This is a genomic window from Citricoccus sp. NPDC055426, assembly GCF_040677445.1.
Taxonomy (GTDB): Bacteria; Actinomycetota; Actinomycetes; order Actinomycetales; family Micrococcaceae; genus Citricoccus.
In genome coordinates this window covers 1-57,671 of record NZ_JBFARZ010000007.1, presented here as the reverse complement: position 1 = coordinate 57,671, position 57,671 = coordinate 1, and the positions used below count along the sequence as shown (strand labels likewise).

The window sequence follows — 57,671 nt, the reverse complement described above, 5'->3', positions numbered from 1 at the left end:
GGGTCGTGGACGAGGTGCGAGCACGGAGACTTTCCGCCGTTCCCCTGCGGACCACCCTGCCGGACCTGCGGCCGCAGCTGACGCCCCGGGAACGAGAGGTGCTGGGTTTTCTGCGCCAGGGCCTCACCCGCAAGCAGATCGCCGGGCAGACCATTCGTTCGGAGAACACCGTCAAGGCACAGCTCAGCAGCCTCTACGCCAAGCTCGGCGCCTCTTCAGCGCAGGAGGCGCTGTCCCGGGCCCGTGATTTTGGGTTCTGATGCCGTACAGCGTCACTGGCCGGGCCGGCGTCGTACCCCTGCCTGAAAGGTATGGCTGGGGTATGACCCGCGCCACGCCCGGAATAGACCGGCGGCCGGACGGTGTTTCACAGCCAACGACGCCTCGCGACCCACCCGCCCGTGGCGGGCCTAGACTGGTCGCAATTCCGCAGACTGAAAGGCCCCACGCCCGTGAGTGCACAGATCCCCGGCCCCTCGGCAGACCCGGTGGCCACCGCCGCCGATCCCTTCGGCTTCGTCGGCCTGACGTACGACGATGTCCTGCTGCTGCCCAACATGACCGATGTCATCCCGGCCGACGCGGACACCTCCACGCGGCTGACCCGGCGCATCACCCTGAAGACCCCCATCGTCTCCGCCGCCATGGACACGGTCACCGAGGCGCCGCTGGCCATCTCGCTGGCCCGCCAGGGCGGGCTGGGCATCATCCACCGCAACCTCTCCATCGAGGACCAGGCCGCCCAGGTGGACCGCGTCAAGCGCTCCGAGTCCGGGATGATCTCGGACCCCGTCACCGTGGGCCCGGACGCCACCCTGGCCGAGTGGGACGACCTCTGCGCCCAGTTCCGCGTCTCCGGGCTGCCCGTGGTGGACGCCTCGAACACCCTGCTGGGCATCATCACCAACCGGGACACCCGCTTCATCCCCGGCGCCGAGTACGAGCACCGCACGGTGGCCTCCGCCATGACGCGGATGCCGCTGGTCACCGCGCAGGTCGGCGTCTCCAGGGAGGACACCATCCGGCTGCTCTCCGAGCACCGGATCGAGAAGCTGCCGCTCGTGGACGGCGACAACAAGCTCCAGGGCCTGATCACCGTCAAGGACTTCGACAAGGCCCAGCAGTACCCGGACTCCACCAAGGACGAGGACGGCCGGCTGCGCGTGGGCGGCGCCGTCGGCTTCTTCGGGGACGGCTACGAGCGCGCCATGGCCCTGGTGGAGGTCGGCGCGGACGTCTTGGTGGTGGACACCGCCAACGGGCACACGCAGGGCGTGCTGGACATGATCGCCCGGCTGAAGAAGGACCCTGCCTCCGCGCACGTGGACATCATCGGCGGCCAGGCCGCCACCTATGCCGGGGCCAAGGCGATCGTGGATGCCGGCGCGGACGCCGTGAAGGTGGGCGTGGGCCCGGGCTCGATCTGCACCACCCGCGTGGTGGCCGGCGTCGGGGTCCCGCAGATCACCGCCATCTACGAGGCGGCCAAGGCCACCATCCCCGCAGGCATCCCCCTGATCGCCGACGGCGGCCTGCAGCATTCCGGTGACATCGGCAAAGCGCTGGTCGCCGGCGCGGACTCCGTGATGCTCGGCTCGCTGCTGGCGGGCACCGCCGAATCCCCGGGTGACCTGGTGTTCTACAACGGCAAGCAGTTCAAGGCCTACCGCGGCATGGGCTCCCTGGGCGCCATGCAGACCCGCAACGGGCAGCGCTCCTTCTCCAAGGACCGCTACTTCCAGGCGGACGTGCCCAGTGAGGACAAGCTGATCCCGGAGGGCATCGAGGGTCAGGTGCCCTACCGCGGCCCGCTCTCCGCCGTGGTGCACCAGCTCGTCGGCGGCCTGCGCCAGACCATGTTCTACACCGGTGCCTCCACCATCGCGGAGCTGAAGCAGCACGGCCGCTTCGTGCGCATCACCCCGGCCGGGCTGAAGGAGTCGCATCCGCACGACATCATGATGACGGTCGAGGCGCCGAACTACCGCACGCGGTAGCGCGGACTAGCGCGTCCGGCACCTGCACTAGGCTGGACCGCGTGAGCAACGAGATCGAGATCGGCCGCGGCAAGCGGGGACGCAGGGCGTACGCCCTGGATGACATCGCAGTGGTTCCGGAGCGCCGGACACGGGACCCGGAAGACGTGTCCATCACGTGGCAGATCGACGCCTTCACGTTCGAGATGCCCGTGATCGGCGCGCCCATGGACTCGGTCATGAGCCCGGACACGGCCATCGCCCTGGGACAGGCCGGCGGCATGGGCGTGCTCAACCTCGAGGGCCTGTGGACCCGCTACGAGGACCCGAACCCGGTCCTCGAGGAGATCGCCGCCTTCGAGCCCAGCAATTACTCACCGGCCAACACGCGGCGGTTGCAGGAGATCTACTCGAAGCCCATCCAGGCCGATCTGATCACCGAGCGCCTGGCCCAGATCCGTGAGGCAGGCGTGGTGGTGGCGGGCTCCCTGACCCCGCAGCACACGCAGGAGTACTACGAGACGGTGCTGGCCGCCGGGGTGGACATGTTCGTCATCCGCGGGACCACCGTCTCCGCGGAACACGTCTCCCAGAACCGTGAGCCGTTGGACCTGAAGCAGTTCATCTACGAGCTCGACGTCCCCGTGATCGTGGGGGGCGCGGCGGGCTACACCCCGGCCCTGCACCTGATGCGCACCGGCGCCGCCGGCGTGCTCGCAGGATTCGGCGGCGGCGCCTCCTCCACCACGCGCCGCGCCCTGGGCATCCGGGTGCCGATGGCCACCGCCATCTCGGACATCGCCGAGGCGCGCCGGGACTACATGGACGAGTCCGGCGGACGCTACGTGCACGTGATCGCCGACGGCGGGGTGGGCACCTCGGGCGACATCGTCAAGGCCCTGGCCATGGGTGCGGACGCCGTCATGCTCGGCGCCGCCCTGGCCCGCGCCCAGGAGGCCCCCGGCCGCGGCTGGCACTGGGGCGGGGAGGCCGCCCACGCGGACATGCCGCGTGGGGACCGCACCCACGTGGGCACCGTCGGCAGCCTGCAGGACGTCCTGTGGGGCCCGAGCCACCACACCAACGGCACCTCCAACCTGATGGGCGCCCTCAAGCGGGCCATGGCCACCTCCGGGTACTCGGACGTCAAGGAGTTCCAGAAGGTCGAGGTCCTGGTGGCCCCCACCCAGGACCGCTGACCGGCATGACGACCACCGGCGGCAACGGGCGGCTCGGCCCCGCCAGCCGTGACCGCGCGCTCGCCACGTTGCGCGCCACCACGCCGGAGCACCCGCTGGACGTGCTGGTGATCGGTGGGGGCGTGGTCGGTGCCGGGACCGCACTGGACGCCGCCACCCGCGGGCTCTCCACCGCTCTCGTGGAGGCCACGGACTACGCCTGGGGCACCTCCTCCCGGTCCTCCAAGCTGGTCCACGGCGGGCTGCGCTACCTCGAGATGCTGGATTTCCCCCTCGTCCACGAGGCGCTGCGGGAGCGGGGCCGGCTGGTGGAGGACATCGCGCCGCACCTGGTGCGGCCCGTGCCCTTCCTCTACCCCCTGTCCAAGCCGTGGGAGCGGCCCTACGTGGGCGCCGGCGTCGCCCTCTATGACGGCATGGCCGCCGGGCGCACCGGGCACCTGCCCGTGCACAAGCACCTCGGCCGCGCCGCCGTGGCCCGGATGGCGCCGGGGCTCAGGCCCGAGGCGTATATCGGGGCGATCCGCTACTACGACGCCCAGGTGGATGACGCCCGCCTGGTGATCGAACTCGTCCGCACGGCCGCCGCCCACGGGGCCCACTGCGCCACCCGGAGCGAGGTCACGGCCTACCTCGGCAGCGGCGGCGCCGGCAGCGCCAGCGCGGGCATCACCGGCGTGGAGATCCTCGACCGCGAGACCGACCAGCGGCTGACCGTGCACGCCCGGCGCATCATCAACGCCACGGGGGTGTGGACCGGATCCATCCCCGTGCGGCACCCGGACGGCACCGAGGCGCCGGTGAGCGCGGGGATGCCGCGGGTGACGGCTGCCAAGGGCATCCACCTGGTGGTGCCGAGGGACCGGTTCACGTCCACCTCCGGACTGATCCTGCGCACCGAGAAGTCCGTGCTGTTCGTCATCCCCTGGGGGCGGCACTGGATCATCGGGACCACGGACACCCCCTGGCGCGAGGCCGTGGACCAGCCCGCCGCCACCAGCGGGGACATCGACTACGTGCTCGAGCGTGCCAACGCGGTGCTGTCCGAACCGCTGACGCGGGCGGACGTGGTGGGGGTCTTCGCCGGCCTGCGGCCGCTCGTGACGCCGGCCGGCGAGGACGAGCCGCTCGGCGACACGGGAGCCCCCGTGGAGACCACGGCTTCCGCCCACGCAGCGTCCACGGCCAAGGTCTCCCGGGAGCATGTGGTCGCCACGCCGCTGCCGGGCCTGACGGTGGTGACCGGCGGCAAGCTGACGACCTACCGGACCATGGCCGCCGACGCCGTGGACGCCTCCGTCTCCACCGCCGGGGCACCCGGGACGGACCCGCTGACGGGCCAGGACGAGACGGGATCCGGGGAGGGGGTGCCCGCCTCCTGCACCGCCGAGCTGCCGCTGCTCGGAGCCCAGGGCTGGACGCCGGCTTGGAACCGGCGCCTGCTGCTCGCGAGCGAGTCCGGCCTGCCGGCCGCCACGATCGAGTCCCTGCTGCACCGCTACGGCTCGGTCGCCCCCGAGGTGATCGCCATGGCCGTGGCCGAGCCCGAGCTCGCCGAGGACCTGCCGGGGCTGCCAGGCCACCTCGCCGCCGAGGCCGTGCATGCCGTCACCCACGAGGGGGCGCGCTCGGTCCAGGACGTGCTGGCGCGGCGGATCCGCGCGGTGTTCGAGGCGGACGACGCCGGCGCTGCCGCCGCCGAGGCGGTCGCCCGGCTGGTGGCCCCCCTGATCGGCTGGGACGCCGAGCGGGCCTCGGCCGAGGCCGAGCGCTACCGGCAGTGGACCCTGGCCCAGCGGGCCACGCAGGATGCCGCCACCGATGCGGAGGCGCAGCGGCTGCTCCTGGAGGCGGCCCGGGGCTCGATCCGGGACCTCGCCCGGGGCGGACTGCCCGGATCCTCCTGAGCCCTCCCGAGTTCTACGTGCGGTAGAGAACCGCGTAGTCTGGTGGGGTGCTGAGAACCGCCCTGAAACCCGCCTGGATCGCCGGACTGATCCTGGCCCTCGTGGTGTCCGGGGTCTTCGTGCTCCTCGGCAAGTGGCAGATGGACAACGCCGCCTCCGCCCCGCCGCCCCTGACCCAGACCGAGACGCCCGTGCCGCTGACCGAGCACTTCGTGCCCGAGAAGGCGATGTACGGCACGGAGGCGGACCAGGTCGTCACCCTGACCGGGCAGTTCCTGCCGGACACGGACGTGTTCATCCACCCACGCCTCAACGGTGAGGACGAGGGGTACTGGGTGGTCAGCGCCTTCCGCGTCCAGGGTGCCCCGCACGACGAGGTCATCCCGCTGGTGCGCGGCTGGACGGACAGCACCGGTGAGTCGGGCCCCGCCCCGGAGGGCGAGTTGCACGTCACCGGCCGGCTACTGCCCGCCGAGGGGCCCGGCCCGGAGGGGATCGACCAGACCCCGGACGGCACCGTGCTGGCCAGCCTCGCCTCGGCCGAGCTCATCAACCTGTGGGACGTGCGGTCCTACGCCGGCTACGTGGCCCCCTTCGAGATGACCACCGGGCAGGGGACCGTGGTGGGTGCCACCGCGGCGGACAGCACCCTGGAGCCGGTCATCATCGGCCCCCAGCCGCAGGAGACCACCTACAACTGGATGAACATCTTCTACGCCATCGAGTGGGTCGTGTTCGCCGGCTTCGCGATCTACCTCTGGTGGCGGTTCCTGCGCGATGACCACCTGCGGAACCAGGAGGAGGCCGAACTCGACCGCCAGTGGGCCGAGGAGTGGAAGGCCGCCGAGCTCGAGCGCCGCCGGGCAGAGGCCCGCGAGGCCAAGCGGAAGGCCGTCGAGGAGTACGAACGCGTCCACGGGGAGCCCGTGACGGCCTCCCCGACCCAGACATCACCCCAGCAACCCCAGCGATCCCAGGAGCACCAGTGACCAGCCCGGACCAGCAGCCCCCGGTGGACCCGAACACCCTGCCCGACCCCGAGGACATCACGGAGGCCGACCTACCCGCTCCGCCGCCGCGTCCGGGCACCGAGGCCCCGCGGCGGTTCGCCGGGACGCACCAGCAGATCCGCTCCGCGCTGACCATGTACAAGATCTGCGCGTGGATCACCGGCATCATGCTGCTGCTGCTCGTGTTCGAGATGATCTTCAAGTACGGCTTCGGCACGGAGCTCTACGCCGGCGGCACCCTCGTGGACGGCTCGGCCAATGGGCTCTCCCTGCAGCCGGAGGACTCTGTGACCGGTGGGTTCAACCTCTCGATCGCCGTGCTCATCGCCCACGGCTGGCTGTATGTGGTCTACCTGGTGGCGGCCTTCCGGCTGTGGTCGCTGATGCGCTGGCACGGCATGCGCCTGCTGCTGATCGCCGGCGGCGGCGTGGTGCCGTTCCTGTCCTTCATCGTGGAGAAGCGCGTGCACCGCGAGACCGTCCAGGAGCTGGCCGACCACCCCGAGGCGCTGCGCCGGTACTGAGGCCGGTACTGAGCGGCGGCCTGCCCGTCATCCTCGGGGTGGCGCTGCTGCTGGGGCCCTGAGCAGCGCGGCCACGCCGAGCCCGCACAGCACCACCACGCCGGCCAGCACCGCGGAGAGCCCCGAGAAGCCCACCCCGCCCATCAGGGGGCCGGCCGCCAGGGATCCGACCGCCCCGGCCAGGGACATCACGGCATCGGAGAAGCCCTGGGCCGGAACCCGCTGATCCGGCCGCAGCGCCGCCACGAGCAACGTGGACCCGGCCACCGTGGCCGCCGACCAGCCCAGTCCCAGCACCACCAGCCCGATCACCACGGCGGCGTGCACGTGGGGGAAGAACCCCGTGAGCCCGGCCGCCGCCAGCAGCAACCCCAGCCCGGCTCCCGCCACCCGGGCCGGCCCGTAGCGGTCCGTGAGTAGCCCCATGACGGGGGAGAGGGCGTACATCCCGGCCACGTGCAGGGAGATGGTGAAGCCGATCAGCACCACGGTGTCCGGGTGCATCCCCAGCTCATGGCTGGCCACCCCGGCCTCGTGCTGCAGGTGCAGGGGTGTCATGGACATCAGCCCCACCATCGCCGCATGGGCGCTGGCCACGGCCACCACGGCGGCCAGCGCGGTGGGCTGGGCGCGCACGATGCGCCACCCCGCACCCCACCCGGCACCCGAGCGGGGCGGGACCGGACCGCCCGGGTGACCGGCCGTCGTCGTGCCCGGTTGTTCCGCCCCCGGCACGGTGTCCAGCTCACGCCGCAGCAGCAGCGGATCCGGGCGTAGCCCCACCAGGATGATGCCGGCGCCCACCGCCATCCCCGCGGCGGAGATCAGGAACGGGCCGGCGTGGGCGGGGATACCCAGCCAGCCGGCCAGTACGGCGCCCGGCCCCACCATGTTGGGGCCCAGGACCGCGCCGACGGTCACGGCCCAGACCACCACGGAGAGGTCACGGCCGCGGTGCCGAGGCTGGGAGAGGTCCGTCACGGCGAACCGGGCCTGCAGGTTCACGGCGGCGGCGAAGCCCACGAGGAACGCCCCGAGCAGCAACAGCGGGAAGGCCCGGCTGATCACGGCGGCCACCATGAGTCCCTGCCCGACCAGCCCGGCGGCCAGGCCGAGCCCCAGCGCCACCCGGCGTCCGCGCCGGGCCGCCACACTCGCCAACGGGATGGAGACCGCGGCGGAGCCGAGCGTCATGGCCGTGTTCGCGAAACCGGCACTGGACTCGGCCCCGGAGAGGTCCACGGCCAGGATGGAGCCGAGGGAGAGCGTGGCGCCGTTGCCCAGCCCGGAGAACACCTGGGCGGTGCCCAGCACCCGGACGGCGCGGCGCTGGACCTGGCGGGCCCGCGGCAGCAGGGCGGGATCGGCCGCGGGACCGGGCGGTGGGGCATCGGACATAGGTCACATTGTGCCCGAGCCGCATCGCCGCGGACCCTCCCACGACTGCACTATCCTTGACGGGTGACTTCCCCCCAGGATTCCCAGGACCCCCAGCAGCCGGACAACCCGCAGATCGCCGCCGACTTCCCGACCGTGCTCGTGGTGGACAACGGCGCCCAGTACGCGCAGCTGATCGCCCGCCGCGTGCGCGAGGCGAACGTCTACTCAGAGGTCGTCCCGCACACGCTCTCGGCCGAGGACATCCTGGCCCGCCAGCCGGCCGCCCTGATCCTCTCCGGCGGCCCCTCCTCCGTCTACGCGCAGGGCGCCCCGGCCCTCGACCCGGCGCTGCTCGAGGCCGGCATCCCGGTGCTGGGGCTCTGCTACGGCTTCCAGGCGATCGCCCAGGCGCTCGGCGGCACCGTGGCGAAGACGGGCACCCGCGAGTACGGCTCCACCCGGCTGGAGGCGATCGGCTCCACCTCGGTGCTCTTCGAGGGCCAGGACGTGGACCAGGTCGTCTGGATGAGCCACGCGGACTCCGTCACCGAGGCCCCGGCCGGCTTCTCCGTCACGGCCCGCACGCCCGGCGCCCCCGTGGCCGCCTTCGAGAGCCCGGAGAAGGGGATCTACGGCGTGCAGTGGCACCCGGAGGTCGGGCACTCCGAGCGCGGCCAGGAGGTGCTGCGCAACTTCCTGCACCACGGCGTCGGCCTGAAGGACACCTGGACCACCACCTCCGTGATCGAGGAGCAGGTGGCCCTGATCAAGGAGCAGATCGGGGATCACCGCGCCATCTGCGGCCTGTCCGGCGGCGTGGACTCGGCCGTGGCCGCCGCCCTGGTCCAGCGGGCCGTGGGGGACCAGCTGACCTGCGTCTACGTCAACCACGGGCTCATGCGCCAGGACGAGTCCGAGGAGATCGAGAAGGCCTTCGGCGCGGCCACGGGCGGCGCCAAGCTGATCATGGTGGACGCCGAGGACGTGTTCCTGGCGGCCCTGGCCGGGGTCACGGACCCGGAGGCCAAACGCAAGATCATCGGCGAGAAGTTCATCCGCACCTTCGAGAAGGCCCAGGCGGACATCATCGCCGAGTCAAGGCATGATCCGGAGGCGAAGGACGTGCGGTTCCTGGTCCAGGGGACCCTGTACCCGGACGTCGTGGAGTCCGGCGGCGGCGAGGGCACCGCGAACATCAAGAGCCACCACAATGTGGGCGGGCTGCCGGAGGACATCGAGTTCGAGCTGGTGGAACCGTTGCGCGCCCTGTTCAAGGACGAGGTCCGCGCGGTGGGCTCCGAGCTCGGCTTGCCGGACGAGATCGTCTGGCGCCAGCCCTTCCCGGGCCCCGGCCTGGGCATCCGCATCATCGGCGAGGTCACCCGGGAGCGCCTGGACCTGCTGCGCCAGGCGGACGCGATCGTCCGGGCCGAGCTGACTGCGGCCGGGCTGGACCGGCAGATCTGGCAGTGCCCCGTGGTGCTGCTCGCGGATGTCCGCTCCGTGGGCGTCCAGGGTGACGGCCGCACCTACGGCCACCCCGTGGTGCTGCGCCCCGTCACCTCCGAGGACGCGATGACCGCTGACTGGGCCCAGCTGCCCTACGACCTGCTCTCGCGGATCTCCAACCGGATCACCAACGAGGTGGACGGGGTCAACCGGGTGGTGCTGGACGTGACCAGCAAGCCGCCGGGAACCATCGAGTGGGAGTGAGCCCCGCCTCGGGGGATTCCGCGGCGCCCCTGTGTACCGTGGAAGAAAGCATCGGTGCCGCACTGCCCCACCGTGCCGACCGGCGCACTGGACGGTCCGGGCCAGCGGGCGCTAAGCAGGAAGGACAACTGTGACTGAGCAGGACACCCAGCAGGGCCTTGCGGACCCCCGCAAGGATGCGGAGATGCCCGACGGCGGCCCCGGCGAGTCCGACTCCCGTCTCACCTTCGCGGCCTGGCTGGCCTCCCTGGGCTCCGGGACCGAGAACGACACGATGCTGCGCTTCGCCCCCTCCGGGGCGAACAGCATCGACATCTCGCACGCCCACCCCTCCGGCCTGTCCCAGTTCATGACCGGCCGCAAGACCCGGCTGTCCACGCTGCTGCGGGACCAGGACGCGTTCGTCCATGCCCGGGGCGCGGCCCGCCAACTGCGGGGCAAGATCCAGGAGCTGGCCGAGGACCGGGGCGTGGACGTGGGCTACCTGGCCACCGGCCTGGCCACGTGGCGCGTGATCGAGGACGGCCGTTCCACCCAGATGTCGGCTCCCGTGATGCTCGCCCGGCTGAGCCTGACGCTGCGCGCCGAGCAGGACGACTACGAGCTGCAGATCTCGGACCGGGCCCGGCTCAACCCCGCCCTGGCCCGCTGGTTCCGGGACCACCATGGCGTGACCCTGGACGCGGACGACTACCTGCGGGCCGCCTATGCCACCGCCAAGCTGGAACCGATGCCGGCCATGGAGATGCTCCGCTCGCAGGGACGCGAGGTCCGGGGGCTCGTGGTGGAGCACCGGCTGATGATCTCCACCTTCGCCGACCTGGCGGACACGGCCTCCGTGGACGTGGTGGACTCCACCCACCCGGTGGTCTCCGCCCTGTACGACGCCGGCACCGGCATGGTCCCGCGCCGCGCCGAGCTGCAGGACACCGGCCTGCCGCCGCTGGATGAGCGGGACCCGGCCACCGAGACCCTCATCCTGGACGCGGACCCGTCCCAGCAGCGGGCCCTGGACCACATCGCCGCCGGCCACGACCTCGTGGTCGTCACCCCGCCCGGCACCGGCCAGACGCAGACCGCGGCCAACGCCGTGGCCCAGCTCGCCAGCGCCGGCCAGCGCGTGCTCGTGGTGGCCGAACGCACCGCCACGTTGGAGGACTTCCGCCGCCGCCTGGGCTCCGTGGAGCTGGACTCCCTCGTGCTGGACATCCCCGCAGCCGCCACCCCCGGGTTGATGCGCCGCCAGCTGATCCAGGCCCTGCTGCGGGTGGAACGCGCCCAGGAGCCCGCCACCGGCCGGCTCAACGCCACCCTCGTGGAACGGCGCCACCAGCTCAGCGACCACCTGCGCAGCCTGCACAACGTGCGGGAGCGCTGGGGCTGCTCGCCGTTCCAGGCCATGCAGTCCCTGGCGGCCCTGACCGGCCTGGACCCGGCCCCGTCCACCACAGTGCGGCTCAAGCGCTCCGTGCTGGATGCGACCGTGAACCGGGAGGAGACGGCATCCCAACTCGTCCGCGCCGGAGAGCTGGGCGCCTTCTCCCGGGCCTCGGCGGAGAGCCCCTGGTACGGGGCACGGCTGCGCAACGTCCAGGAGACGGAGGACGCCTACGGGTTGGCCGAGGACCTGGCCGCGGCGCTGCCCGTGCTGCGCGGACAGCTGGACGCGGCCACGGAACAGGCTCAGCTGGCCACCGGCGGCACCTTCGCCGAGTGGGTGGGCCAGATCCAGCTGCTCTCCGCCGTGCGCGGATCCCTGGACCAGTTCACCCCGGACATCTTCGACCGGCCGGTCACCGACCTGATCTCCGCCACGGCGTCCGGCCAGTGGCGCAAGCAGCAGGGCGTGGAGATGTCCTCCATGACCCGCTCCCGGCTGCGCCGCGTGGCCAAGGAGTACATCCGCCCGGGCGTGCACGTCTCGGACCTGCACGAGGCCCTCGTGGACGTGCAGGACCAGCGTGCCGAGTGGACCCGCTGGGCCACCTCCAAGCGCCACCCCTCGGTGCCCGCCGGGCTCGAGGCCCTCTCCACGCAGGGCGCCGAGGTGGCCGGGCAGATCGACCGGCTGCAGCGGGTGCTCGCGGAGCCGCGGCACGATTCCGGGCGGCTGGAGAACCTGGCGGTGGACGAGCTCAGCGAGGTCCTGGACCGCCTCGTGGCGGACCAGGAGACGCTGACCACCCTGCCGGAGCGCACCCTCGTGGGGGACCAGCTGCGGGAGCAGGGGCTGCAGGAACTCCTCACCGACCTGCAACGCCGCGAGGTTCCCACGGACCGCCTGCGTTCCGAGCTGGAGCTGGCGTGGTGGCAGTCCGCCCTGGAGGCCATGATCTCCGGGGACGACTACCTGGCCATGATGGACGCGGACTCGTTGCGCAAGATCGAGGCCGAGTTCCGACTGGCGGACACCACCCACCTGGAGGCCGGCGCACAGCGGCTGAACTGGGCCCTGTCCCAGACCTGGCGGAAGACCTCGGGCCAGCACCGCGCCTCCGCCCGGGTGCTGCGCTCCCTGCTCAAGGACGGTCATCCGGACCCGGAGTCCCTGTCCGGGCTGGAGCCGGAGCTGCTCCAGGCCCTGGTGCCGGTGTGGACCACCTCACCGCTGGCGCTGGCCGAGTTCCCCGCGGAGATGGGCTTCGACGCCGTCCTGCTGCTGGATGCGGAGTCCCTGGCGCTGAGCACGGCGCTGGGCGCCATCAGCCGAGGAAAGCAGGTGGTGGCCTTCGGCGACGGCACCTCCGGGTCCCCGAAGACCTTCAACGTCTCCGTGGATCCGACCGCCTCGGCGATGTTGCCGCGGGAGGTCGACTCGGCCTTCGGCGCGCTCATGCGGGTGCTCCCGGACGTGGCCCTGACCACCATGCACCGCGGGCTGGAGCGCAAGCTGACGCGACTGCTGGGCGAACAGCTCTACGAGGGCACGCTGCAGATGCTGCCCGGGGCCTCCGAGCTGACCGGGACGGACCATCCGGTGCGCGTGGAGTTCCTGCCAGGCGGGACCGGGATGCCCGGGGCCGGGGACGAGGGTGTGGAGTCCACCGTGGCCGAGGTCAACCGCGCCATGGACCTGGTCTTCGAGCACATCCGGCACCGGCCGGAGCACTCGCTGGCCGTCATCACCGCCACCGCCTTGCACGCCCGCCGCGTGGCCGAGGCGATCCGGCTGAACCTGCCGAACAACCCCTGGGCGGCCTCCTTCTTCACCCGGGACGGCGAGCCGTTCGTGGTGGCCCCGATGTCCCGCGCCCAGGGCGTGGTCCGGGACCACATCGTCTTCACCCTCGGCTACGGCCGCACCCCGCACGGCCGCGTGGTGCACCACTTCGGCCCGTTCTCCGAGGCCGGGGGCCGCGAGCTCTACGCCACCGCCATGACACGGGCCCGGAAGCACCTGCACGTGCTGACCTGCGTGCATCCGGACGACCTGGATCCGGACCGGCTCGGCAACGGGGCATCCGACTTCTACGGTCTGCTGGAGGCCTACCTGAAGGACACCGGGCACACCCCCTCCGCGAAGCCCCGCGATCCGCTGGTGGCCGACCTCTCCGAGCGGCTCGGCCAGCGTCACGCCACCGTGCTGCCGAACTTCGCCGGGAGCATCGACCTGGCCGTCTGGAACCCGCTGGGCCTTCCCGACTGGGACGGGCAGGCCTCCCCGGAGCAGGCCGTGCCCGTGGCGATGATTTCGGACGGCTCGGAGGTGTACCGCGAGATGAGCGTGCGCCAGCGCTCCCGTCAGCAGCCCCAGCAGCTGGAACGCAGTGGCTGGCGGTATCACGCCCTGTGGACGATCGACGTCTTCGCGGACCCGGCCGGCTGCGCCCAGACCGTCGCCGACTTCCTGGGCCTGCCCGCGGCAGAGGACGGCCCCGGCGCCCCGGGGTATTCCGAGGACGACGACCGCCCCGAGCAGCCGGACAATGAGTCGCGCTGACCCGTCCCCGTCTCCGCCCCCGTCCCCAGTGCCGCGCCGCCGCGGACCCCGCCGGGCGGATGCCCCCGGGACCGGGCCGGCCTCCGCGGATGGCCCCGAACCCCAGCTCGAGGCCTTGAAGCCGGGGCTGGTTTCGTCGGAGTCGCCCCGGCCGGAACCGGTCCGGGCGGAGCAGCCATCGGCGGAGGCCGCGCGGAAGAAGGCGCGGAAGAACGCGCGGCTGACCGAGCATGAGCGGTGGCTGCTGGAGCAGCGGCCGCCCCACTGGGGCTGACCTGGCCTGACTTGACCTGGGCTGGCCTGGCTTGACCAGACCTGGCCGGGCTGCGCCGCGCGAGGTATCAGGCCGAGCGACGCCGATCATCCACAGCCGGCGGCCCAGATCCTTATCCTGTCCTGGCCCCTCCGTAGGGTCGAAGACATGGACACGGCACCCGGGCACGACGCCGGCCGGCACGGTACCAGCACCGTCGCCGGTCACAGCCGTGCCCCGGTGAACGCACTGGAGCTGATGTCACTCCGCGAGGCCTTCTCGCTGATGATCCCCGCCGCGGCGGTGGATCCGGACGCCCCGGACACTGCGCACCCGGCCGGCCCGGAGGCGATCGCCTCGCCGGACGGGGTCGAGGCCGAGGCCATCGACCGGATCGCGGTGCTGGAGCAGCTCAAGGCCGCGATCACGGCGGCGCAGATCCGGGAGACCGCCGCCCTGCACTCCCACCGGACCACGGCCGAGGCGCGTCGGGGTGTCCCGGTCAAGCGTCGGGGGCGGGGGCTGGGCGGTGAGATCGGGCTGGCACGCAGGATCAGCCCGCACAGCGGGTCCACGGAGCTGCGCAAGGCCGTGAACGTGGCGGCGGATCTGCCGAACACCCTCTCGGCCCTGCAGTCGGGGGTCCTGAACGGAGCCCATGTCGCGGCGGTGGAACGCCAGACGCAGTGGCTGGACTCGGACTCCCGCCAAGCGGTCGATTCCCATCTGGCCGACCTGTTCGGCCGCTGCGGGGTCAGGGACCTGACCCGCGCCGCCCAGGCCGAGGCCGCCGCCCAAGACCCGGAGGCCGCCGCCGAACGCTACGACGAGGCGCGGCGGGACCGTCACGTGTCCGTCAAGCCCTCTGAATCGACCCCCGGGATGGCGTATCTGACCGCGTTCCTGCCGATCGAACAGGCAGCGGCCTGCTACCAGAACCTCGTCGAGACCGCCTCCCGCCTCATCGCCGAGGGCGAAGCCCGGCAGGAGCACGTGGCGGATCCCACCGACGGCCCGAGGGAGCAGGGCGGGCGCCGAGGCGATGGTGGGAAGCGTGTCCAGGATGTTGGCGGGGATGTTGGCCGGGATGTTGGCGGGGCTGATGACGAGCACGGTGGTCGCACCCCGGGGCAGGTCCTCGCGGACACCCTGGTCGAACGACTCACCGGCCAGCCCGGCGCACGAGCGGTCCCCGTGGAGGTGCACCTCGTCATGACGGAGGCCAGCCTGTTCGGTGGCCCCGTACCCGGCACCGCATCCGGCACCGCATCCGGCACCGCACCCGGCACTGAACCACCACCGAGCTCACCGACGGGGACCAGTCTGCCCGAGACAGGGACGAATGCTCCGACGGACGCTCCCGAGGCGGGTGCCCCTCCGGGCGGTCGTGCTGCGGCTTCTCGAGCGGCGTGGTTGCCTGGATTCGGTCCGATCCCGGCTCCGACCGCGCGGCGGCTGGTGGCGGGCACGGAGGCCGAGGTCTTCCTCCGACGCCTCTACACCGCCCCCGAGACCGGGCAGTTGGTCGCGATGGATTCGCAGCGTCGCACCTTCACGGGAGGGCTGCGAAGGATGATCGTGATCCGGGACGGCACCTGCCGGACGCCGTTCTGCGGCGCGCCGATCAGGCACCTGGACCATGCCATCCCGTTCCGGGAGGGTGGCCCGACGAGCTATCAGAACGGCTCGGGCTTGTGTGTGCGTTGCAACCTGACCAAGGAGCACCCCGGCTGGAGCCACGAGGCCACGGCTGAGTCGCTCACGGTGACCACTCCCACCGGCCACCGGTACACGCGCCCCACGGTGCCGCTTCATCGATCGCACCCGGTGGAGACGGAGACTACGGAAGCCGCCGAGACCGTCGAGACCGCGGAGACTGCCGAGACTACGGAGACTGCCGAGACCTCGGAGTCCCCGCCGGAAATCACCGGCCCGGTGGACATCGGGTTCCTCAGGCCCCGTCGACTCCTTGAGTACGAGCCTCATTACCGGTACGCCGCGTAGTCTCCGGTCTCCGGTGTCCGGAGTCAGGTGGCAGGTGAATCCCGTTCTCAGCCGGCGGGGCGAACCGGCAGCAGGGTGAGGTCTCGTGCCGCGGCGGCCGCCGCCAGCTCCGGGGCCTGTTCTGCGGGTACCGCCACCACGAGGACCCGGGCCTGAGCGGTGGAGCGGTCCTGGAGCACCTCCAGGCCGGCGGCCAGCACGTCGCCGTCGAGTCCCACCACGTCGATCCGGTCTCCGTCGGCCACCAGGTCCACGGCGTCCGGTGCGGCGAAGCGGATGGCCACGGCACGGTGGCCGTCCGGTGGCACGGGGGCACCGGCGGCTGAGGCCGGCACGGGCACGGGCAGGGGCGATGGCGCGGGCACCGGGATCCCCGCGGGCGCCGCCACCTCCGCCGTGGCTCCGGCGGCGCCGGCCAGGCCCCCGTCGACCCAGCCGCTGCCGACCCAGCCTGTGTCAACCCGGTCTGTGTCGACGGCACCACGGTCCGTCGCCCCCTCGCCAGCCGCATGCCCGTCCTCGGCACCACCGTCAGTGTCGCCGAGGACGTTGACCAGGAACAAGGCGACGGCGAACAGCAGGGGCAGGGCGGCGACCGCCAGCTTCCATCGCCCGCGCCGCGTGCCACGGGCAGACCTCACGCTGGAGCCGGCCGGTCCGTCGTCGTACTCGGTCAGCTGGGGCGGTGGGGGAGTGGCCATCCGGCGGCGCACCGCCCGTCGCTGCCGGCGCAGTGCTCGCCGCTGTTCTCGGCGTGCGGACCGGGAGGAAGCAGCCCGAGAGGAGGCGGCCCGAGACAACGGTGCCCGAGAGGAGGGTGCCTGAGAGGAGGGTGCCTGAGAGGAGGGTGCCCGAGAGGAGGAGACTCGGGAGGAGTCGCTGCGGCGGTGATGGCGGGGCGGGGAGGATGGCATGCCCCGATCAGAACAGTCGTCGGCAGGATGGTGCCACGGCGACCGCGCCGACCGTGGACAGGTCGGCGAGAGTGTGCCGCTGTGGAGGAGGTTGCTAGGCCGCCGAGCCCTGGGAAGAACTGCCGGACGACGAGCCGCCCGAGCTGGAACCGCCCGTCGAAGACCCGGAGGACGACGAGCCGGAGGACGGAGAAGAAGACGTGCCGGAATCACCCGAGGTGGAACCACCCGATGACGATTCGGACGAGCCGCCGGACGAGCTGCTCGACGAGCCGCCGGAGCCTGCGCTCGTGGAGTCCGAACCCTTGGCCCCCGAACCCTTGGACCCGGACCCCGTGGACCCCGAGCCCTCGGATCGGGAGTCGTTGCGGTAGAAGCCGGAACCCTTGAAGACCACGCCCACGGAGTTGAACTTCTTGCGCAGGGTGCCCTCGCAGGACGGGCACACGGTCAGCGAGTCGTCCGTGAAGGACTGCACGATGTCGAACTCGTGGCCGCAGTCCTTGCAGGCGTAGGCGTAGGTGGGCACCGGGCGGTCCTCTCGTCAGGGCACTGAGATTCTGGCACTCTCAGGATTCGAGTGCCAAGTCTACACCGGCGCGTGCTCAGGACGGCCCGGCTCCGAACCACGTGAAGCCGTCCGGGGTGACGACCCCGTCGACCGGCCGGTCGTGCTCGTCCGACGGGACCTGGCCGCGCGTCAGGAACTCGTGCCGGAACACCATCGCCACGGTGAGGGGGACCGCGGAAGGCGCCGGGCCGGCGTCGTGCCCCGTGTTCTCCCGCCGCCCCAATCCCTCGAGCCCGGCCAGGAAGCGGTCGTAGTACCCGCCGCCCTGACCCAGCCGGAGGCCCCGGGTGTCCACCACCTGGGCGGGCACGAGCACGAGGTCCACGGTGGCGAAGGTGTCCACGCCGAGACGCTCGCCGACCGGCTCGTCGATCGGCGCCACGGGACTCCGGGCCACCTCCACGCCCGGATGCCAGGCCGTCCAGGACATGCGGCGCTCCGGCTCGGTGATCGGGACCAGGACCTCCACTCCCGCCTCGTGCAGCGCGGTGCGCAGCGGCCCGGTGTCCGGCTCCGAGCCATAGGACATCACGACGGCGGCGCGCCGGTGGTGTGCGCGCGGCAGGTACCAGTCGAGCACCGTCCGGGTGAGGACCGCGGACTGCTCGGCCCGATCGGCCGGGTCCAACTCCCGGCGGCGGGCCCGCCACAGGGTCCGGAAGTCCTGCTTCCGGTGCCGGAGCACCTCCTCGGGGGTCTCACCCCGGTTCCCGGTCAGGGACTCGGAGTACTGCAGCTGGGCCTGACCCTCGGCGGGGTCCGGCGATGGCGCGGGGGAGTGCTGATGGAAGGACACCCTCCCATTCTGGCCCATGGTGTGGACCTAGGATCGGACCATGCCGCCTGCCGCGACCCACCGCTGGCCCGTGACCCTGGAACACGGGGAGATCGTGCTGCGCCCGTTCCGCCGCTGGGACCAGGAGGAGTGGATGTCCCTCCGGGCCCGGAACCGTGACTGGCTCCGCCGCTGGGACGCCACCAATCCCGAGCCGGACAGCGCGCTGAAGAGCTACTTCGAGATGGTCAGGGTGCTCAACCGCTCCGGCCGGGACGGCACCGCCCTGCCCTGGCTGATCTGCCTGCGGGCCTCGGCCGGAGGGCAGCCGGTGATCGTGGGACAGCTCAGCGTCTCCTCGATCGTGCGCGGCTCGGCCCTCTCGGCGTCCCTCGGCTACTGGATCGACCGGGACCGGGCGGGTGCGGGGATCGTGCCGACGGCCGTGGCGCTGGCCACGGACTACTGCTTCAACACCCTGGGGTTGCACCGGATGGAGATCAACATCCGGCCGGAGAACGCCGCGAGCCTGCGGGTGGTGCAGAAGCTCGGATTCCGCCATGAGGGGCTGCGGCGGGACTACCTGCACATCGACGGCGACTGGCGGGACCACGAGTCCTTCGCTCTCACGGCGCCGGAGGTCCCCGGGGGTCTGCTGACCCGGTGGGAGGGGTGTTCTCGCTGATTTCGCGGGTGATCCGGCGGACACACCGCGTCGAATCACAACGGTGTAGTTTTCGGCCGGTACCGTTAGGTGGGTGGATGCAGGCACGGGTAGTCTTGAAGAGTCGCTCAGCCTTGCACTGGGCTTCCTTCCGGACATCCACCTGCACGGATCATTGGTGCTGTGTGCACTGGTGGTCGCGTGGCTGATAGCCATCTACCGGAGGGCCAAGAAGCAGCCCCTGTCCAGGAGCCACCGGAGGAAGACCATGTCGCGCACCGCCCAGTCCACGCCCCGGGACGCCGAGACCCCGACCACGCACGAGACGACCCCGGAGGCCGGCTTCCGCGTCAAGTGGGACCGCACCGCACTGGCCGCGCTCGCCCTCGTGGCCGCCCTGACCTTCATCGGCACCGGCGTGGCCGCAGCCTTCGGTGCGGGCACCCTGGTCATCGCGGGCGTGTCCGCCGTGGTGGCAGTGGTCGCCGTGGCCAGCCTGCGCGCCCTGGCCGTGCGGGACCGCAAGAAGCGTGCGGACCGCCGGATCGAGCACGCCTTCGATGAGGCCATGAGCCCCACCGTGGCCTCAGCAGACCCCGTGGTCTCCGGCGCCGGCACCACCCCGGTGTTCGACGCCGCCTCGGGCAGCGGCACCAGCGACCGGACCCCCGCCCCCTCCGATCGCCCGGCCGCACCGGCCTCGGAGCGTCAGGACGCCGGCCCGGCCGAGTCGGCCGCACCGGAGGCCGCCGCCCTCCCGAGCGTGCCGCGCCCCACCTACCTGGACGCCGGCGAGGCACACCGTCCGGCCCCGGCACCGCTGGTGACGCCGGAGGCCCCGATGGCCAGCCCCGGCGTGAAGCTGAAGTCGGGCGTCTCCGCCGAGTACCGCGCCAGGCTCGAGGCCACCGCCCACCGCCCCCTGGACCTGGACCGGGTCCTGGAACGGCGCCGGGCCGTCTGAGGCAGAAGGCTGCTGCCGATGCGCAACGGCGCGCACCGGGATGAGGCGGAACAGCGGCAGGTCCAATACCTGACCTCGACCACCGTCCACACCCGACTGGGCCAGGTCCTGGAAGAACACGGCCACCGCCTGGTTCGTGCCGAACTCGTCGACCTCCAGCACCGGCCCGGCGCGGGGGCGACCGGCATCTTCCGCGTCCGGGCCACCCCCGTAGAGTCGGGAGGGAGCCCGGAGCCGCAGGAACTGTTCCTTGCGCTGACGGCCGAGGCTGTCCCCGAGGACGGCGTGATCGTGGCCGGCCAGGACGCCGACGCCACCTGGTCCGCCTGGTTCCACCCGCACGACCCGCTGCTGACCGGCCTCGCCCTGGCCTCGGATCCGGACTCGGTGGTCTCCCTCTGGGGCGGCGGCGGGGCCCTGGTCGACCTGCAGACGATCAGCTACCGTCCGCTGCGCCGGGCGGTGCTGCGCGCGGTCGTCTCCGGGGACACGGGACAGCGGACCCTGTTCCTGAAGGTCATGCGGCCCGGCCTGGCCACCCGCCTGCATCACCGGCACACCCTGTTGGCTGCGGCGGGGGTGCCCGTCCCGGCGGTGCTCGGACCCCCGGTGGCGGACGTGCTGGCCCTGGAACAGGGTCAGGGGGCCGTCCTGGCCACGGCGATTATGGCCGACGGCGCCCGCCACATCCAGCCGGCGGACGTGCTGGGCGTCCTGGACCGGATGCCGCAGGAGCTGGTCGAGCTGCCGCGCCGGGAGGCCTGGTCGGACCGGATCGTGGACTACGGGCACGCCGCCGCCACCGCCCTGCCGGGCCAGGCCCAGCGCATCCGGTCACTGGTGGAGCACCTCCGACGCCAGCTGGACACCACGGACCGCGGGCCGGTGGTGCCCACGCACGGCGACTTCTACGAGGCCAACCTCCTGGTGAGCCGGAACCGCATCAGCGGCGTGCTGGACATCGACGGGGCGGGACCGGGGCACCGCGTGGACGACCTGGCCTGCTTCCTGGGCCACCTGGCCGTCCTGCCCGCCGTGGACCACCGCTACGTGTACGTGGACCAGGCCCTGCGGCGCTTCCACTCGTCCTTCGTCGCCGGGGTGGATCCCGCGGCACTGGCCTGCCGGTCCTCCGCCGTGGCACTGTCCCTGGTGGCCGGGGCCCGGGACTCGGGCCGCAGGGACTGGCAGGCCTCCGCCCGTCAACGGCTGGACATCGCCGAATCCCTGCTGGCCCTGCCTCAGTCCGCCGCCGGCTGGTAGTCCTTCTCCTCCACCAGTCGGTACCCCACCCCGCGCACGGTCGCGAAACGCGTGGCCCCGAGCTTGTTGCGGAGATAACGCACATACACGTCCACCACGTTGGACCCCGGGTCGAAGTCATAGCCCCACACCCGGGAGAGCAGCTGCTCGCGGCTCAGGGCCTGTCCCGGATGCCGCAGGAACGTCTCCATCAGGGAGAACTCCCGGGCCGAGAGGTCCACCTCGACGCCGCCGACTGCCGCCACGTGCCGCACCGGGTCCAGCTCGAGATCGACATGCCGCAACACGGGATCCGGCGGGGTGGCGGCGGATCCGCCTTCCGGGCGCAGCCGCAGGCGCACCCGCGCCACCAGTTCGGCGAAGCGGAACGGCTTGGGCATGTAGTCGTCAGCCCCGGAGGTCAGCCCCTGGACGGTGTCCTCACCCGAGGCCCGGGCGGTGAGGATGATGACGGGCAGGTCCGGCTCCTGGGCGCGGATCTTCTCCAGCACCGTGAAGCCGTCCATGTCCGGCAGGCCCAGGTCCAGGATGACCAGCTCGAAGCCCCCGGTCAGCGCCAGCACCAGGCCCTCGCGCCCGGTCGCCGCCACCGTGGTCGCCAGTCCCTCGGCCTTGAAGCCCTTGGCCACGAAGGAACTGATCCGTGGTTCGTCCTCGATCATCAGGATTTGGCTCACGCCGCACCGTCCTTGGAGTGTGTCGTTGTGCTCAGAGTAGAACCTACCGGCTCGGCCGGGTTCTGGGGGTCCAGCGGCAGGTCGAGGTAGAACGTCGAGCCGATCCCCGGGGCGGACTGCACGTCCACGGTGCCCCCGTGGGCGCCCACGATGGCGGTGACGATGTTCAGCCCCAGCCCGGAGCCCTCGGCCCGCGTGCTGTTGGCGCCCCGGCCGAAACGGGCGAAGATCCGCTCGCGGTCCTCGGGCCGGATGCCGATGCCCTGGTCCCGGACCCACAGGCGCAAGGTGCCGGACAGGGCCTGCGAGCCGATGGACACCTTGGCCCCCTCCTGGGAGTACTTCACCGCGTTGGAGGCCAGTTGCAGCCACGCCTGGGTGATGCGCTGGGCGTCCAACGGCACCGTGACGTCCGCGGCGTGGTCCAGCGTCCAGATCCGGGCACCCAGCGGGGAGGCCTTGCTCAGCACGTCGCGGGTGAGGGAGCCGACGTCGACCGGCTCGGTCGCCACGAAGTCCGGCCGGCCGGACTTGGCCAGGGTGACGAGGTCGTCCACCAGCAGGCGCATGCGGTCCAGCTCATCCATGGCGATCTCCTGGACCTCGCGCACATCGGCGGGATCGGCGGCGTCCTGCAGCTCCAGATGTCCCTGGACGATGGTGATCGGGGTGCGTAGCTCGTGGCCCACGTCATCGAGCAGCTGCCGCTGGGAGGAGAAGGCCTCCTGGAGTCGGTCCAGCATCTCGTTGAAGGTCATCGCCAGCTCGGCCACGTCGTCCTGGCCGGAGACCGGCACCCGCCGGCGCAGGTCCGTGCCGGAGATCTCCGCCGCCGTGGACTGCAGGGTCCGCAGCGGGTGGAGCAGCCGGCCCACGAGGACCCAGCCAGCCACCCCCACGAGGACCAGCACACCGAATCCCACGAGGCCGTAGGTGACGAAGACGGTGTCGAGTTCCTGTGCCTCAGCGGAGAAGTCGTAGGCCAGCAGCATCAGGGACGGCGCCGAGTCGTTGTCGAACTGGATGGGCACCGTCACCGCGCGGTACGTGGTCTGGGCGGTGGTGATCGTCTCGATGGCCACGCTCTCGTTGTGGAGACGGCTCGACGCCCACTGCACGATCTCCGGATCCCGTTCGAGCCGCAGCTCGACGGCGGTGGAGGCCGTCCAGCTGATCTCGCCGTCGCGGAAGCCCAGCATGCCCTCGTGCTCGGCCGGCATGGTGCGTTGCATGGCCGTGAACACCAGCTGATCCGAGGCGGAGAACGGTTCCCCGGAGGCCGGATCGATGCCCTCCTGGGCCAGGATGCGGAACTCCTGGACCGAACGGGTCAGGGAATCGTCGATCTGCCGGATCATGCTGCCACGCTGCAGCACGTAGGCGGTGGCCCCGGACAGGATGAGTGCCACGGAGGTCAGCAACACCAGCAGCCCGATGACCCGGGTGCGCACCGGCAGTGCGCTCCAGTTCATGATGAGGTTCCGCAGACCCCGCCGAACCCGCAGACGATCGCCGGCCCGGGAATGCTCCCGGGCCGGCGTGGCACTGCGTGGGTCCGGGGGAGCCGTCACCGGCCGGTCCCGCGGGTGCGCCCGTGATCAGTCGTCATCGTCATCGTCGTCGTCGTCCCAGTCGTCATCGTCATCATCGTCGTCCCAGTCGTCATCATCATCCCAGTCGTCGTCATCCCCGTCATCGTCGCTGTAGCGCGGTTGCTGGGGTGCCGGGTTCGGGACGGACTGCGGCGGGGCCGGAGCGGTGTTCGCCGGCTTCGGCTTCGGCTTCGGGGCCGGTGCCGGCGCGCTGGTCTCCGGCGCGGGCTTGGAGCTGATCTTGACGCGGGAGGAATCCGAGGTGTCGGTGCCGGAGGCCGACGACGGCGCGGGGGGCGTGGTGGCGGCGGGGGAGGACTCCGGTGCCGGGCTGGACGGATCGGTCTCGGCCGGGGAGGGGTCCATCGAGGACGGGGCGTTGCGCGCATCGGTGGAGGGGGCATCGGTGACGGCGATCATCGGCCCCAGGTCCACGTTGCTGGGCTGCGCGGACACCACCGCGACGCCGAGGGCGGCCATGACCGCGACCACCATCAGTGCGACCGTGGCCTTCAATCCCTTACCGGTGTTCTTCATGCCATCCATGGTCCCGCGTCATCATGAACCGAAGATGAGAAACGGCCCGGCCAGCATGAGGATCCGATGATAAACAGCTCGCCGTCACCGCTCGCCGTCCCGGTCGTCCCCCTGGTCCTCCGCCTGGGCGGCGGCGTCCGCCTCGACCCGGGCCCGGGTGGCGCCCACCTCGTCCCCGGACAGGTCCAGGGACTGGGCGAGCCCCAGCCAGGCCGCCATGCGCAGGTACCGGGCGGTGCCCTCCTGCTCCGTGATCATCCGGAACAGGGTCGCCGCCTCCTCGGCCCGCTCCTGTTCCAACAGCACATAGGCCGCGAACAGCTCGGCGTTGGAGGAGGCCGTGGTGTCCTCGGAGGCGGCGAACAGGTCCGCCGCCGTCAGGGCCGAGGACACGGCGGCCGGCCCCTGGCGCAGCGCCCAGAGCCCGCGGGCCCGGGTGTCGGTGAAGTCGGCCTCGTGCCAGGCCGCGGAGGAGTCCTGGGCCAGGGCGATCGCCTCGTCCAGCAGGGCCACACCGCGTTGTTGACCGAGCTCGCACAGCACGTGACCGAGGGCGTGCAGGGCCTGGGGCAGCACCGCGGGGTCGTGGTCCACGGCATCCTCGCCCCCGTCCTCCTCATCGGCGCGGGCCAGGTCCACCGCTCGGGAGAACCGTTCGGCGGCCTGCTCCGCCTTCTCCTGACGGTTCAACAGGGCCCCGGCGGCCAGGTGCATCCGGGCGGCCTCGTCCGTGGCCCCGGCCTCCTCGAACAGGGCGGCGGCCCGGTCCCAGTGCTCCAGTGCCTCGTCCGGTCGGTTCTGGTGGCGGGCCGCATGACCCAGGTCCACGAGGGCACGCGCCAGTCCGGGCAGGCGGCTGGCGGCCTCCTCGCGGCGCACCAGGCCGGCCAGGACCCGTTCGGCGAGGGCATGTTCCTCGGCCTCCAGCAACTGGTGCCCCAGGGCCAGGGTCAGGTCCGAGGCCTCCGGCACCTCTCCCTGCTCGGCCTGTGCCACGGCCACCTTCCAGGCCAGGATCGAGGCCTGCTGATCGCCGGCGTCGGCGGCCAGGCCGGCCAGCAGCGCCGCGGCCGAGGCGGCACCCTTGCGCACCCCGGCGGCGGAGTGGAGCTCCACGGACCGCAGGGCGTGCAGCACGGCGCTGACCCCGTCTCCCTGCTCCTGGGCCACCACCGCCTTGAGCATCCACATGGCGGCCCGCACGGCACGGTTGGACTGACCGGCCAGGACCTCGTCCGCCACCTCCGCGGACAGCTCGGGCTCGTGGCTCATCAGGTGCACGTGCGCCAGGAACATGCGGGTGGAGGACAGGGACTCGGGCGCCAGCGGCAGTCCCGCGGTGGCCCGCGCCTCCTGGACCGTCAGGCATTCCTCCAGCAGCCCGACGGCGGAATCGAGCCGGCCGTCCTCCACGTGCCGCACCGCCAGCGCCACCAGGACGTCCGGCAGCACGGTGTCCACCGAGCGGGCCGACCGGCGCCGCTCCTGCTCCAGGACGCCCTCCAGGACGGTGGCCTCGAACGACTCGGGTTCGCGCAGCAGCATGACGCCGAGCTCGACCTCCATCCGGGCCCGGTGGGGGTAGCCGGCGGCTTCGAGCACCCGGGCGCGGTCAGCGATGTATCCGGTGGCGGCGGCGTGATCGCCGGTCAGCTCGGCCACGGACGCCAGCGCCCGGAACAGGCCGGCCCGGTTCACGGGGTCCTGGCCACCGGGGGCGTCCAGGCCGGTGCGGGCCGCGCGCGATGCGCGGGGAAGGTCCTCCGCGTAGGCGGCCTCGTAGGAGATGTCCAGCCAGCCGCGGGCGGTCTCGGGTGCGCCCTGCGGCCCGCCCGCCAGGGACCGACGGGCCAGGACCGCGTTCAGCCGCGGCCCGAGATCCTCCGGGAGCCCGCCGGTCGCCTCGGAGCCGTCATGCTCGGTCATGCCAGCCCTTCTGGTCCTACTGGTCCCGGTCGTTCGCGAGTCGCGGCGGTGTGCACGGTGCAGGGCGCAGGGTGCCAGTGCCGCAACCCATCCAGTATTCCAGACGTCGGACCCACCCGACATGTGCGGGTCGGGGCCGGGATCCCACCGCCTAGACTGGCCCACATGGATTTCGACAGCCGCGTCGGCGCCTACGGCGTCGTCATCCGTGACCACGCCCTGCTGATGAGCCTGTGGCAGGGCCCCACGGAGAACATCTGGACGCTCCCCGGGGGACAGGTGGAACTGGGCGAACAGCCGGACGAGGCCTGTGTGCGGGAGATCCTCGAGGAGACCGGATACCACGCCGTGCTCGGCGACCTGCTCGGCGTCACCAGCCGCACCATCGAGGCCGGCCGCCGGCTCTCCCACCCCGGCCGCCCGCTGTTGACGGTGCAGGTCCTCTACCGGGCCGACGTCGTCTCCGGCGAGCTGCGGCCCGAGACGGACGGCTCCTCCATCGACGCCGCCTGGATCCCGCTCGACGAGCTGCACCGCCACCGCACGTCCCCGACCGTCCATCGGGCCCTCGAACTGTTCGGTGCGCCGCGATGAGGGGCGCACCCGGAGCCACCGCGGCACCACGCCGGGCCGGCGCCGTGCTGGCCGCCGGGGCCCTGACCGCCGCCCTGATGGTGGGCTGCACGCCGCAGCCCGGTGCCGAGGAGTCCGCCCCGGGCGCCGCCGGCACGGCCACACCGGACGCTGTCCCCGTCTCCCTGATCTCGGGCACCCGCCCCGAGGAGCAGCTGCTGGCCGTGGTGCTCGAGCGGCACCTGGAGAACCAGGGGATCGCCGCCGAGGTCGGGGAGCCCTCCGCGGAGCCCTGGGGTGCCGCCGGGGAACACCAGGTCGCCGTGGTGGACAGTCTGGCCATGGCCTCGCACCTCATCCCGGACATGCTCGCCGGCGAGGTCCCGACGCCGGCCCCGTCACCCGATTCCTCCGGCGCCGGTCCCAGCGCGGAGGCCTCGGCCAGCGCGCCGGCCTCGGATCCGGCGCCGGCCACCCCCACCGGGCACCCGACGTCCACCGGCTCGCCTACCTCGCTGCCGGAGGGGCGGCCGGCCGCGGACGCCCAGGGGACCACCGCCATGGTCACGGAGTACTTCCCCGAGGACGCGGAGGTCGTGGGGGCCTCGGCGGGCACCATGCGCCTGCAGGCCGTGGCCACCACGGCGCTGACCGGGCTGTATGAGATGGAGGAGCTCTCCGACCTGAACGGGCTGTGCGACCGGCTGGTGTTCAGCCCACAGGACGAGGCGGCGGTGTACGGCGAGCGGCTCGACTCGCTCGCGGGATGCGAGCCGTCCCGGTGGGTGGAGCCGGGCGAGCTGGGAGTCGTGGGGGACCTCGTCACCGGTCGGGCCGACGTCGTGCTGATGTACGGGACGGACCCGGCCATCTCGGACCGGGCCCTGGAGCCCCTCGGCGACCCGGCCCGGGTGCTGCCGGAGGGGCGCGTGCTGCTGGTGGCGGAGCAGGAGGCCCTGCCGGACGGCACCGAGGGCGTCCTCCGCGAGGTGGCCGATCGGCTGGACGGGGAGATGCTCGCGGAATTGCAGCGACTCACCACCGGGCCGGACCGGTTGCCGCGCGAGGAGGCGGCCCAGTACTGGTTGGTGACCGCCGGTCTCGAACAGACGCCCGACGGCTGGTTCTGACCGGCACCCCGGCCGGGAGCTGGACGGCCTGACGGAATCCGGTGGCGCGCGGTTCTAGGATGGAGCCCATGGCAAAGACACGGTCCGGTCAGATCAAGCAGTCCTCCAAGCTCCTCAATGTGCGCTATGACGTGCGTGGACCCATCCTGGAGGAGGCCCAGCGGATGGAGGCGGCCGGCCACCGGATCATGAAGCTGAACATCGGCAACCCGGCGCCGTTCGGCTTCGAGGCCCCTGACGCCATCCTCAAGGACATGGTCTCCCACCTGCCCCACGCCCAGGGCTACTCCGACTCCAAGGGCATCTACTCCGCCCGCACCGCGGTCAGCCAGTACTACCAGTCGCGCGGGATCATGGGCATCGACGTGGAGGACGTGTTCATCGGCAACGGCGTCTCCGAGCTGATCTCCATGGTGCTGCAGGCCCTGGTGGACGACGGCGACGAGGTGCTGATCCCCTCGCCCGACTATCCGCTGTGGACCGGCGCCACCACCCTCTCGGGGGGACGCGCCGTGCACTACCGCTGCGTGGAGGAGGAGGGCTGGTCCCCGGACCTGGAGGACATCGAGTCCAAGGTGACCGACCGGACCAAGGCGATCGTCCTGATCAACCCGAACAACCCCACCGGCGCCGTCTACTCGCGCCAGGTGCTCAGCGGGATCGTGGAGATCGCCCGCAAGCACAACCTGGTGCTGATGAGCGACGAGATCTACGAGAAGATCCTCTATGACGGGGCCCGCCACATCAACGTGGCGGGACTCTCCGACGACGTGGTCACCCTGACCTTCTCCGGGCTGTCCAAGGCGTACCGGGTGGCCGGGTACCGCTCCGGCTGGGTGGCGATCTCCGGGCCCAAGCACCGCGCCACGGACTTCATCGAGGGCCTGACGCTGCTGGCCAACATGCGCATGTGTGCCAACGTCCCGGCCCAGCACGCCATCCAGACCGCGCTCGGTGGCTACCAGTCCGTCAACGACCTCATCCTGCCGGGCGGGCGGCTGCTCGAGCAGCGCAACCTGGCCCAGCGGCTGCTCTCCGAGATCCCCGGGGTCAGCGTCCAGCCGGCCCAGGGCGCCCTGTACCTGTTCCCCCGGCTGGACCCGGAGGTCTACCGGATCGAGGACGACGAGAAGTTCGTGATCGACCTGCTGCGGGCCCAGAAGATCCTGGTCTCCCACGGACGGGCCTTCAACTGGCCGGACACGGACCACTTCCGCCTCGTCACCCTCCCCTCCGTGCGGGACCTGGAGGAGGGCATCGGCCGGATCGCCGACTTCCTGGAGGACTACCGTGAGCGCTGAGCAGCCCGTGACGGACTTCCGGCAGGACCCGCGGACCCTGCTGCGGGCCCGGACCCCGGATGGCGTGCTGCTGGGCCCGGCGGAGGTGGACCCGGATGCCAAGCCCGGTTACCCGGGCGGCAAGGCCGAGGGGGAGGCGACCCTGGCGGCCGGGGCCGAGCGGCTGGCTCAGCTGCAGGAACTCCTCTATGCCAACGGGGTCGCGGGCACCGGGACGGCCGCGGGACACGACCCTTCCCTGCTGCTCGTGATCCAGGCCATGGACACCGCCGGCAAGGGCGGGATCATGCGCCACGTGGTCGGCGCCATGGACCCGCAGGGCGTTCAGGACGCCGCCTTCAAGGCACCCACCGACGAGGAGAAGGCACACCACTTCCTGTGGCGCGTCCGCCCCCACGTCCCGCAGGCCGGATTCGTGGGCGTCTGGGACCGGTCCCACTACGAGGACGTGCTGATCCACCGGGTCCGCGGGCTCACGTCCCTGCCGGAGATCGAGCAGCGCTATGCCGAGATCCGGGACTTCGAACAGGAGCTGGTGGCCGGCGGCACCCGCATCCTGAAGGTCATGCTGCACCTGTCCAAGGACGAGCAGCAGGGCCGGCTGGCCGAACGCCTCGACCGGCCGGACAAGTTCTGGAAGTACAGCCCCACCGACGTGGACGAGCGGGCCTACTGGGACGAGTACATGGAGGCCTACGGGATCGCCATCGCCCAGACGGACACGGACCACGCCCCGTGGTACATCGTCCCGGCGAACCGCAAGTGGTACTCGAGGATCGCCGTTCAGGAGCTGCTGATCGGGGCCCTCGAGGACCTGGACCTCGAATGGCCGCCGGCCGACTTCGACGTCGACGCCGAGAAGAGGCGACTGGCCGCCAGCTGAACTGCGCCGCCAGCTGAACTGCGCGGTCAGCTGAACTGCGCGGCCCGGCGCGGTCAGCCGGTGAACAGCGCCGAGGCCTTGAGCCCCGTCTGGACGAGGCCGTAGACCAGCGCCGCCATCACGATCAGGGCCAGGAGGACCGCCACGGCGTTGTAGGTGCCGCTGGTGGCGGCGACGCCCTCCGAGACCTGGACATCGGGGGCCTGATCCGCCGCCTCGTGGCCGCCGGCGGCCCGGCCGGGGTCTTGTCCGTGCCGTGGGCTCTGCGGGTTCCGTGGGGAGGTGCTCATGCGACGTTCTCCTTCTCGCTGATCCTGTCCTCGGGGACGTGGTGCTTGGCGGCGACCGGACGGACCAGCAGGTTGGCGATGAAGCCGATCGCCAGCAGTCCGACCATGATGTACAGGGACAGGGTGTACAGGTCCGCCCCCGTCTTGCCGGCGGCCTCCTGGGATTCGAGCAGGCTGTTGACGATCAACGGGCCGGCGACCCCGGCCGCGGACCAGGCGGTCAGCAGACGGCCGTGGATGGCGCCGACCTGGAACACCCCGAACATGTCCTTCAGGTAGGCGGGGACCGTGGAGAACCCGCCCCCGTAGAAGGAGATGATCACCATGGTGGCGACGATGAAGACCACCAGGTTGGCCCCGCCCATGAGGGCGATCACCAGGTACATGGCCAGCCCGATGCCCAGGTACATCATGTAGTTGTTCTTCCGGCCCCAGTAGTCCGAGGTGGTGGACCACACGAACCGGCCGGCCATGTTCGCGATGGACAGCAGCCCGACGAAGCCGGCGGCGGCCGCCGGGGTGATCTCGCTGAAGTAGGCCTGGATCATGGGTGCCGCATTCTCGAGGATGCCGATGCCGGCGGTCACGTTGCAGAAGAGCACGATCCACAGTAGCCAGAACTGCGGGGTCTTGAGGGAGGAGTCGGCCGAGACGTTGGCGGTGGTCTGCATCGGCTTCGCGGCCGCCTCGGAGGGGTTGAAGCCGGCGGGCGTCCAGTCCGGGTGGGGGACGCGGATCACGAGGGCGCCGAGGGCGATCACCACGGCGTAGACCACGGCCAACGTCAGGAAGGTCTGCATCAGCCCGTCCTGGAGCTGTTCCGGCTGGGTGCCGCCGCCGTAGAGCGCCATCAGGCTGTTGGACAGCGGGCTGGCAATCAGCGCGCCGCCGCCGAATCCCATGATGGCCAGACCGGTGGCGAGCCCCGGACGGTCCGGGAACCACTTCATCAGCGTGGACACGGGGGAGATGTAGCCGATGCCCAGGCCGATGCCGCCGATCACCCCGTAGCCGAGGTAGACCAGCCACAACTGGCCCGTGGCGATGCCCAGGGTGGCCACGAAGAAGCCCACCACCCAGAAGGCGCCGGCCACCACCATGGACTTGCGCGGGCCGGAGCGCTCCACCCAGGTGCCGCCGAAGGCCGCGGCCAGGCCGAGCATGGCGATGGCCACGGAGAAGATCCAGCCGACGGCCACGTCACCGGTGCCGAAGTGGCCCATCATGGGGATCTTGAAGACGCTGAAGGCATAGACCTGGCCGATACACAGGTGGATGGCCAGCGCGGCGGCGGGGATCAGCCACCGGTTGAACGTGCGCGGGGCGACGATGGCCTCTCGATCAAGGATGCTGGGCATGGTGTGGTGCGGTCCCCTCTTGTGATCACCGGCCGACCAGCAGGTCTCACTGGGCCGTCGGCACTGAACTTGCATGCCAGATGCTGGTTTGATGTGTGATTCGCCAGCTGGGGGAGAGCGTATCTGCGGGGTATCACGAGGTCAATCGATCTGAAGATGCTGGCCCTGCGAGCTTGCCAGCACCCCGGGGGTGCGTGCCTAGGGTGGGGGTATGACTACTCAGCAGCTTGCAGGACAGACCATCGCCTTCCTCGCCACCCGCGGGGTGGAGCAGGTGGAGCTCACCTCACCGTGGGAGGCCGTCCAGGCCGCCGGCGGCCAGCCCCGGCTCGTCTCGCTGGAGACCGGGACCATCACCGCCATGAACGGCGACTGGGAGCATGCGGACACCTTCACCGTGGACCACGCGGCGGGTTCCGTGTCCGCCGCGGACTTCGACGGCCTCGTCATGCCCGGCGGGACCCTGAACGCCGACGCCCTCCGGGTGGACACCGGGGTCCAGGCCTTCGTCCGCGGCTTCTTCGAGGCACACAAGCCCGTGGCCGCGATCTGCCACGCCCCGTGGACGCTCATCAACGCCGGCGTGGTCCAGGGCCGGACGCTCACCAGCTACCACTCCCTGTCCGAGGACCTGAAGAACGCCGGTGCCACCTGGGTGGACGAGGAGGTCGTGGTGGACGAGGGGCTGACCACCAGCCGGAACCCGGGTGACCTGGACGCGTTCAACGCGAAGATGGTCGAGGAGTTCGCGGAGGGCAGGCACTCCGGCCAGACCGCCTAGCCCACGTCTGGGCCGGCACCGGTCTCAGGGCCGGTGCCGGAGCCGGCGTCGGGACCGGTACCGGCGACCTTCGCCCGGACCTCGTGGAGCCTGGCGCGGGCGCCGTCCAGCCAGGCCTCGCAGCGATCCGCCAGGGCCTCGCCGCGCTCCCAGAGGGCGAGCGACTCCTCCAGCCCCGCCCCGCCGGCCTCCAGGCGCGAGACCGTCTCCACGAGCTCGGAGCGAGCCTGCTCGTAGCTCATGGTCGCGATATCCGAGGTGTCCGCGGCGGAGAATCCGTCCACGGTGGCTGCTGCGGGGGATCCGGTGGTCTTCGGGTCGGTGGCGCTCATGCGTTCTCCTCGGTGGTTGTTGTACCCATGGTCTCGGTCTCGGTGACGGCGGCGCCGATCCGGCCGGCGGCCACCAGGATGTCCAGCCGGTCCCCGGCGGTGACCTGTCCGGCGTCACGGACCACCTGGCCTCGGCGCTGGACCACCGCGTAGCCGCGGTCCAGCGTCCGCTGCGGGGAGAGGGACCGCACCCGGGCCCGCAGGTGCCCCACGGCGTCGTGTTCCCGGTCCAGCCGACCGCCCAGCGCAGTGCGGGCGCGCTCGCGGACCCGGTCCAGGTCCTGGGCGCGCTCGTCCACCATCCGCTCCGGCTGGGCCATCACCGGGCGGGACCGCAGGGCGGCCAGGTGCTGAGCCTCGTTCAGGACGAGCCGCTCCACCCCGGAGGCCAGCCGCAGCCGGGCCCCGGAGATGGCCTCGCGCTCGGCGGCGGCGTCCGGCACGATCCGCTTGGCCGCGTCCGTGGGGGTGGAGGCGCGCACATCCGCCACGTCGTCCAGCACCGGCCGGTCCGCCTCATGGCCGATCGCGGAGACCACGGGCGTGCGGGCGGCGGCCACGGCGCGGACCAGGGCCTCCTCCGAGAACGGCAGGATGACCTCCTCCAGGGCCCCGCCGCCGCGCGCGATGACGATCACGTCCACCTCCGGGTGCGCATCCAGTTCGGCGACGGCGGCCATCACCTCCCGCGGCGCGTTCGCCCCCTGCACGGCCACCTCGCGCACCTCGAACCGTGCGGCGGGCCAGCGCAGGTGCGCGTTGCGCATCACGTCCTTCATGGCGTCCGAGTCCTTGCCGGTGACCAGCCCGATGAGGTTCGGCAGCACGGGCAGCGGCCTCTTGCGGCTCTCGGCGGTCAGCCCCTCCGCCTGAAGGGCGCGGCGCAGCTTCTCCACCCGGGCCAGCAGGTCCCCGATCCCCACGGGCCGCATGGCGGAGGCGATCATGCTCAGCCGCCCGGTCTTGGTGTAGAAGCTGGGTTTGACGCACGCGACCACGCGGGAGCCCTGCTCCACCGTGCCCTCCAGCGTGGAGGCCACGTTCCGCCACGCCGTCACGGGCAGCGAGTAGTCGGCGTCGAGGTCCCGCAGGGTCATCCAGGCGTTGCCCCGGATCACCTTGAACTCGATCAACTGGCCCTCGATCCAGGCCTCCGGCGCCCGCTCGAAGTACGCCTTCAGGTTCTCCGAGAGGACGCGCAGCGGCCAGGGGGAGTCCGGTGCGGTGCCGGCGGCGGTGGCCGGGAGCGTGCCGGGGGGCTGCGGTTCGTCCATGCCTCGGTGGTCCTCTCGCGGTGCGGGTGCTCGTCTCCATCTAGGCTAGGCCCCGACACCCCACGAACGGAGCCACTATGCGCACGGCGTTGTCGATCCTCCTCGCCGTCCTGGCCGGGCTGCTGGCGGCCCTGTCGCTCGTGGGCGCCCGCGCGGAGGCGCTGGTCCACACCCCGGAGCCGCTGCAGCGGATCGCCGGCCCGATGTCCGAGGACCCGGAGTTGCGCGCGGCACTGCCGGAGGAGGTCGACCGCATCGTCTCGGAGCAGCTGCCCGAGGCCGTCCCCTCCTTCCTGCGGGACGGCGTGGGCGACCTCGTCAGCGCCGCCGCCGACGGCCTGGTGACCGACGAGCGGTTCCCCGGGGCCTGGGCCGAGACCCTGGAGCAGACCCGCACGGACTGGGTGAGCCGGCTGGCCGCGCTCCAGCAGGGCCAGGTGCCCGCAGAGGCCGCAACCCTGCACCTGCAACTGGCCCCGATCCTCGACCTCGGGGTGGACCGGATCGCCGCATCCGCAGAGACCCTGCCCGGCGGCTCCGTGCTCGCCCCGGCCGTCCGCGAGGGCGCGGACCGGATCGTCTCGGAGGGTGGGACGGACCCAGGCGCCGGGCCCGACGGCGGCGCCTCACCCCTGGCGGTCGACCTCACCGTTCCGGACCCGGAGACGGTCCCGATGGACGCCGTGGCGTGGACGGTGGGCAACCTGTACCGGTGGCCGTGGCTGGCCGGCACCTCCGCGGTGCTGGTGCTGCTGGCGCTGATGGCCGCGCCCCGGCGCCGCAAGGGCACCGCTCTGATCGTGGCCGGGGTCACCGTCCTCGCGTTGGGGGCCGCCGCGCGGTGGGGACTTCAGCGGCTGGCCCCCGCCGCGGACCTGGACGGCATCGCCCGGGCCGCGGCCGCCTCCCTGCTGGAGGGGGTCCGGGGGTACGCCATGCCGGACACCCTGCTGCTGGTGGTCGGAGGCGGGGTCGTCGCCGTGCTGGGCCTGATCACCGCCCTCGTCTCCGGGGCCCGCCCCGGCACGGACGGCACGCGGCGCAGCGAGGCCGGAGCCCGCTGAGGCGTCCCTCACGTCCGGTGGCCAGTGGCGGGTCCGCCGGTAGACTGGAACATATGTCCACCGTTCATGCAGCAGCCGCTGCCGCCCCCGGTACCACCGCAGCCTCCGCAGCCCCCGTCTCCGTGGGGATGCCCCACATCCCCCGCGCCCGCCGCAGCCGCGAAGAGGTGGAGGCGGCCGTCGTCGTGCCCGGGGACAAGAAGGTCATGCTCGCCGCCCCCCGCGGCTACTGCGCCGGAGTGGACCGCGCCGTGGTGGCGGTGGAGAAGGCCCTGGAGCACCACGGGGCGCCGGTGTACGTGCGCAAGGAGATCGTGCACAACCGGCACGTGGTCGAGACCCTCGAGGCCCAGGGCGTGGTCTTCGTCAACGAGCTGGACGAGGTGCCCCGGGGCGCCCTGACGGTCTTCTCCGCCCACGGGGTGTCCCCGGCCGTGGTGTCCCAGGCCGCCGAGCGCAGCCTGCAGACCATCGACGCCACCTGCCCGCTGGTCACCAAGGTGCACCGCGAGGCCGTGCGCTTCTCCAAGCAGGACCGTCGCATCCTGCTGATCGGGCACGAAGGCCACGAGGAGGTCGAGGGCACCTTCGGTGAGGCCCCCGACCACACGACCATCATTAACAACCCGGACGAGGCCCGGACGGTCCAGGTGGACGACCCGGACAACCTGATCTGGCTGTCCCAGACCACCCTGTCCGTGGACGAGACCCTGGAGATCGTCGCCATCCTGCGCGATCGGTTCCCGAACCTGCAGGATCCGCCCTCGGATGACATCTGCTACGCCACCTCGAACCGCCAGGCGGCCATCAAGAAGATCTCCCCGGACTGCGACCTGGTGATCATCGTGGGCTCGGCGAACTCCTCGAACTCGGTCCGCCTGAAGGAGGTCGCGCTGGAGTATGGCGCGCAGCGCGCCGAGCGCGTGGACTTCGCCCACCAGGTGGATGAGTCCTGGTTCGAGGGCGTGGCCACCGTGGGCCTGTCCTCGGGTGCCTCGGTGCCGGAGACCCTCGTGACGGACGTGCTGGCCCTGCTCTCGCAGTACGGCTACGGCTCCGTGGAGGAGGTCGTCACGGCCGAGGAGGACATCATCTTCTCCCTGCCCAAGGAGTTGCGCGCCGAGATGAAGAAGGTCGGAGACAACGACCGTTCCCTCGGCGGCCGTCACCGCAGCACCACCAGCTGATGGGACCCGGACCCCTCCACCTCGTGATCATGGGGATCTCCGGCTCGGGCAAGACGGTCCTGGCCGAACGCCTGGCGGCACGGCTGGACCGGCCCTACGCGGAGGCCGATGACTTCCACCCGGCGGCCAACATCGCCAAGATGTCCGCCGGCACCGCGCTGACGGACGAGGACCGCTGGCCCTGGCTGCGGTCCCTGCGCGACTGGATGGACCGGGAGTCCGCGGCCGGCGGCACCATCTGCACGTGCTCGGCGCTCAAGCGCTCCTACCGTGACCTGCTGCGCGAGGCCGCGGGGCGCGTGGTGTTCCTGCACGTGCGGAGTGATCCCGCGGTCATCGTCGACCGGATGGAGCACCGGACGGGGCACTTCATGCCGGCGTCCATGGTCCCCGGCCAGCTCGCCACCCTCGAGCCGCTGGAGGAGGACGAGGACGGCCGGGTGCTGGAGAACTCCGGTAGTGTGGACGAGCTTGTCGAACGGGCCCTGGCCGTCGTCGCCGGACTCTGATCCGGACCGCGGCCGGGACGCGGGCCGGCGGGCACCATCCACCGCGCCGTAGCCCCACGCCCTGACCGGGCCGCCGGGGCGCGCCCCGAACCGAAGGCCCACCCATGACCATCGACGACTGGACCCCGACCCTGGGGGCCGGACCGCTGCTCGGCATCGCCGCCGCCGCGATCCTCGTCCTGCTGTTCCTCATCATGTACCTGAAGATGCACGCGTTCCCGGCGCTCGTGCTGGTCAGCATCCTGACCGCCTTCGCCGCCGGGATCCCGCCCCAGCTGGTGGTGTCCACCGCCACGGACGGCTTCGGCAGCACCCTGGCCACCGTGGCCCTGCTGGTCGGCCTGGGCGCCATGCTCGGCCGGCTCGTCGAGATGTCCGGCGGCGCCAAGGTCCTGGCGGACACGCTGATCAGCTGGTTCGGGGAGAAACGCGCCCCCTTCGCCCTGGGGGTGGCCTCGCTGCTCTTCGGCTTCCCGATCTTCTTCGACGCCGGCCTGGTGGTCATGCTGCCGGTGGTGTTCGCCGTGGCCCGCCGCCTGGGCGGCTCGGTGCTGAGCTACGGCCTGCCGGTGGCCGGCGCGTTCTCCGTCATGCACATCTACCTGCCCCCGCACCCCGGCCCGGTCTCCGCGGCCGCGTTCTTCGAGGCCAACGTCGGCCTGGTCATGCTGCTCGGCCTGGTGGCGGCCCTGCCCACCTGGTACGTGACCAGCTACCTCTTCGGCCGCTGGGCCGGGAGGAAATGGCAGCTGCCCGTCCCCTCTATCCTCGGCCACGCCGATGAGGCGCAGGAGAAGAACCCGCCCCGGTTCGCCGTGGTGGTGCTCGTGCTGTTGCTGCCCATGGTCCTGATCTTCCTCAACACCGGTCTGGACACCCTGGCCCGCGGCGGCGTCCTGGACGAGGCCGTGGGCCAGGCCACCTGGTTCCAGGTCCTGCGCACCCTCGGTGAGACCCCCGTGGCCCTGCTCATCACCCTGCTCGTCGCGATGGTGACCCTGGGCACCGCCCGGGGCACCGAGAAGTCCGTCATCGAGAAGACCCTCGAGGGCGCCCTGGGCCCGGTGTGCTCCGTCATCCTCGTCACCGGCGCCGGCGGCATGTTCGGCTCCGTGCTGCGCACCTCCGGGATCGGCGACGCCCTGGAGGACTCCCTGTCCGACCTCGGTGTGCCGCTGATCCTGGCCGGCTTCATCATCGCCGCCGTGCTGCGCATCGCCCAGGGCTCGGCGACCGTGGCCCTGACCACCGCCGCCGGGCTCGTCAGCGCCGGGGTGGCGGCCGCCGACTACAACCCGGTCCAGGTGGCCGCTATGGTGATCGCCGTGGCCGCCGGCTCCGTGGTCGCCTCCCACGTCAACGACTCCGGCTTCTGGCTGGTGGGACGCTTCTTCAACATGGACGTCAAGACCACCCTGAAGACGTGGACGGTCCTGGAGACGCTCATCGGCGTGATGGGCTTCGCCATCGCCTGGATCATCTTCGCCCTGGCCGGCGCCCTGGGCTGACCCAGCCCCCTCTAGGCGCAAAGTGACCTGACCCCCACCGTCGTGACGTGGTCCGGTCACTGTGTGCCCGGGGCCGGGCCGCGGCCCGACGAGAACACCCCCACCTCGATACCGAGGTGGGGGTGTTTCCGTCTGGTCGGTGTCGCGACTCGGCCGGACCGTCAGCCGCGGGGCGAGCCCTGGCCGCTGGAGGCGCGGCGGCTGCGGCCGTTGCGGGTGCGGCCGGAGCCACCGCCGCGGCCCCCGCGACCGCCCTCGTCGTTCTGGCCCTGGCGGTAGTCGGTGTTGCGGCCGCCGGTCTCGGAGGAGTAGACCCGCCCGCCCGACGACGGCGCGCCGGCCGAGGTGCCCGCGCGGCGGTTCCCGGGACGCCCGGCCCCGCGGCCGCCCTGACCGCCCCCGCTGCCACCACCGTCGCCGGTGCGATCGTGGCCCGAGCGCTCACCGGACGGAGCGCCGGACCGGGAGCCGCCGCGGCTGCCGGAGCGCGCGCCGCCCTGGCCGCCGCGGCCGCCGGAGCGCCCGCCACCGCCCTGGACACCGCGGCTGCGGGACCGTCCGCCGCCCTGGCCGCCGCCGTTGCCGGCGTTCTGGCCGGACTGCTGGCCGTTCGGGGTGGAGACGGACAGCAGCTTCTCGAGCTCGGCCGTCTCCAGGAAGATGCGCTCGCCGGGGGCCAGCATCTCCAGCAGGGAGGCGTCGGCGCCGTCGGCGTGCACGGTCGGGGTGATCTTCGCGGCCCGCATCAGGCTGCGGACCTCGTTGCGCTGTTCGCGGCCGGCCAGGGTCACCACGGTGCCGGCCTGGCCCGCGCGGGCGGTGCGGCCGGAACGGTGCAGGTAGGCCTTGTGCTCGGTGGGCGGATCCGAGTGGATCACCAGGGAGACGTCGTCCACGTGGATGCCGCGGGCGGCGATGTCGGTGGCCACCAGGGTGCCGGCGGTGCCGTTGTGGAAGGCGTCCAGGTTCCGGGTCCGGGCGTTCTGGGAGAGGTTGCCGTGCAGCTCCAGGGCGGTGACTCCGCGCTGGCGCAGCTGCTTGGCGGCCTTCTTGGCGCCGTACTTGGTGCGGGTGAACACGATCGTCCGGCCCGGGGCGGCACACAGGTCGGCTAGGGTGCCGAGCTTGTCGTCGCCGTCCACGGACACCACGTGGTGGTCCATCTTCGCCACGGGGGAGACGGCCGAGTCGGCCTCGTGCACCACGGGGTTCTTGAGGTACTTCTTCACGAGCACGCCGACGCCCTCGTCCAGGGTGGCGGAGAAGAGCATCTTCTGGGCCGGGGCGGGCACCTTGTCCAGGATGCGCCGGACCATCGGCAGGAAGCCCATGTCCGCCATGTGGTCGGCCTCGTCGATCACGAGGATCTCCACGCCGGACAGGTCCACGTGGCCCTGGCCCATGAGGTCGAGCAGGCGGCCCGGGCAGGCCACGAGGGCGTCCACGCCGCGCTGCAGCGCCTTCACCTGCGGATTCTGGCCCACGCCGCCGAAGATGGTGTGGGAGACCAGGCCCGTGGCGGCGGCCAGGGGCTTGAAGGAGTCCTCGAGCTGGAGTGCCAGCTCGCGGGTCGGGGCCAGCACCAGGGAGCGGGGCCGGCGGGCCTGGGCGGTGCGGCCGTCGTCCAGCCGGGAGGCCAGCGGCAGCAGGAACGCGTAGGACTTGCCGGAGCCGGTCCGGCCACGGCCGAGCACGTCACGGCCGGTCAGGGAATCCGGAAGGGTCGCCTTCTGGATCGGGGTGGGGGAGGTGATGCCCTGCGGCGCCAGCGCGGCGGCCAGGCCGGCGGGCACGCCCAGCTCGGTGAAGCCCGAGTCGCCGCCCGTGGCGGAGGAGGGCAGGGTGGTGGTACCGCCGGAAACGGCGGCAGGCTGAAGAGAAGTCACGAAAGTGGAATCCGTCCGGGTGGAAGAGAAGACCCGGCCCTGGCACTGGCGGGGCGGCCTCACTAGAGCCACTCAACGCGGTGCTGGCCGGCACCGGAGAGGAAGGGTCCTGCCCGGTTGGCTACCGCCCAGTCTACGGCATCGGGGCGGTACCGCCGTCATCGCCCCGGAAGGCAGCGGACCCCTCGACGCCGGATCGGGTCGAGGGGTCCGCTGTCTTCAGGCGGTGCCGTGCTCAGGCGGTGCCGGGATCAGGCTGAGACGCGGGCGTTGGCTTCCACGTGGGCGGTCAGTGCCTCCACGAAGCCCTGCAGGATCGGCAGCAGGGTCTCGTCCTGGACCTCACCGGTCTCGGCGATGGCGCCCTCGCGGGACTGGATGAAGGACTCCGGCTGGCCCATGGTCTTCATGTCCAGGTGGGCCAGGATGTTGCGCAGGTGCTGCTGGGCCATGGCGGTGCCGGTGCCGCCGGGGGAGGTGCCGATGACGGCGGCGGGGACGCCGCCCCACACGGCCTGGCCCCAGGGGCGGGCGCCCCACTCGATGGCGTTCTTCAGAGCGGCCGGAACGGAGCGGGAGTACTCCGGGGTGACGAAGAGGATGCCGTCCGCGGAGGACACGGCTTCCTTGAAGTCCAGGGCGGCGGCCGGGTAGTCGGCATCGAAGTCCCAGTTGTACAGGGGCAGCTCGCTGATGGAGATCTCGAAGAGCTCCACACCCTCCGGGGCCAGCGCCTCGAGCGCCTTGGCCAGGCGGCGGTTGATGGAGTTCTGGGCGAGGGAGCCGACGATGTAACCGATGCGCATGGGTGTCCTTCCAGACGATTCAGGGAATTTCCTTGAATATTCAAGGATTCATACCTGCACAACCGTGTTCACTCCGGGTCTATTCCGTCAGGCCTCCCGCCGGTCCTGTGATGTCCGTGACATTCCGGCGGGATCCGCCGGGAATCCCCCGTCCAGCAGTTCCGCCGCGGACAGCACCCGCGGGGTGGACTCCACCGGCTTCGGCGGCGCCATCGCCTCCCCGTTCGTGGGATCCAGCTCTCCGATCCGGCGGGCCGAGGGCAGCACGCGGGACTCGAGGGTGCCGACCATGGCGTTGTACTTCTCCACGGCCGACTTCAGGGAGCCGCCCAGCTTGGTGACATGCCCGCCGAGGGTCCCCAGCCGCTGGTAGAGCTGTTGGGAGGCCACGAAGAGCTCACGGGCGTTCTCCGTGAGGGTCTCCTGCCGCCAGGAATAGGCCACGGACTTCAGTGCCGCCAGCAGGGACACCGGTGCCACCAGGGCCACACCCTTGGAGAAGGCGTGGTCCAGCAGGCCGGGGTCCGCCTCCAGCGCCGCGGCCAGGAAGGACTCGGCCGGCAGGAAGCAGACCACCAGCTCGGGGGAGTCCTCCAATCCCTGCCAGTACTGCTTGGCGGACAGGGCGTCCACATGCGCGCGGACGGCCTGGGCGTGGGCCAACTGCAACTCCCGACGACGGCTGGCCGCCTCCGCGGTCACGTCACCGGCGAGTTCCTCGGCCTCCAGGACCGCGGCCAGCGGCGCCTTGGCGTCCACCGCCAGCGCCTTCCCGCCGGGCAGCCGGACCACCAGGTCCGGGCGCAGGATCCGGTCCTCCTCGCCGCGCAGCACCTCCTGCTCCGAGAAGTCCGTGTGCGCCAGCATGCCGGCGGCCTCCACCACGCGGCGCAGCTGGACCTCACCCCAGTGGCCCCGTGCCGAGGTGGACTTCAGGGTGGCCACGAGCGAGCGCGTGTTCACCAGCAGCGCCGTGTCCGTGGCGGCCGCGGTCTTGAGCTGCTCGGAGAGCTGCCCGTACTGCTCCACGCGGTCCCGCTCCAGCATCCCCACCTGGCGCTGCAGGGTCTCCAGGCGCTGGCCCACCGGTGCCAGGGCCTTGAGCACCGTGGACTCGGCGGCGGAGCGGTCCCGGTCCGCGGTGCGCTCCGCGGCGAGCACCCGGCTCTCGGCCTCCGCGGCCGCCAGCGCGGCCTGTGCCTCGGCCAGCTCCTCCCGGGACGACCGGGCCTGCTCCCGGGCCTCAGCGGCAGCCTCCTCCCAGGTGCCCCGGCCGCGCGACCAGACCAGCCACGCCCCGGCCACGGCTCCCACCCCCAGGCCCGCGACCACGCACACGACGGCCACCAACACCACTGCTGAAGTCTCCATTCCTCCAGCCTGCCAAAGGTGACGGACCCGTTAGGCCGCGCCCCGCCGCCGTGAGCGGGCCAAGCATCGATTTCACCCTGACCTCGGACTTAGTGTGTGGTCTGTCACCACCGGCCGGACCAGACCACGAAAGGACGGTCCACCATGTCAGACACCTCCGGACAGGCACGCTCGGAATCCACCGCCCAGCACCCCTCGGGCCCGGCAGGACAGGACCCGCCGGAAGACCACCGGTCCCCGGGGGAACAGGCCCCGGCCGAGGAACGCCGTCAGCACCGGCGTCGCTGGGTCGGCTTCGGTGCCGGGCTGGTGCTCGCCGCCCTGGTGTTCCTGGTGATGCCCGCGGACGTGGAGCACAACGCGCGGCTGACGGCCGCCGTCGCCGTCCTGATGGCGGTCTGGTGGATGACCGAGGCCATCCCCATCCCCGCCACCTCGCTGATCCCCCTCATCGCGTTCCCGGTGTTCGGCCAGGAGATCGAGATCGGGGCGGTCGGGGCCTCCTACGGCAATGACATCATCTTCCTGTTCATGGGCGGTTTCATCCTGGCGCTGGCCATGCAGCGCTGGGACCTGCACCGGCGCATCGCCCTGGTCACGGTCCGGGCCATGGGCACGAAGCCGGGCGGTGTGGTGGCCGGCTTCATGATCGCCACCGGGTTCCTGTCCATGTGGGTGTCCAACACGGCCACCGCGGTCATGATGATCCCCATCGGCGTCTCCGTGCTGACGCTCGTGGTCGCCGCAGACCGGTCCAACCCGGTGCAGGAGTCCTCCGACCCGAACTCCAGTGACGTCAAGGAGGCCGTGATCAAGTCCAACTTCGGCACGGCCCTGATGCTCGGCATCGCCTATGCCGCCTCCGTGGGCTCGCTCGGCACCCTGATCGGCACCCCGCCGAACGCCCTGCTCGCCGGCTACATGGCCGACGCGCACGGGGTGACGATCGGCTTCGGCCAGTGGATGCTGGTGGGTCTGCCGCTGTCACTGGTGATGCTGGTCATCGTGTGGTTCCTGCTGACCCGCGTCCTGTTCAAGGCGGAGATCACGGAGATCCCGGGCGGGCGCAAACTCATCAACGAGGAGCTGTCCAAGCTGGGCCGGATGAACTCCGGGGAGGTCCGCGTCCTGGTGGTCTTCGTGCTGGCCGCCGTCTCGTGGATCACCATCCCGCTGGCCTTCGAGGGGCTCATCAGCGATGCCGGGATCGCCATGGTGGCCGCCCTGCTGCTGTTCCTGCTCCCGGCCGGGGCCGCCCGCGGCGTCCGGCTGCTCGACTGGGACTCGGCCGTGAAGCTGCCGTGGGGCGTGCTGCTGTTGTTCGGCGGCGGGTTGGCCCTCTCGGCACGGTTCAGCGACTCCGGGCTCGCGGACTGGATCGGCGAGCAGGTCTCCGGGCTGTCCGGGATCCCGGTCTGGCTGCTCGTGGCGATCTTGGCGCTGGCCATCCTCTTCCTGACGGAGCTGACCTCCAACACGGCGACGGCGGCCACCTTCCTGCCCGTGGCCGGCGGGGTGGCGGTCGGCGTGGGGGTCGATCCGATGATGCTCGCCATCCCGGTGGCCCTGGCGGCCACCTGCGCGTTCATGCTGCCGGTGGCCACCCCGCCGAACGCCATCGCCTTCGGCTCCGGCTATGTGACGATCGGCCAGATGGTCAAGGGCGGGCTGTACCTGAACCTCATCGGCATCGTGTTGATCACGCTGACCACCATGACCCTCGGCGTCTGGGCCTTCGGCCTGGTGTTCTGACCGTCCGCACCGAGGTCCCCTCCTGCGGCTACAGCCAGCCGTGGTCCCGTGCCGCGAGGGCCGCCTCGGTGCGGTTGGCGGTGTGGGTCTTGCCGATCGCGGAGGACAGGTGGTTGCGCACCGTGCCGGGGGAGAGGAACAGGGCGGCGGCGATCTGGCGCACGCTCGAGCCGTCCTGGGCGGCCCGCAGCACGTCCCGCTCGCGGACCGTCAACGGGTTCGAGCCGGACACCAGGGTCTCGGCCGCGAGCGTGGGGTCCACCACCCGCTGCCCGGCGTGCACCGTGCGCACCGCCTCGGCCAGCTGGTCCGCGGGGGTGTCCTTGACCACGAATCCGCTGGCCCCGGCCTCGAGCGCGCGCCGGAGGTAGCCGGGCCGGCCGAAGGTGGTGACGATCAGGGACCGGCACCCCGTGCCGCCCGCCGTGATGGCCCGGGCCGCCTCGATCCCGTCCAGCCCCGGCATGTCGATGTCCAGCAGCGCCACGTCCACCCGGTGCTCGGCCACGGCGGCGGCCACCTGCGTGCCGTCGCCGAGCTCGGAGACCACCTCGAGGTCCGGCTCCAGGGCCAGCAGGGCGGCCAGGGCGCCGCGCACCAGGGCCTGATCGTCCGCCAGCAGGAGCCGGATGCTCACAGGACCACCTCCACGATCGTGCCGGGGCGGTCCCCGTGGCTCTGCGCCGGGCGCACACTCAGGATGCCACCGGCCTCGGTGACGCGGTGGCGCATGCCGCGCAGCCCGGTCCCGGATCCCGGCGGCGCCGGGGAGGCGTCCGACGCCGGCCCCGTCACCTGGGCCTGTTCCGTCACCTGGGCTTGTTCCGTCACCCGGGCCTGTTCCGAGACCCGGGCACCTTCCGAGGAGGCGGGACGGGGGAGTCCCCGGCCGTCGTCGGACACCGTGAGCCGGTCCGCGGTGAGGGTGACGGTGCAGTGGGAGGCGCCGGCATGGCGGATCACGTTGGTGACGGCCTCCCGTAGGCACCAGGCGAAGAGCTCGCGGCGGTCGGCGGGCAGGGAGGCGACGGTGGCGGGGTCCGGCAGCCGGGTGGTGATCCCGGCGGCGTCCAGCGCGGTGCGGGCCGAGGCGAGCTGGGCGCCCAGCTCCGGGACGTGCAGCCCGCCCACGGTGTTGCGGACCTCGGCCAGGGACTGGCGGGAGATCGCCAGGACCTCGTCGAGCTCGGCCTGGGCGCGGGCCGGATCCGCGTCCACGAGCCGCCGGGCCAGCTCGGTCTTCAGGGTGATCACGGTCAGGGAGTGGCCCAGGACGTCGTGCACGTCCCGGCCGACCCGCTCCCGCTGGCGGGAGAGGGCGAGCTCCTCGCTGAGGATCCGGGAGCGTTCCTCGCGCTCCATGGCCAGGCGCAGCGCGATCATGACGAACAGGGCGAGGCCTGTGGGGATGATCAGCCAGAAGCGGTCCTCGCCGGCATCGACCAGCAGGGCGGCCGCCAGCCAGGTCGTCGCCAGGCCCACGGCCACGGGGATGCCGATCCTGAGCCGGTGCGGGAAGATCCAGATCGCCAGCGTGAAGGGCAGGAAGTTGAAGACGTTGAGCCCTCCGGCCGGGGCCGTGGCCACCACGCACAGGCACAGCAGCAGCGTGACGACGACGGTGTTCAGCCAGTGCGGCAGCGGGTGGTACGGCCACGGCCAGACGAAGTGACCCAGGTAGAGGGCCACGAAGGCGGCCAGGCCACAGAACCCGAGGACCTTGAGACCGGGCGGGGCATCGGAGTTGATCATGGCCACCAGCGGGAGGATGAGGAAGACCAGCCAGACCCCCGCCGTGATGAGGACGGGGGCCCGTTCGTGGGGCCTGAGGGGGACCTCGGGCCACTCCCCGGGCCCGTAGGCCCCCTGACTGCCGGCCGAGACGGTGCTGCCGACTCCGCCGCTGGCGGGATCCGTCATCCCTGCCCCGCCCTCAGCTGCGCCGGGTGGTGCGGCGCGAGGCGATCAGGCAGATCACGGCGAAGATGGCGGTCCATGCCACTACGTTTAGCACGACTGTCCAGAGCGGGTCACTCGACAGGGCGCCCTCCTCCATGCTGACGATGGTGCCCTCCAGCTGGGGCCACCGGGTCAGGGCCGCGATGCCGTAGATCGGCGTGAACTTCGCGATGTCCAGCAGGGTCCCGGACAGCGGCATGAACAGGTTGCCGAAGAACGCGAGCACCACGAGGATGCCGGAGGCCGCGGACACGGCTGCCTCCGAGCGGAAGAGCAGGGCGGCGCCCAGCCCGTACAGGGCGAACGGCACGGCGCCCAGCAGGGCCAGGGCCCCGGACGCCGGCCACATCCAGGCCTCGTCGAACCGCGCCCCGGTCAGGGCGCCGACGGTGAAGACCACGATGATCGGCATGACGGCGATGCCCAGGGCCACCAGCACCTTCCCGACCATGTAGCCGGACCCGGTCAGCCCCGTCAGCCCGAGCTGCCGGCCCCAGCCCTGCTGGCGTTCCAGCGCGGCTGAGCCGGCGATGACGCTGGTGGCCATGGTGGCGCCGTAGACGGTCATGGCGGTCATGTTGTAGGCGGAGACGTTGCCGTTGCCGGCGGGGGAGTCGCCGAAGGACGACAGGGCCCCGAACATCACGTAGAGCACGGTGGGCAGCACCACGATGAAGAACGTGGACTCGATCATCCGCACGTTGCGCAGGAACTCCCAGCCGGCGAAGCCCGTGATGATGCGCAGGGTGGATCGCCTCCGGTGGCTCGAGTGGCCCGTGGTGCTGGCGGGGACGGTGGTTGGGGTGGTCATGTCAGTTCTCCTTGCGCGAGCTGCGCGAATCATGGCGTGGATCGGCGGTGCCGGCCGCAGGAGCCGGCGGGCCGTCCGCGGTGAGGTCGAGGAAGACCTCGTCCAGGGAGGCGGCGGTGATGGTCAGGTCGTGGGCGAGTTCGCCCGCGAGCAGGAGATGGGCCAGCCGGTCCGTGTCCCGGGCGGTGAACCGCACCCGGCCGTTCTGGTGGGTGACGGCGTCGGACAGGCCCAGCTTCGCGGCCGCCTCCTCGGGGGTGCCGGGGCCGTCCCAGAGGGCGGACACCGTGCGGTGGCCGGTGTCGGTGACCTCGTCCACGGGGCCGTCCACCACGATCCGGCCGGCGCGCATCAGCACGATCCGGTCGGCGAAGTCTGAGGCCTCCTGGAGGAAGTGGGTGGCGAACACCACCGTGCGGCCGCGTTCGGCCTCGAGTTGCATGGTCTCCCAGAACTCCTTGCGGGCCCGCACGTCCATGCCGGCCGTGGGCTCGTCCAGCAGCAGCAGGTCCGGCTCCGTGAGCAGGGCCAGGGCGAAGCGCAGGCGTTGCTGTTCACCGCCGGAGCACTTGCGCACCCTGCGGGAGGCGATGGCGGTGGCCCCGGCGCGCTCCAGGACCGTGGCCACGGGCAGGTGGCGGGCGTGGCAGGCGGCCACCATGGAGACCGTCTCGCGGACGGTGAGGTCGTGCAGCAGCCCGCCGGTCTGCAGCACCGCCCCGACGCGACCCTCCAGGACCGCCTGCCGCGGCGTCCTGCCGAGGACGGACAGGGAACCGGAGGTGGGGTGGGCGAACCCGAGCACCAGGTCCAGGAATGTGGTCTTGCCGGCGCCGTTGGGGCCGAGCAGGGCCACGATCTCCCCGCGGCGGATCTCGAGGTCCACGCCGTTGACGGCATGCACGGCGGCGGCGCCGCCACCGAACTGCTGGTGGACCTGCGAGGCCCGCAGGGCGGAGGGCGCAGGGCCTGGGTTGTCGGTGGTGGCGCCCGGGGACGCGGTGGCGGTGGGGGCTGTCGAGTTCATGACTCCAGTCTGTTCCGGCGCGGCTCCCGGCGGATCTGCCGGGCGTCACCTGGTGCGCATGACATCCGTCATGGATGCGCACCGCCCGGTGCCGGCCAGCCGATGTGCCGATCGACGTGGGAGACGTACCGTGGCGCCATGGAACTGCGCATCGAACCGGGAGACATCACGCGATCCACCGCCGACGCGGTCGTCAACGCCGCCAACTCCACCCTGCTCGGCGGCGGGGGTGTGGACGGGGCGATCCACCGACGGGGCGGGCCCGAGATCCTCGCCGCCTGCCGCCTGCTGCGGGAGGAGGAGCTGCCGGACGGGCTGCCGGCGGGCCAGGCCGTCGCCACCACCGCCGGCCGGCTGCCGGCACGGTGGGTCATCCACACCGTGGGACCCACCTATGCGAAGACCATCGACAAGTCCCAGACGCTGGCGTCCTGCTACCGGGAGTCGCTACGGGTGGCGGTGCGGATCGGCGCGGCCAGCGTGGCCTTCCCGGCGATCTCCGCCGGTGTCTACGGATGGCCGATGGACGACGCGGCGCGCATCGCGGTGCAGACCTGCCGTGCCATGGCCGCGGAGGTCGGTCCCGACGCCGGCCCGGTCGCCTCGGTCGTCTTCGTCCCGTTCTCGGAGGCGGCCGAACAGGCCTTCCGCGAGGCCCTCGACGGATAGCGGCCGTCTAGGATGCGGGCATGGACCCGTTGAGCCTGTCTGCCCGCGATCTCGCCGCCGCCCTGCGCCACCGCCGGATCTCCGCCCGCGAGGTCCTTGAAGCCCACATCGCGCGGATCGACGCGGTGAACCCCGCCGTCAACGCCGTGGTCACCCAGGTTCGCGAGCAGGCCAGGGCCCAGGCGCTCGCCGCCGACGAGCTCGCCGCCGCCACCGCCCCGGAGGAGCTGCCGGTGCTGCACGGGATCCCCATGACCCACAAGGACACCCACGCCACGGCCGGCATCCGCACCACCTCCGGCTCCCCGCTCTTCGCGGACCTCGTGCCCCGTCAGTCCGACGCGGTGATCGAGCGGTTCCAGCGTGCCGGCGTGATCTCCACCGGCAAGAACAACGTCCCGGAGTTCGCCGCCGGCTCCCACACCTACAACGAGGTCTTCGGCACGACCCTCAACCCCTATGACCTCACCCGCAGCGCCGGCGGCTCCTCGGGAGGTGCGGGCGTCACCCTCGCCACGCGCATCCAGCCGCTGGCCGACGGCTCGGACATGGGCGGCTCGCTGCGCAACCCGGCGGCATTCAACAACGTCGTCGGATTCCGCGCCACCCCCGGGGTCGTCCCCAACGCGCCGGCCCGGGATCCGCGGGCCTGGCTGGGCCAGAAGGGCGCCATGGCCCGGTCGGTCGAGGACGTGATCCTCGCGCTGTCCGTCATCGCCGGCCCGGACGCCCGCTCGCCTGCCTGGTGCCCGACGCCGGCCGGGGCCTTCGCGGACCTCCTCACCGAGGCGGTGGGCCGGGGCACTCCGGACCGGCCGCTGGCCGGGGTGCGGGTCGCGGTGACGACCGACTTCGGACTGGACGTGCCCGTGGAAGACGAGGTGGCCGGCGTCGTGCTCCGGCAGGCCGAGGTGCTGGCCGGGCTTGGGGCCAGCGTGGTCCAGGGGTGCCCCCGGCTGCGCGAGGCCGACCGGGTGTTCGATGCCACGCGGGCCTTCGACATGGCGCTGGCCCTGCGGGACGTGGTGGCGTCTCACCCGGGGCAGGTGAAGGACGAGGTGCTCTGGAACGTGGAGCGCGGGCTGGCCCTGACATCGGTGGACCTGATGGAGGTGGCCGTGGCCCGGGGCCGGCTGGACCGGGAGATCGGGCGGTTCTTCGGGGCGGGGCCTGCGGAGGGGAGCGGAGACCGCGGCGTCGATGTGCTGCTGGCGCCGACCACCCAGCTGGTGCCGTTCCCCGCCGAGTGGACGTGGCCGCGCGAGGTGGCGGGAACGCCGATGCAGACGTACATCGAGTGGATGCGCTCGGTGACCCTGATCTCCGCCACCGGCTGCCCGGCGATCTCGGTGCCGGGCGGGTTCACCGCGGCGGGGCTGCCCGTGGGGCTGCAGCTCGTCGGGGCACCGGGCCGGGACGTGGACCTGCTGCGGGTGGCCCGCGCCTACGACGAGGCGACGCGCCACGCGGACCGCGCCCCGGCGATCTGACGCCGGCGGCACCAACGCTTTGAGGGCAATCCCACCGCCGCCCAGCGCTTTGAGGGCAATCCCACCGGTGGGATTGCCCTCAAAGTCGGGGTGTTCTGAACATCGGGGATGCTCTGAACCTCGGGGATGCTCAGGCGCGCAGGATGTTCTCCCCGTTGGCGAACAGCTGCGGGGCGCCCACGGCCTCGGCCTCGGTGTCCTCACCGGCCGGCGAGTACAGCTGGATCACGGTGGCCGATGACTGCTCGGCGTTGTCGAAGGCCTCCAGCACGAAGGCGTCGTGGGGCTGGCCCTCGACCTCGAGCCGGGCGTCGAACACGGAGACGGCCATCTCGGGGCGCGGCTCCAGCTGGGCGATCTGGGCGCGCATCTGGTCCTCGTCTGCGCCGGGCAGCTTCCACATGCCCTTCTGCTCCTCGTCGATGTAGCCGAGGAGGAAGGGCACCACGGCGTCGCCGTCCTCGGTGGCGAACTCCAGGGCCTGCTCGATGGCGAGGAAGACCAGCGGGGAGATGCGCTCGGACGGCGGCTGGGGCTGGCCCTCGGGCAACGGGGTGCCGGCGGCTACGAGATTCGGATCCGTCTCTTGATCGGTTCCGGGGACTGCGGCCGGGTCGGTGGATGGGTCGATGGGCTGTTCTGGTTGGTCACTCACGTCCACGACGCTATCGGGGCACCGGTAGCATGGACAACCGTGGCTCTTACTATCGGAATCGTCGGCCTGCCCAATGTGGGCAAGTCCACCCTCTTCAACGCTCTCACCCGCCAGACTGTGCTCGCAGCGAACTACCCGTTCGCCACGATCGAGCCGAACGTCGGGGTGGTGAACCTGCCGGACCCTCGGCTCGATCAGCTCGCGGGCATCTTCGGGTCCCAGAAGATCCTGCCGGCGACCGTCTCGTTCGTGGACATCGCCGGAATCGTCAAGGGAGCCTCCGAGGGGGAGGGGCTCGGCAACCAGTTCCTGGCGAACATCCGCGAGTCCCACGCCATCGCCCAGGTGGTGCGGGCCTTCGACGACCCGGACGTGGTCCACGTGGACGGGGCGGTCAACCCGGCCTCGGACATGGAGACCATCAATACCGAGCTGATCCTCGCGGACCTGCAGACCCTCGAGAAGGTGATCCCGCGCGTCGAGAAGGAAGTCAAGGGCAAGAAGCGCGAGGCCGCCGAGCTCGCGGCCCTGCAGGGCGCCCAGACCGTGCTTGAACGCGGCGACACCGTCTTCTCCGCGATCGAGTCGGAGGGCCTCGACATGGAGCGGCTGCGCGAGGTCAGCCTGCTGACCGCCAAGCCCTTCATCTACGTCTTCAACGCCGACGACGGCGTGCTGGGTGACGCTGCCCGGCAGCAGGAGCTGCGTGACCTGGTGGCCCCCGCCGACGCCGTCTTCCTGGACGCCAAGCTCGAGTCCGACCTCGTGGAACTGGACGAGGAGGAGGCCCGGGAGATGCTGGAGATGAACGGCCAGGACGAGTCCGGGCTGGACCAGCTGGCCCGCACCGGCTTCCACACCCTGGGACTGCAGACCTACCTGACCGCGGGGCCCAAGGAGGCCCGGGCCTGGACCATCAACAAGGGCGACACCGCCCCGAAGGCCGCCGGCGTGATCCACACGGACTTCGAGCGCGGTTTCATCAAGGCCGAGATCGTGTCCTTCGACGACCTCGTGGCGGCCGGTTCCATGGCCGATGCCAAGGCCGCCGGCAAGGTCCGCATGGAGGGCAAGGAGTACGTGATGCAGGACGGCGACGTGGTCGAGTTCCGTACAGGCCTTACGTCTGGAAGTAAGAAGTAGCGGCAACTAGCGGCCAGACCCAAGATGGGTATCTAGCGAAAGGTAGTTTGTGAAATGGGTGGAAACTTCAACTACTTGAAGGGGCCGTTCCCTTCGCTTGCGACGCTAGGTAATCTCGCTGAGGCATACCGCCAGTCGGACCCCAACTCTTCTCTCATGAAGCTAGGCTTGATCGGCGAATCAATCGTGTCGATGATGTTCAAGTTCGACAATGTGAAGGAACCTGAAGACAACAGAGCCATTGCTCGTATTGACGCGCTCCAGCGCGAGGGGTTACTTCCCAAGGGCGTCGTAGAGGTTCTCCATCTTCTGCGTAAAGCACGCAACAAGGCCGCTCACGATGGGTGGGGTGACGAGGCAACTGCAAGACAGTTTCTTCCCGTAGTGCATTCGCTTACGGGTTGGTTCGCCACGACGTACGGACCTGTGAGCCTCACCGTTCCCGAGTACGTGCTTCCTGCCACCGGTACTCGTGCGCCCGACCCCCACGCGTTGGAGCAGGACGAGGCCGCGCAGATCGCTGCCGATGAAGAGAAAGCACAAGCGGCACCTGCAGTCACCAAGACTGTGCGCCGCGAACGCAGCGAAAAAGCAGCAAACCAACGCCCCCGCTCCGAGGCAGAAACGCGTCTACTAATCGATGAACAACTGCGACAAGTCGGCTGGGAAGCTGACACTGAGGCGCTGCGGCATTCAAGGGGTACGCGACCACAAGTTGGCAGGAACATTGCAATCGCCGAATGGCCAACAGATTCAGCTCTCGCGAATGGTGGCACCCGTGGTTTCGCTGACTATGCACTTTTCGTTGGCAAGCAGCTCGTGGCCGTCGTCGAGGCAAAGGCGACTCACCAGGACGTTCCCTCGGTCTTGGATTACCAAGCGAAGGACTACGCCCAGACCATCAAAGCCGAACACCACGATCTCACTCTTGGGAGATGGGGTGACTACAGTGTGCCTTTTATTTTCGCCACCAACGGCCGCCCTTACCTCGAGCAGTATCGAACAAAGTCAGGCGTATGGTTTCGAGATGTCCGCAGCACCGATAATGCGCCGCGTGCGTTGCACGGCTGGTACAGCCCCACAGGCTTGATGGAGGTTTTTGAGGCTGACAATGGTGCAGCGGACAACGCGTTGGCGAACCTTGGCGATGATCTACTCATCAACCCGAATGGGCTCAATCTTCGCGGCTACCAAATTGATGCAATTCATGCTGCGGAGAAGGCTATCACTGGCGGGAAGACGCATGCGTTGCTCGCGATGGCGACCGGCACTGGCAAGACTCGCACTGTGCTGGGAATGATCTATCGCTTCCTGAAGACTGACAGGTTCCGCAGGATCTTGTTCCTTGTGGATCGTACAAGCTTGGGTGACCAGGCCGAAGACACTTTCAAAGACGTCAAGCTTGAGGAGCTCATGACGCTCGATGAGTTGTACTCGATCCAGGGCCTCGAAGAAGTTGGCATCGACCCTGAACTACGAGTACAGGTGTCTACCGTGCAGGGAATGGTCAAACGGGTCTTCTACACAGATGGAGAAACGAAACCTGCGGTGTCGGACTTTGATCTCATCATTGTCGATGAAGCCCATCGAGGCTACCTGCTCGATAAGGACATGACTGAGGACGAAGCGCTGTATCGAGACCAGTTTGATTATCAGTCCGCTTACCGCAGCGTGATCGACTACTTCGACGCCTCGAAGATCGCATTGACAGCCACCCCAGCACTGCACACCACACAGATCTTCGGCCAGCCCGTGTACACGTACACCTACCGCGAAGCCGTCATTGATGGCTGGCTTGTAGACCACGATGCGCCGCACCGGCTCACCACAAAGCTCTCAAGCGACGGGATCAAGTTCGACAAAGGCGAAACGTTGCCGATCTACGATCCTGAAACCGGTGAGATAACGAACAGTGCTGAGCTTGAAGACGAAGTCACCTTCAAGGTTGACCAGTTCAACCGGACAGTGATCACTGAAGACTTTAACCGTGCAGTACTCCAAGAAATTGCACAGGATCTCGATCCAACCTCACCAGAGGTCTATGGCAAGACGCTTATTTACGCCGTCGACGACGCTCACGCTGACATGATCGTCGATCTCCTGAAGGACATTTATGCCGATTCCGGAGTCGATACCGATGCGATCATGAAAATCACAGGCAGTGTGGCTGGTGGAAATAAGAAGAAGATCAAGGAAGCGATCAAACGGTTCAAGAACGAACGCTTCCCGTCAATTGCCGTCACCGTTGACCTTCTCACCACCGGCATCGACGTTCCCGAACTCACCGCACTAGTCTTCCTGAGAAGGGTTCGCTCGCGCATCCTGTTCGAGCAGATGCTCGGTCGCGCGACCAGGCTCTGCCCCGAGATCGGCAAAGAGAAGTTTGACATTTATGACCCGGTAGGAGTCTACGATGCTCTCGATCAGGTCAACACCATGAAGCCGTTGGCAGCGAACCCCAACACGTCTTTCGCTGACCTCATCGAAGGCATCGACTTCGCGTCTGAAAACTCCGAAAGCGATGGCGAATCGCTGGCATCTGTCGTCACTCAGATCATTGCAAAACTGCAGCGTCGCACCCAGCGAGTTAAAGGGCAGGCGGCAGAACACGCGAGTGATCTCGCGGGTGGCAAGGCCTTGAAAGAAGTTGCGGAGACCCTGCGCAACATGAGCCCTGAGGATGCTTCCGAATGGGTGAAATCGCACTCCGAGTTGTTCGCCTACCTCGATGACAACTCGTTCGGTGGCGCAAAACGCCTCGTGATCTCTGACAGGGCAGATGAACTCCTTACCCACACGCGCGACTACGGAGACGCCAAACACCCTGAAGATTACCTTGAAGAGTTCACTCAGTATCTGCGGAATAACCAGAACGAGATCGCAGCGCTCACGATAATCTGCACTAAGCCATCCGATCTCACCCGCGAGCAACTCAAATCGCTCAAGCTCACGCTCGATCGAGAGGGGTTCACCTCGCAGAAGCTTTCCAGTGCCGTATCGGAAATGAACAACACTGAGATCACTGCTGACATCATCTCTCTCGTACGTAGATACGCCATCGGCTCGCCTCTACATACTCATGACCAGCGCATCGATTTTGCCCTGTCGAAAATTCAGATTGAGTACCAACCCAGCAAGATCGAACAGACCTGGCTCGGTCGCATCCGGGACTACCTCACCAACGAAGAACTCATCACCCGTGACACCTTCGACGAAGACGTGCGGTTCCGAAGCCAGGGCGGATTCGCGCGCATTGACAAAGCATTCCGAGGGCGGCTCGAAGCCGTCGTCGAAGACATCAACACCTACATGTATGAGGAAGTATCAGCCTAGTGAACAACCAAGACATCGTCGCCAAACTATGGAGACTCTCCGATGTACTCCGCGACGACGGCATCACCTACCACCAGTACGTCACCGAACTGACGTACATCCTGTTCCTCAAAATGACCAAGGAAACTGGCACCGAGGATCAGATACCCGCCGAATACCGATGGGACACGCTGCGTACCAAGTCAGGTATTGAGCTGAAGCGCTACTACCGAGACCTCCTGCAGCATCTCGGTGAAGATGCCACTGGGCGCGTGCAAGAGATCTACGCGGGCGCGTCTACCAACATCGATGAACCCGCCAACCTGAAGAAGATCATCTCTTCCATCGACGCTCTCGACTGGTATTCAGCGCGGGAAGAAGGCCTCGGCAACCTCTATGAAGGGCTACTCGAGAAGAACGCGAACGAGAAGAAATCTGGTGCTGGCCAGTACTTCACACCACGTGTACTCATCGACGTAATGGTCAGGCTCATGGATCCTCAGCCAGGCGAGAAATGCAATGACCCTGCCTGCGGCACCTTCGGATTCATGATCGCCGCGAACCAACACGTACGCGAAGCAACCGACGACTTCTTCACCCTCGACCAAGACCAAGCAGAGTTTGAAGTCAAACAAGCCTTCACCGGCGTCGAGCTCGTACACGACACCCACCGCCTCGCACTCATGAACGCCATGCTGCACGGTATCGAAGCACCAATTACTCTCGGTGACACGCTCTCACCGCTTGGCAAGAACGTGCGCGGCTTCGATCTAGTGCTCACCAACCCACCGTTCGGCACGAAAAAGGGCGGAGAGCGCGCAAGCCGTGACGATCTCACCTTCCCGACATCAAACAAGCAGCTCAACTTCTTGCAACACATCTACCGCAGCCTCAACCCCGGTGGTCGCGCAGCGGTAGTACTTCCTGACAACGTACTCTTCGCCGACGGCGACGGCAGACGGATCCGCGAAGACCTCATGGACAAGTGCAACCTGCACACCATCCTGCGCCTACCCACCGGCATCTTCTACGCCCAAGGCGTCAAAACAAACGTTCTCTTCTTCGAGCGCGGCAAAACCGATAAAGGCAACACCAGCGGGGTCTGGTTCTACGACCTGCGCACCAGCATGCCGTCATTCGGCAAACGCACCCCACTCACAACCGGACACTTCACCGATTTCGAAGCTGCATACGCCGCGACCGACCGCACCGCCATCGCCGACGAACGGTGGAGCCACCTCACGCGCGAAGAGATCGCCGACAAAGACGACTCACTCGACCGAGGGCTGATCCGTGCCAGCGACAACAGCAACGACCTAGCAGACATAGACCCCGGCCAGATGACCGCCGCAGCAGCAGACCTACTCGATGAGGCAGTCGACCTGCTCCGCACCCTCTCTGCAGAACTCGGTACCAACGTCAACGAGGCCGAGTGACCATGGCAAAGAAACGCACAACCCCGATAATCACCGACTTCGACCAAATCCCCGCAGACGCCCTCGCACCCGAAGACGAACAACCCTATGAAATCCCAGGACACTGGAAATGGGTGCGGCTTGGGGCGGCAGTTCAAACAAGCAGAGATAAGACAGAAATCTTCGACGGTTCCGAGAAGTACGTTGGCTTAGAACACCTTGAAAAAGGCGGAGGGCTTATCGGGTTTGGTGCTGCCTCCACTTTGAAAAGCGCAAAGTCGATCTTCAAACCTGGCCAGTTACTGTATGGAAAGTTGCGACCCTACCTCGACAAGCACGTGATTGTTGACTTTGACGGTGTTTGTTCCACCGACATCCTGGTTTATGAGGAGTCGCCCCTTGTCGAGATGAGGTGGTTCGAAACATGGGTTTCATCGGATCTTTTCATCGAGCAGGCAAACGCAGGCACCAAAGGCATCAATCTTCCTAGAGTGTCGGATAAGTACTTGGCCGCTACACCGTTCCCACTGCCGCCGATTGATGAGCAGAAAGCAGTCGTCGAGAAACTACAATCCACGAACCAAAAGATCGACGACGTACTCGATCGCCTCGACCAATTCCTCGACCAAGTACCCCAGCGGCGCGCTTCCATCATCCAAGCTGGAGTCTCCGGCATGCTGACTGAAGATTGGCGTGCCGAGAACGGTCAAAGTCGTGAAGACTGGGTGGAGTCAACGCTGGGTGGCACTTTCCGATGGGCATCCGGAGGTACCCCGGCGCGGAGCAATAAGGCATACTTTCAGGGGCACATCCCTTGGATCAAGTCAGGCGAACTGCCTGATGGTTTGATCGACGGAGTCGCTGAGTACATCACGGAAGATGCGATTTCAAGCAGCAGCGCCAAGGTATTTCCGAAAGATAGTGTGGCGATTGCAATGTACGGAGCGACTATCGGGAGAACTGGAATCTTGGCTTTCGATGCGGCGACAAATCAAGCTGTCGCAGTTGCAGCGAAGAACGAAGAAGTCGACTCGCGGTTTCTCTTTTATTTCCTGCAGTCATCGCGTGAGAGATTTATGAGCCTGGGTAAGGGTGGAGCGCAGCCGAACATTTCACAGACGGTAATCAAGTCGTTTCCATTTGAGTACCCTGTCGGGGATGAGCAAGGTGAGATTGTAGCGGTAATAGAGGCTGCACTGAGCGGAATTGAAACTGCGTACAAGATTACGTTGGACGTGCGGGAGAAAGTTCAGGCCGCCAAACGAGCAGTTAGAAACCGCGCACTTCGTGGCATTGTCTAGCCTGACTCGTGCCACTGTGAGCTGATTTGAGGGCTCATGGCCTTGGATCGTTGATTTTCCGGGGGTTCGGTCGGTTGGATCGGACACTAAGCGGG

General features: G+C 70.1%; 49 protein-coding genes (1 of these 49 running past the window's edge). 29 read left to right on the top strand and 20 right to left on the bottom strand.

All coding sequences use genetic code 11. The features are described 5' to 3' along the window. The 6 genes from AB0K08_RS11180 to AB0K08_RS11155 all read left to right on the top strand — a co-directional run. Positions 1–260, top strand: partial view of a LuxR C-terminal-related transcriptional regulator gene (locus AB0K08_RS11180; RefSeq protein WP_363354402.1) — the final stretch only. It extends 1,912 nt beyond the left edge of the window; 260 of the gene's 2,172 nt are visible here — the last part of the coding sequence; the start codon falls outside the window, past its left edge; it ends in the stop codon at positions 258–260. A gap of 192 nt (positions 261–452) precedes the next feature. Continuing rightward, positions 453–1,997: an IMP dehydrogenase gene (gene guaB / locus AB0K08_RS11175; protein ID WP_363354400.1), complete on the top strand. Its 1,545-nt coding sequence runs from the start codon at positions 453–455 to the stop codon at positions 1,995–1,997. A gap of 41 nt (positions 1,998–2,038) precedes the next feature. Continuing rightward, positions 2,039–3,175, top strand: a complete 1,137-nt coding sequence (locus tag AB0K08_RS11170; RefSeq protein ID WP_363354398.1) for a GuaB3 family IMP dehydrogenase-related protein — start codon at positions 2,039–2,041, stop codon at positions 3,173–3,175. A gap of 5 nt (positions 3,176–3,180) precedes the next feature. Next, on the top strand, positions 3,181–5,082 hold the full coding sequence (locus AB0K08_RS11165) for a glycerol-3-phosphate dehydrogenase/oxidase (protein ID WP_363354396.1): 1,902 nt from the start codon (positions 3,181–3,183) through the stop codon (positions 5,080–5,082). A gap of 47 nt (positions 5,083–5,129) precedes the next feature. Continuing rightward, positions 5,130–6,071: an SURF1 family protein gene (locus AB0K08_RS11160; protein WP_363354394.1), complete on the top strand. Its 942-nt coding sequence runs from the start codon at positions 5,130–5,132 to the stop codon at positions 6,069–6,071. Next, the gene (locus AB0K08_RS11155) at positions 6,068–6,616 is read left to right on the top strand and encodes a DUF3817 domain-containing protein (RefSeq protein ID WP_363354392.1); all 549 of its coding nucleotides are present in this window, start codon (positions 6,068–6,070) and stop codon (positions 6,614–6,616) included. The genes AB0K08_RS11160 and AB0K08_RS11155 overlap by 4 nt, the downstream gene beginning before the upstream one ends. Positions 6,617–6,643: 27 nt before the next feature. Here the strand turns inward: AB0K08_RS11155 and AB0K08_RS11150 are convergent, their stop codons facing one another. Then, complete coding sequence (locus AB0K08_RS11150; protein ID WP_363354390.1) at positions 6,644–8,014, bottom strand: MFS transporter; 1,371 nt, start codon at positions 8,012–8,014, stop codon at positions 6,644–6,646. Between the two features lie 114 nt (positions 8,015–8,128). Here AB0K08_RS11150 and guaA point away from each other — a divergent pair, with 114 nt between their 5' ends. The 4 genes from guaA to AB0K08_RS11130 all read left to right on the top strand — a co-directional run bounded on the left by guaA (position 8,129) and on the right by AB0K08_RS11130 (position 15,906). Then, positions 8,129–9,709, top strand: coding sequence for a glutamine-hydrolyzing GMP synthase (gene guaA / locus AB0K08_RS11145; RefSeq protein WP_363354626.1), 1,581 nt, complete (start codon positions 8,129–8,131; stop codon positions 9,707–9,709). 130 nt (positions 9,710–9,839) lie between these two features. Continuing rightward, positions 9,840–13,649, top strand: a complete 3,810-nt coding sequence (locus AB0K08_RS11140; RefSeq protein WP_363354388.1) for a DUF4011 domain-containing protein — start codon at positions 9,840–9,842, stop codon at positions 13,647–13,649. Further along, positions 13,636–13,923 carry a hypothetical protein gene (locus AB0K08_RS11135; protein ID WP_363354386.1) on the top strand — a complete coding sequence of 96 codons (288 nt, stop codon included), beginning with the start codon at positions 13,636–13,638 and terminating at the stop codon, positions 13,921–13,923. The genes AB0K08_RS11140 and AB0K08_RS11135 overlap by 14 nt, the downstream gene beginning before the upstream one ends. A gap of 147 nt (positions 13,924–14,070) precedes the next feature. Then, positions 14,071–15,906 (top strand): DUF222 domain-containing protein, encoded by a 1,836-nt coding sequence (locus AB0K08_RS11130; protein WP_363354384.1) that lies wholly within the window; start codon positions 14,071–14,073, stop codon positions 15,904–15,906. 47 nt (positions 15,907–15,953) lie between these two features. On the opposite strand, the gene AB0K08_RS11125 is transcribed toward AB0K08_RS11130, so the two are convergent. The 3 genes from AB0K08_RS11125 to AB0K08_RS11115 all read right to left on the bottom strand — a co-directional run bounded on the left by AB0K08_RS11125 (position 15,954) and on the right by AB0K08_RS11115 (position 18,187). Beyond that, positions 15,954–16,607 (bottom strand): hypothetical protein, encoded by a 654-nt coding sequence (locus AB0K08_RS11125; RefSeq protein ID WP_363354382.1) that lies wholly within the window; start codon positions 16,605–16,607, stop codon positions 15,954–15,956. A 307-nt stretch (positions 16,608–16,914) separates the two neighbouring features. Then, positions 16,915–17,349, bottom strand: a complete 435-nt coding sequence (locus AB0K08_RS11120; RefSeq protein WP_363354380.1) for an FmdB family zinc ribbon protein — start codon at positions 17,347–17,349, stop codon at positions 16,915–16,917. Positions 17,350–17,425: 76 nt separating this feature from the next. After that, a complete protein-coding gene (locus tag AB0K08_RS11115) occupies positions 17,426–18,187 on the bottom strand; it encodes a 5-formyltetrahydrofolate cyclo-ligase (protein ID WP_363354378.1) in 762 nt (253 codons plus the stop codon). A gap of 40 nt (positions 18,188–18,227) precedes the next feature. Here AB0K08_RS11115 and AB0K08_RS11110 point away from each other — a divergent pair, with 40 nt between their 5' ends. From AB0K08_RS11110 to AB0K08_RS11100, 3 genes are all read left to right on the top strand, one after another. Then, a complete protein-coding gene (locus AB0K08_RS11110; protein WP_363354376.1) occupies positions 18,228–18,851 on the top strand; it encodes a GNAT family protein in 624 nt (207 codons plus the stop codon). Positions 18,852–19,098: 247 nt separating this feature from the next. Further along, a complete protein-coding gene (locus tag AB0K08_RS11105) occupies positions 19,099–19,794 on the top strand; it encodes a hypothetical protein (protein WP_363354374.1) in 696 nt (231 codons plus the stop codon). Positions 19,795–19,812: 18 nt separating this feature from the next. After that, positions 19,813–21,057: an aminoglycoside phosphotransferase family protein gene (locus AB0K08_RS11100; RefSeq protein WP_363354372.1), complete on the top strand. Its 1,245-nt coding sequence runs from the start codon at positions 19,813–19,815 to the stop codon at positions 21,055–21,057. Here AB0K08_RS11100 and AB0K08_RS11095 read toward each other — a convergent pair. The 4 genes from AB0K08_RS11095 to AB0K08_RS11080 all read right to left on the bottom strand — a co-directional run bounded on the left by AB0K08_RS11095 (position 21,036) and on the right by AB0K08_RS11080 (position 25,789). Then, a complete protein-coding gene (locus tag AB0K08_RS11095; protein ID WP_363354370.1) occupies positions 21,036–21,734 on the bottom strand; it encodes a response regulator transcription factor in 699 nt (232 codons plus the stop codon). The genes AB0K08_RS11100 and AB0K08_RS11095 overlap by 22 nt on opposite strands. Beyond that, the gene (locus AB0K08_RS11090) at positions 21,731–23,206 is read right to left on the bottom strand and encodes a HAMP domain-containing sensor histidine kinase (protein ID WP_363354368.1); all 1,476 of its coding nucleotides are present in this window, start codon (positions 23,204–23,206) and stop codon (positions 21,731–21,733) included. Before AB0K08_RS11090 ends, AB0K08_RS11095 begins: the two co-directional genes overlap by 4 nt. Positions 23,207–23,332: 126 nt before the next feature. Beyond that, positions 23,333–23,863, bottom strand: a complete 531-nt coding sequence (locus tag AB0K08_RS11085) for a hypothetical protein (RefSeq protein ID WP_363354366.1) — start codon at positions 23,861–23,863, stop codon at positions 23,333–23,335. An 84-nt stretch (positions 23,864–23,947) separates the two neighbouring features. Then, the gene (locus tag AB0K08_RS11080) at positions 23,948–25,789 is read right to left on the bottom strand and encodes a tetratricopeptide repeat protein (RefSeq protein WP_363354364.1); all 1,842 of its coding nucleotides are present in this window, start codon (positions 25,787–25,789) and stop codon (positions 23,948–23,950) included. A gap of 165 nt (positions 25,790–25,954) precedes the next feature. Here AB0K08_RS11080 and AB0K08_RS11075 point away from each other — a divergent pair, with 165 nt between their 5' ends. From AB0K08_RS11075 to AB0K08_RS11060, 4 genes are all read left to right on the top strand, one after another. Next, a complete protein-coding gene (locus AB0K08_RS11075; RefSeq protein WP_363354362.1) occupies positions 25,955–26,383 on the top strand; it encodes an NUDIX domain-containing protein in 429 nt (142 codons plus the stop codon). After that, positions 26,380–27,492: a hypothetical protein gene (locus AB0K08_RS11070; RefSeq protein ID WP_363354360.1), complete on the top strand. Its 1,113-nt coding sequence runs from the start codon at positions 26,380–26,382 to the stop codon at positions 27,490–27,492. Before AB0K08_RS11075 ends, AB0K08_RS11070 begins: the two co-directional genes overlap by 4 nt. Positions 27,493–27,560: 68 nt before the next feature. Then, complete coding sequence (locus tag AB0K08_RS11065; protein WP_363354358.1) at positions 27,561–28,793, top strand: pyridoxal phosphate-dependent aminotransferase; 1,233 nt, start codon at positions 27,561–27,563, stop codon at positions 28,791–28,793. A 40-nt stretch (positions 28,794–28,833) separates the two neighbouring features. Beyond that, positions 28,834–29,676 carry a PPK2 family polyphosphate kinase gene (locus AB0K08_RS11060; protein ID WP_363354624.1) on the top strand — a complete coding sequence of 281 codons (843 nt, stop codon included), beginning with the start codon at positions 28,834–28,836 and terminating at the stop codon, positions 29,674–29,676. Positions 29,677–29,729: 53 nt separating this feature from the next. On the opposite strand, the gene AB0K08_RS11055 is transcribed toward AB0K08_RS11060, so the two are convergent. Further along, a complete protein-coding gene (locus AB0K08_RS11055; protein ID WP_363354356.1) occupies positions 29,730–29,966 on the bottom strand; it encodes a hypothetical protein in 237 nt (78 codons plus the stop codon). After that, positions 29,963–31,324, bottom strand: coding sequence for an OFA family MFS transporter (locus tag AB0K08_RS11050; protein ID WP_363354355.1), 1,362 nt, complete (start codon positions 31,322–31,324; stop codon positions 29,963–29,965). The genes AB0K08_RS11055 and AB0K08_RS11050 overlap by 4 nt, the downstream gene beginning before the upstream one ends. 211 nt (positions 31,325–31,535) lie before the next feature. On the opposite strand from AB0K08_RS11050, the gene AB0K08_RS11045 reads away from it, so the two are divergent. Then, a complete protein-coding gene (locus AB0K08_RS11045; RefSeq protein WP_363354353.1) occupies positions 31,536–32,105 on the top strand; it encodes a type 1 glutamine amidotransferase domain-containing protein in 570 nt (189 codons plus the stop codon). Here AB0K08_RS11045 and AB0K08_RS11040 read toward each other — a convergent pair. Both AB0K08_RS11040 and xseA read right to left on the bottom strand, forming a co-directional pair. Further along, on the bottom strand, positions 32,102–32,437 hold the full coding sequence (locus AB0K08_RS11040) for an exodeoxyribonuclease VII small subunit (RefSeq protein ID WP_363354351.1): 336 nt from the start codon (positions 32,435–32,437) through the stop codon (positions 32,102–32,104). The genes AB0K08_RS11045 and AB0K08_RS11040 overlap by 4 nt on opposite strands. Next, a complete protein-coding gene (gene xseA / locus AB0K08_RS11035) occupies positions 32,434–33,711 on the bottom strand; it encodes an exodeoxyribonuclease VII large subunit (protein ID WP_363354349.1) in 1,278 nt (425 codons plus the stop codon). The genes AB0K08_RS11040 and xseA overlap by 4 nt, the downstream gene beginning before the upstream one ends. A gap of 77 nt (positions 33,712–33,788) precedes the next feature. Between xseA and AB0K08_RS11030 the strand changes: the two genes are divergently transcribed. The 4 genes from AB0K08_RS11030 to AB0K08_RS11015 all read left to right on the top strand — a co-directional run bounded on the left by AB0K08_RS11030 (position 33,789) and on the right by AB0K08_RS11015 (position 37,979). Further along, entirely contained in the window at positions 33,789–34,775 is a 987-nt protein-coding gene (locus tag AB0K08_RS11030) for a hypothetical protein (protein ID WP_363354347.1), read from the top strand. Positions 34,776–34,903: 128 nt separating this feature from the next. Further along, positions 34,904–35,962 (top strand): 4-hydroxy-3-methylbut-2-enyl diphosphate reductase, encoded by a 1,059-nt coding sequence (locus AB0K08_RS11025; RefSeq protein ID WP_363354622.1) that lies wholly within the window; start codon positions 34,904–34,906, stop codon positions 35,960–35,962. Continuing rightward, the gene (locus AB0K08_RS11020; protein ID WP_363354345.1) at positions 35,962–36,471 is read left to right on the top strand and encodes a gluconokinase; all 510 of its coding nucleotides are present in this window, start codon (positions 35,962–35,964) and stop codon (positions 36,469–36,471) included. The genes AB0K08_RS11025 and AB0K08_RS11020 overlap by 1 nt, the downstream gene beginning before the upstream one ends. A gap of 104 nt (positions 36,472–36,575) precedes the next feature. Beyond that, a complete protein-coding gene (locus tag AB0K08_RS11015; protein WP_363354343.1) occupies positions 36,576–37,979 on the top strand; it encodes a GntP family permease in 1,404 nt (467 codons plus the stop codon). 161 nt (positions 37,980–38,140) lie between these two features. Here AB0K08_RS11015 and AB0K08_RS11010 read toward each other — a convergent pair whose 3' ends face one another. The 3 genes from AB0K08_RS11010 to AB0K08_RS11000 all read right to left on the bottom strand — a co-directional run bounded on the left by AB0K08_RS11010 (position 38,141) and on the right by AB0K08_RS11000 (position 42,042). After that, entirely contained in the window at positions 38,141–39,820 is a 1,680-nt protein-coding gene (locus AB0K08_RS11010; RefSeq protein WP_363354620.1) for a DEAD/DEAH box helicase, read from the bottom strand. Between the two features lie 296 nt (positions 39,821–40,116). Next, positions 40,117–40,671 (bottom strand): NADPH-dependent FMN reductase, encoded by a 555-nt coding sequence (locus AB0K08_RS11005; RefSeq protein WP_363354341.1) that lies wholly within the window; start codon positions 40,669–40,671, stop codon positions 40,117–40,119. 87 nt (positions 40,672–40,758) lie between these two features. Continuing rightward, positions 40,759–42,042 carry a DNA recombination protein RmuC gene (locus tag AB0K08_RS11000; RefSeq protein WP_363354339.1) on the bottom strand — a complete coding sequence of 428 codons (1,284 nt, stop codon included), beginning with the start codon at positions 42,040–42,042 and terminating at the stop codon, positions 40,759–40,761. 144 nt (positions 42,043–42,186) lie between these two features. Between AB0K08_RS11000 and AB0K08_RS10995 the strand changes: the two genes are divergently transcribed. Next, positions 42,187–43,794 (top strand): DASS family sodium-coupled anion symporter, encoded by a 1,608-nt coding sequence (locus tag AB0K08_RS10995; RefSeq protein WP_363354337.1) that lies wholly within the window; start codon positions 42,187–42,189, stop codon positions 43,792–43,794. Between the two features lie 28 nt (positions 43,795–43,822). On the opposite strand, the gene AB0K08_RS10990 is transcribed toward AB0K08_RS10995, so the two are convergent. The 4 genes from AB0K08_RS10990 to AB0K08_RS10975 are packed head-to-tail and all read right to left on the bottom strand — an operon-like array spanning position 43,823 to position 47,591. Further along, positions 43,823–44,431 carry a response regulator transcription factor gene (locus AB0K08_RS10990; protein WP_363354335.1) on the bottom strand — a complete coding sequence of 203 codons (609 nt, stop codon included), beginning with the start codon at positions 44,429–44,431 and terminating at the stop codon, positions 43,823–43,825. Continuing rightward, on the bottom strand, positions 44,428–45,714 hold the full coding sequence (locus tag AB0K08_RS10985; RefSeq protein ID WP_363354333.1) for a sensor histidine kinase: 1,287 nt from the start codon (positions 45,712–45,714) through the stop codon (positions 44,428–44,430). Before AB0K08_RS10985 ends, AB0K08_RS10990 begins: the two co-directional genes overlap by 4 nt. Positions 45,715–45,727: 13 nt before the next feature. Next, on the bottom strand, positions 45,728–46,564 hold the full coding sequence (locus AB0K08_RS10980; protein WP_363354331.1) for an ABC transporter permease: 837 nt from the start codon (positions 46,562–46,564) through the stop codon (positions 45,728–45,730). A gap of 1 nt (position 46,565) precedes the next feature. Then, complete coding sequence (locus AB0K08_RS10975; protein ID WP_363354329.1) at positions 46,566–47,591, bottom strand: ABC transporter ATP-binding protein; 1,026 nt, start codon at positions 47,589–47,591, stop codon at positions 46,566–46,568. 138 nt (positions 47,592–47,729) lie between these two features. Between AB0K08_RS10975 and AB0K08_RS10970 the strand changes: the two genes are divergently transcribed. Together AB0K08_RS10970 and AB0K08_RS10965 are read left to right on the top strand one after the other, a co-directional pair. Then, positions 47,730–48,260: an O-acetyl-ADP-ribose deacetylase gene (locus AB0K08_RS10970; RefSeq protein ID WP_363354327.1), complete on the top strand. Its 531-nt coding sequence runs from the start codon at positions 47,730–47,732 to the stop codon at positions 48,258–48,260. 20 nt (positions 48,261–48,280) lie between these two features. Next, the gene (locus tag AB0K08_RS10965) at positions 48,281–49,750 is read left to right on the top strand and encodes an amidase family protein (protein WP_363354325.1); all 1,470 of its coding nucleotides are present in this window, start codon (positions 48,281–48,283) and stop codon (positions 49,748–49,750) included. A 130-nt stretch (positions 49,751–49,880) separates the two neighbouring features. On the opposite strand, the gene AB0K08_RS10960 is transcribed toward AB0K08_RS10965, so the two are convergent. Continuing rightward, the gene (locus AB0K08_RS10960) at positions 49,881–50,405 is read right to left on the bottom strand and encodes a hypothetical protein (protein ID WP_363354323.1); all 525 of its coding nucleotides are present in this window, start codon (positions 50,403–50,405) and stop codon (positions 49,881–49,883) included. Positions 50,406–50,444: 39 nt separating this feature from the next. On the opposite strand from AB0K08_RS10960, the gene ychF reads away from it, so the two are divergent. From ychF to AB0K08_RS10940, 4 genes are read left to right on the top strand one after another with little or no spacing between them, the layout of a single operon-like run. Next, complete coding sequence (gene ychF, locus AB0K08_RS10955) at positions 50,445–51,548, top strand: redox-regulated ATPase YchF (RefSeq protein ID WP_363354321.1); 1,104 nt, start codon at positions 50,445–50,447, stop codon at positions 51,546–51,548. Positions 51,549–51,602: 54 nt separating this feature from the next. Continuing rightward, positions 51,603–54,881: a type I restriction-modification system endonuclease gene (gene hsdR, locus AB0K08_RS10950; RefSeq protein ID WP_363354319.1), complete on the top strand. Its 3,279-nt coding sequence runs from the start codon at positions 51,603–51,605 to the stop codon at positions 54,879–54,881. Continuing rightward, positions 54,881–56,296: an N-6 DNA methylase gene (locus tag AB0K08_RS10945; protein WP_363354317.1), complete on the top strand. Its 1,416-nt coding sequence runs from the start codon at positions 54,881–54,883 to the stop codon at positions 56,294–56,296. The genes hsdR and AB0K08_RS10945 overlap by 1 nt, the downstream gene beginning before the upstream one ends. Positions 56,297–56,298: 2 nt before the next feature. Further along, positions 56,299–57,576 (top strand): restriction endonuclease subunit S, encoded by a 1,278-nt coding sequence (locus tag AB0K08_RS10940; protein WP_363354315.1) that lies wholly within the window; start codon positions 56,299–56,301, stop codon positions 57,574–57,576. The last annotated feature ends 95 nt before the right edge of the window (positions 57,577–57,671 follow it).

Coding starts and splice junctions, on each gene's coding strand:
- AB0K08_RS11165 (WP_363354396.1), top strand. CDS start 3,181: ATGACGACCACCGGCGGCAACGGGCGGCTCGGCCCCGCCAGCCGTGAC.
- AB0K08_RS11150 (WP_363354390.1), bottom strand. CDS start 8,014: ATGTCCGATGCCCCACCGCCCGGTCCCGCGGCCGATCCCGCCCTGCTG.
- AB0K08_RS11135 (WP_363354386.1), top strand. CDS start 13,636: ATGAGTCGCGCTGACCCGTCCCCGTCTCCGCCCCCGTCCCCAGTGCCG.
- AB0K08_RS11130 (WP_363354384.1), top strand. CDS start 14,071: ATGGACACGGCACCCGGGCACGACGCCGGCCGGCACGGTACCAGCACC.
- AB0K08_RS11125 (WP_363354382.1), bottom strand. CDS start 16,607: ATGGCCACTCCCCCACCGCCCCAGCTGACCGAGTACGACGACGGACCG.
- AB0K08_RS11110 (WP_363354376.1), top strand. CDS start 18,228: ATGCCGCCTGCCGCGACCCACCGCTGGCCCGTGACCCTGGAACACGGG.
- AB0K08_RS11105 (WP_363354374.1), top strand. CDS start 19,099: ATGTCGCGCACCGCCCAGTCCACGCCCCGGGACGCCGAGACCCCGACC.
- AB0K08_RS11100 (WP_363354372.1), top strand. CDS start 19,813: ATGCGCAACGGCGCGCACCGGGATGAGGCGGAACAGCGGCAGGTCCAA.
- AB0K08_RS11090 (WP_363354368.1), bottom strand. CDS start 23,206: ATGAACTGGAGCGCACTGCCGGTGCGCACCCGGGTCATCGGGCTGCTG.
- AB0K08_RS11085 (WP_363354366.1), bottom strand. CDS start 23,863: ATGAAGAACACCGGTAAGGGATTGAAGGCCACGGTCGCACTGATGGTG.
- AB0K08_RS11080 (WP_363354364.1), bottom strand. CDS start 25,789: ATGACCGAGCATGACGGCTCCGAGGCGACCGGCGGGCTCCCGGAGGAT.
- AB0K08_RS11075 (WP_363354362.1), top strand. CDS start 25,955: ATGGATTTCGACAGCCGCGTCGGCGCCTACGGCGTCGTCATCCGTGAC.
- AB0K08_RS11070 (WP_363354360.1), top strand. CDS start 26,380: ATGAGGGGCGCACCCGGAGCCACCGCGGCACCACGCCGGGCCGGCGCC.
- AB0K08_RS11065 (WP_363354358.1), top strand. CDS start 27,561: ATGGCAAAGACACGGTCCGGTCAGATCAAGCAGTCCTCCAAGCTCCTC.
- AB0K08_RS11055 (WP_363354356.1), bottom strand. CDS start 29,966: ATGAGCACCTCCCCACGGAACCCGCAGAGCCCACGGCACGGACAAGAC.
- AB0K08_RS11050 (WP_363354355.1), bottom strand. CDS start 31,324: ATGCCCAGCATCCTTGATCGAGAGGCCATCGTCGCCCCGCGCACGTTC.
- AB0K08_RS11045 (WP_363354353.1), top strand. CDS start 31,536: ATGACTACTCAGCAGCTTGCAGGACAGACCATCGCCTTCCTCGCCACC.
- AB0K08_RS11040 (WP_363354351.1), bottom strand. CDS start 32,437: ATGAGCGCCACCGACCCGAAGACCACCGGATCCCCCGCAGCAGCCACC.
- xseA (WP_363354349.1), bottom strand. CDS start 33,711: ATGGACGAACCGCAGCCCCCCGGCACGCTCCCGGCCACCGCCGCCGGC.
- AB0K08_RS11030 (WP_363354347.1), top strand. CDS start 33,789: ATGCGCACGGCGTTGTCGATCCTCCTCGCCGTCCTGGCCGGGCTGCTG.
- AB0K08_RS11025 (WP_363354622.1), top strand. CDS start 34,904: ATGCCCCACATCCCCCGCGCCCGCCGCAGCCGCGAAGAGGTGGAGGCG.
- AB0K08_RS11020 (WP_363354345.1), top strand. CDS start 35,962: ATGGGACCCGGACCCCTCCACCTCGTGATCATGGGGATCTCCGGCTCG.
- AB0K08_RS11015 (WP_363354343.1), top strand. CDS start 36,576: ATGACCATCGACGACTGGACCCCGACCCTGGGGGCCGGACCGCTGCTC.
- AB0K08_RS11005 (WP_363354341.1), bottom strand. CDS start 40,671: ATGCGCATCGGTTACATCGTCGGCTCCCTCGCCCAGAACTCCATCAAC.
- AB0K08_RS11000 (WP_363354339.1), bottom strand. CDS start 42,042: ATGGAGACTTCAGCAGTGGTGTTGGTGGCCGTCGTGTGCGTGGTCGCG.
- AB0K08_RS10995 (WP_363354337.1), top strand. CDS start 42,187: ATGTCAGACACCTCCGGACAGGCACGCTCGGAATCCACCGCCCAGCAC.
- AB0K08_RS10985 (WP_363354333.1), bottom strand. CDS start 45,714: ATGACGGATCCCGCCAGCGGCGGAGTCGGCAGCACCGTCTCGGCCGGC.
- AB0K08_RS10980 (WP_363354331.1), bottom strand. CDS start 46,564: ATGACCACCCCAACCACCGTCCCCGCCAGCACCACGGGCCACTCGAGC.
- AB0K08_RS10975 (WP_363354329.1), bottom strand. CDS start 47,591: ATGAACTCGACAGCCCCCACCGCCACCGCGTCCCCGGGCGCCACCACC.
- AB0K08_RS10970 (WP_363354327.1), top strand. CDS start 47,730: ATGGAACTGCGCATCGAACCGGGAGACATCACGCGATCCACCGCCGAC.
- AB0K08_RS10965 (WP_363354325.1), top strand. CDS start 48,281: ATGGACCCGTTGAGCCTGTCTGCCCGCGATCTCGCCGCCGCCCTGCGC.
- hsdR (WP_363354319.1), top strand. CDS start 51,603: ATGGGTGGAAACTTCAACTACTTGAAGGGGCCGTTCCCTTCGCTTGCG.
- AB0K08_RS10940 (WP_363354315.1), top strand. CDS start 56,299: ATGGCAAAGAAACGCACAACCCCGATAATCACCGACTTCGACCAAATC.